55 protein-coding genes, 6 pseudogenes and 1 riboswitch (1 of these 62 running past the window's edge) are annotated in these 57671 nt (G+C 46.0%); of the genes and pseudogenes, 30 read left to right on the top strand and 31 right to left on the bottom strand.

Annotation, left to right across the window (positions count from 1 at the left end; all coding sequences use genetic code 11):
• From HH682_RS08860 to HH682_RS08850, 3 genes are all read right to left on the bottom strand, one after another.
• Positions 1 to 175, bottom strand: partial view of an FAD-dependent oxidoreductase gene (locus tag HH682_RS08860; protein WP_214237211.1) — the 5' end (the start) only. It extends 770 nt beyond the left edge of the window; 175 of the gene's 945 nt are visible here — the first part of the coding sequence; its start codon is at positions 173 to 175; its stop codon lies beyond the left edge, outside the window.
• 110 nt (positions 176 to 285) lie between these two features.
• A riboswitch (TPP riboswitch) is annotated at positions 286 to 405 on the bottom strand.
• Between the two features lie 73 nt (positions 406 to 478).
• On the bottom strand, positions 479 to 1348 hold the full coding sequence (gene rluF / locus HH682_RS08855; protein WP_214237210.1) for a 23S rRNA pseudouridine(2604) synthase RluF: 870 nt from the start codon (positions 1346 to 1348) through the stop codon (positions 479 to 481).
• 97 nt (positions 1349 to 1445) lie between these two features.
• Positions 1446 to 2633, bottom strand: a complete 1188-nt coding sequence (locus tag HH682_RS08850) for an aminotransferase-like domain-containing protein (RefSeq protein ID WP_214237209.1) — start codon at positions 2631 to 2633, stop codon at positions 1446 to 1448.
• A gap of 364 nt (positions 2634 to 2997) precedes the next feature.
• Between HH682_RS08850 and HH682_RS08845 the strand changes: the two genes are divergently transcribed.
• The 6 genes from HH682_RS08845 to HH682_RS08820 all read left to right on the top strand — a co-directional run bounded on the left by HH682_RS08845 (position 2998) and on the right by HH682_RS08820 (position 10727).
• Positions 2998 to 3717 carry a FadR/GntR family transcriptional regulator gene (locus tag HH682_RS08845; protein ID WP_214237208.1) on the top strand — a complete coding sequence of 240 codons (720 nt, stop codon included), beginning with the start codon at positions 2998 to 3000 and terminating at the stop codon, positions 3715 to 3717.
• A gap of 35 nt (positions 3718 to 3752) precedes the next feature.
• Entirely contained in the window at positions 3753 to 4259 is a 507-nt protein-coding gene (locus HH682_RS08840; RefSeq protein ID WP_214237207.1) for a PDC sensor domain-containing protein, read from the top strand.
• Positions 4260 to 4593: 334 nt separating this feature from the next.
• Positions 4594 to 5898 carry a cation:dicarboxylate symporter family transporter gene (locus HH682_RS08835; protein ID WP_214237206.1) on the top strand — a complete coding sequence of 435 codons (1305 nt, stop codon included), beginning with the start codon at positions 4594 to 4596 and terminating at the stop codon, positions 5896 to 5898.
• A gap of 122 nt (positions 5899 to 6020) precedes the next feature.
• Positions 6021 to 7055 carry an L-dopachrome tautomerase-related protein gene (locus HH682_RS08830; RefSeq protein WP_214237205.1) on the top strand — a complete coding sequence of 345 codons (1035 nt, stop codon included), beginning with the start codon at positions 6021 to 6023 and terminating at the stop codon, positions 7053 to 7055.
• A 59-nt stretch (positions 7056 to 7114) separates the two neighbouring features.
• Positions 7115 to 8458, top strand: coding sequence for a GntP family permease (locus HH682_RS08825; protein WP_214237204.1), 1344 nt, complete (start codon positions 7115 to 7117; stop codon positions 8456 to 8458).
• Between the two features lie 160 nt (positions 8459 to 8618).
• Positions 8619 to 10727 (top strand): TonB-dependent siderophore receptor, encoded by a 2109-nt coding sequence (locus HH682_RS08820; protein ID WP_214237203.1) that lies wholly within the window; start codon positions 8619 to 8621, stop codon positions 10725 to 10727.
• A gap of 34 nt (positions 10728 to 10761) precedes the next feature.
• Here HH682_RS08820 and HH682_RS08815 read toward each other — a convergent pair whose 3' ends face one another.
• The 4 genes from HH682_RS08815 to HH682_RS08800 form a co-directional block, all read right to left on the bottom strand.
• Positions 10762 to 11997, bottom strand: a complete 1236-nt coding sequence (locus HH682_RS08815) for an MFS transporter (RefSeq protein ID WP_214237202.1) — start codon at positions 11995 to 11997, stop codon at positions 10762 to 10764.
• Between the two features lie 69 nt (positions 11998 to 12066).
• Entirely contained in the window at positions 12067 to 14409 is a 2343-nt protein-coding gene (locus HH682_RS08810; RefSeq protein ID WP_214237201.1) for a GNAT family N-acetyltransferase, read from the bottom strand.
• Positions 14402 to 15703 carry a lysine N(6)-hydroxylase/L-ornithine N(5)-oxygenase family protein gene (locus tag HH682_RS08805; protein ID WP_214237200.1) on the bottom strand — a complete coding sequence of 434 codons (1302 nt, stop codon included), beginning with the start codon at positions 15701 to 15703 and terminating at the stop codon, positions 14402 to 14404. Before HH682_RS08805 ends, HH682_RS08810 begins: the two co-directional genes overlap by 8 nt.
• Complete coding sequence (locus HH682_RS08800; protein ID WP_420826197.1) at positions 15703 to 17232, bottom strand: pyridoxal phosphate-dependent decarboxylase family protein; 1530 nt, start codon at positions 17230 to 17232, stop codon at positions 15703 to 15705. The genes HH682_RS08805 and HH682_RS08800 overlap by 1 nt, the downstream gene beginning before the upstream one ends.
• A 243-nt stretch (positions 17233 to 17475) precedes the next feature.
• On the opposite strand from HH682_RS08800, the gene HH682_RS08795 reads away from it, so the two are divergent.
• Complete coding sequence (locus tag HH682_RS08795) at positions 17476 to 18360, top strand: siderophore-interacting protein (protein WP_214237199.1); 885 nt, start codon at positions 17476 to 17478, stop codon at positions 18358 to 18360.
• 105 nt (positions 18361 to 18465) lie between these two features.
• A complete protein-coding gene (locus tag HH682_RS08790; protein WP_048913441.1) occupies positions 18466 to 18651 on the top strand; it encodes a YqaE/Pmp3 family membrane protein in 186 nt (61 codons plus the stop codon).
• Positions 18652 to 18686: 35 nt separating this feature from the next.
• Here the strand turns inward: HH682_RS08790 and HH682_RS08785 are convergent, their stop codons facing one another.
• Genes HH682_RS08785 through HH682_RS08770 form a run of 4 tightly spaced genes read right to left on the bottom strand, consistent with a single transcriptional unit; the run spans position 18687 to position 21588 of the window.
• Positions 18687 to 19313 (bottom strand): NrsF family protein, encoded by a 627-nt coding sequence (locus HH682_RS08785; protein WP_214237198.1) that lies wholly within the window; start codon positions 19311 to 19313, stop codon positions 18687 to 18689.
• Entirely contained in the window at positions 19306 to 19854 is a 549-nt protein-coding gene (locus tag HH682_RS08780; RefSeq protein WP_214237197.1) for a sigma-70 family RNA polymerase sigma factor, read from the bottom strand. Before HH682_RS08780 ends, HH682_RS08785 begins: the two co-directional genes overlap by 8 nt.
• A complete protein-coding gene (locus HH682_RS08775; RefSeq protein WP_214237274.1) occupies positions 19844 to 21064 on the bottom strand; it encodes a protein-disulfide reductase DsbD family protein in 1221 nt (406 codons plus the stop codon). The genes HH682_RS08780 and HH682_RS08775 overlap by 11 nt, the downstream gene beginning before the upstream one ends.
• 11 nt (positions 21065 to 21075) lie before the next feature.
• Positions 21076 to 21588: a peroxiredoxin gene (locus HH682_RS08770; protein WP_250318637.1), complete on the bottom strand. Its 513-nt coding sequence runs from the start codon at positions 21586 to 21588 to the stop codon at positions 21076 to 21078.
• A 498-nt stretch (positions 21589 to 22086) separates the two neighbouring features.
• Between HH682_RS08770 and HH682_RS08765 the strand changes: the two genes are divergently transcribed.
• On the top strand, positions 22087 to 22401 hold the full coding sequence (locus HH682_RS08765; protein ID WP_214237195.1) for a hypothetical protein: 315 nt from the start codon (positions 22087 to 22089) through the stop codon (positions 22399 to 22401).
• Here HH682_RS08765 and HH682_RS08760 read toward each other — a convergent pair.
• Both HH682_RS08760 and HH682_RS15970 read right to left on the bottom strand, forming a co-directional pair.
• The gene (locus HH682_RS08760; RefSeq protein WP_214237194.1) at positions 22398 to 23216 is read right to left on the bottom strand and encodes a DUF4225 domain-containing protein; all 819 of its coding nucleotides are present in this window, start codon (positions 23214 to 23216) and stop codon (positions 22398 to 22400) included. The genes HH682_RS08765 and HH682_RS08760 overlap by 4 nt on opposite strands.
• A 426-nt stretch (positions 23217 to 23642) precedes the next feature.
• Positions 23643 to 23771 carry a hypothetical protein gene (locus tag HH682_RS15970; protein ID WP_275957709.1) on the bottom strand — a complete coding sequence of 43 codons (129 nt, stop codon included), beginning with the start codon at positions 23769 to 23771 and terminating at the stop codon, positions 23643 to 23645.
• Positions 23772 to 23898: 127 nt separating this feature from the next.
• On the opposite strand from HH682_RS15970, the gene HH682_RS16115 reads away from it, so the two are divergent.
• Together HH682_RS16115 and HH682_RS08755 are read left to right on the top strand one after the other, a co-directional pair.
• Positions 23899 to 24015, top strand: coding sequence for a hypothetical protein (locus tag HH682_RS16115; RefSeq protein ID WP_420826196.1), 117 nt, complete (start codon positions 23899 to 23901; stop codon positions 24013 to 24015).
• A complete protein-coding gene (locus tag HH682_RS08755) occupies positions 23999 to 24313 on the top strand; it encodes a type II toxin-antitoxin system RelE family toxin (protein WP_250318634.1) in 315 nt (104 codons plus the stop codon). Before HH682_RS16115 ends, HH682_RS08755 begins: the two co-directional genes overlap by 17 nt.
• A gap of 537 nt (positions 24314 to 24850) precedes the next feature.
• Here the strand turns inward: HH682_RS08755 and HH682_RS08745 are convergent.
• From HH682_RS08745 to HH682_RS08735, 3 genes and pseudogenes are all read right to left on the bottom strand, one after another.
• A pseudogene (locus HH682_RS08745) lies at positions 24851 to 25021 on the bottom strand (transposase); the annotation flags it as partial.
• A gap of 41 nt (positions 25022 to 25062) precedes the next feature.
• Positions 25063 to 25686: a glutathione S-transferase family protein gene (locus HH682_RS08740; RefSeq protein WP_214237192.1), complete on the bottom strand. Its 624-nt coding sequence runs from the start codon at positions 25684 to 25686 to the stop codon at positions 25063 to 25065.
• Positions 25687 to 26046: 360 nt separating this feature from the next.
• Positions 26047 to 26586: a serine acetyltransferase gene (locus tag HH682_RS08735; protein ID WP_214237191.1), complete on the bottom strand. Its 540-nt coding sequence runs from the start codon at positions 26584 to 26586 to the stop codon at positions 26047 to 26049.
• Between the two features lie 267 nt (positions 26587 to 26853).
• On the opposite strand from HH682_RS08735, the gene HH682_RS08730 reads away from it, so the two are divergent.
• Positions 26854 to 27551 (top strand): IS1 family transposase gene (locus HH682_RS08730; protein WP_338049325.1). Its coding sequence is split into 2 segments (ribosomal slippage): positions 26854 to 27106 and positions 27106 to 27551, totalling 699 coding nucleotides; the frame shifts between segments, so codons are not numbered across the junction.
• A 132-nt stretch (positions 27552 to 27683) separates the two neighbouring features.
• Here the strand turns inward: HH682_RS08730 and HH682_RS08725 are convergent.
• On the bottom strand, positions 27684 to 29294 hold the full coding sequence (locus HH682_RS08725) for a DNA cytosine methyltransferase (protein ID WP_214237190.1): 1611 nt from the start codon (positions 29292 to 29294) through the stop codon (positions 27684 to 27686).
• A 274-nt stretch (positions 29295 to 29568) separates the two neighbouring features.
• On the opposite strand from HH682_RS08725, the gene HH682_RS08720 reads away from it, so the two are divergent.
• Positions 29569 to 31041: an MvaI/BcnI family restriction endonuclease gene (locus HH682_RS08720; protein WP_214237189.1), complete on the top strand. Its 1473-nt coding sequence runs from the start codon at positions 29569 to 29571 to the stop codon at positions 31039 to 31041.
• Between the two features lie 306 nt (positions 31042 to 31347).
• Here HH682_RS08720 and HH682_RS08715 read toward each other — a convergent pair.
• A pseudogene (locus tag HH682_RS08715) lies at positions 31348 to 31685 on the bottom strand (transposase); the annotation flags it as partial.
• A 303-nt stretch (positions 31686 to 31988) separates the two neighbouring features.
• Here HH682_RS08715 and HH682_RS08710 point away from each other — a divergent pair.
• From HH682_RS08710 to HH682_RS08700, 3 genes are all read left to right on the top strand, one after another.
• Positions 31989 to 33362 carry an aminotransferase-like domain-containing protein gene (locus HH682_RS08710; RefSeq protein WP_214237188.1) on the top strand — a complete coding sequence of 458 codons (1374 nt, stop codon included), beginning with the start codon at positions 31989 to 31991 and terminating at the stop codon, positions 33360 to 33362.
• A gap of 9 nt (positions 33363 to 33371) precedes the next feature.
• Positions 33372 to 33827: a YlaC family protein gene (locus HH682_RS08705; RefSeq protein ID WP_214237187.1), complete on the top strand. Its 456-nt coding sequence runs from the start codon at positions 33372 to 33374 to the stop codon at positions 33825 to 33827.
• A 149-nt stretch (positions 33828 to 33976) separates the two neighbouring features.
• The gene (locus HH682_RS08700; protein WP_214237186.1) at positions 33977 to 34153 is read left to right on the top strand and encodes a hypothetical protein; all 177 of its coding nucleotides are present in this window, start codon (positions 33977 to 33979) and stop codon (positions 34151 to 34153) included.
• Positions 34154 to 34359: 206 nt separating this feature from the next.
• Here the strand turns inward: HH682_RS08700 and HH682_RS08695 are convergent, their stop codons facing one another.
• Entirely contained in the window at positions 34360 to 34716 is a 357-nt protein-coding gene (locus tag HH682_RS08695; RefSeq protein WP_214237185.1) for a nuclear transport factor 2 family protein, read from the bottom strand.
• A gap of 279 nt (positions 34717 to 34995) precedes the next feature.
• Between HH682_RS08695 and HH682_RS08690 the strand changes: the two are divergent.
• Positions 34996 to 35579 (top strand): annotated as a pseudogene (locus HH682_RS08690) (recombinase family protein).
• A gap of 18 nt (positions 35580 to 35597) precedes the next feature.
• Positions 35598 to 36339 (top strand): annotated as a pseudogene (locus HH682_RS15820) (DUF4225 domain-containing protein).
• On the opposite strand, the gene HH682_RS08675 reads toward HH682_RS15820, so the two are convergent.
• Positions 36317 to 36646, bottom strand: coding sequence for a hypothetical protein (locus HH682_RS08675; RefSeq protein ID WP_214237183.1), 330 nt, complete (start codon positions 36644 to 36646; stop codon positions 36317 to 36319). The pseudogene HH682_RS15820 and the gene HH682_RS08675 overlap by 23 nt on opposite strands.
• Before the next feature lie 310 nt (positions 36647 to 36956).
• On the opposite strand from HH682_RS08675, the gene HH682_RS08670 reads away from it, so the two are divergent.
• Entirely contained in the window at positions 36957 to 37439 is a 483-nt protein-coding gene (locus tag HH682_RS08670) for a transposase (protein WP_214237182.1), read from the top strand.
• A 312-nt stretch (positions 37440 to 37751) separates the two neighbouring features.
• Positions 37752 to 38981, top strand: a complete 1230-nt coding sequence (locus HH682_RS08665) for an MFS transporter (RefSeq protein ID WP_214237181.1) — start codon at positions 37752 to 37754, stop codon at positions 38979 to 38981.
• Positions 38982 to 39022: 41 nt separating this feature from the next.
• Here the strand turns inward: HH682_RS08665 and HH682_RS08660 are convergent, their stop codons facing one another.
• Positions 39023 to 39838, bottom strand: a complete 816-nt coding sequence (locus tag HH682_RS08660; protein ID WP_214237180.1) for an SDR family oxidoreductase — start codon at positions 39836 to 39838, stop codon at positions 39023 to 39025.
• Positions 39839 to 40135: 297 nt separating this feature from the next.
• Here HH682_RS08660 and HH682_RS08655 point away from each other — a divergent pair, with 297 nt between their 5' ends.
• The 6 genes and pseudogenes from HH682_RS08655 (at position 40136) to HH682_RS08630 (ending at position 46764) form a co-directional block, all read left to right on the top strand.
• Positions 40136 to 41704, top strand: a complete 1569-nt coding sequence (locus HH682_RS08655; RefSeq protein WP_214237179.1) for an ABC transporter substrate-binding protein — start codon at positions 40136 to 40138, stop codon at positions 41702 to 41704.
• Positions 41704 to 42756 carry an ABC transporter permease gene (locus tag HH682_RS08650; RefSeq protein ID WP_214237178.1) on the top strand — a complete coding sequence of 351 codons (1053 nt, stop codon included), beginning with the start codon at positions 41704 to 41706 and terminating at the stop codon, positions 42754 to 42756. The genes HH682_RS08655 and HH682_RS08650 overlap by 1 nt, the downstream gene beginning before the upstream one ends.
• The gene (locus tag HH682_RS08645) at positions 42753 to 43601 is read left to right on the top strand and encodes an ABC transporter permease (RefSeq protein WP_214237177.1); all 849 of its coding nucleotides are present in this window, start codon (positions 42753 to 42755) and stop codon (positions 43599 to 43601) included. The genes HH682_RS08650 and HH682_RS08645 overlap by 4 nt, the downstream gene beginning before the upstream one ends.
• Positions 43591 to 44430, top strand: coding sequence for an ABC transporter ATP-binding protein (locus HH682_RS08640; protein ID WP_214237176.1), 840 nt, complete (start codon positions 43591 to 43593; stop codon positions 44428 to 44430). The genes HH682_RS08645 and HH682_RS08640 overlap by 11 nt, the downstream gene beginning before the upstream one ends.
• Entirely contained in the window at positions 44427 to 45104 is a 678-nt protein-coding gene (locus tag HH682_RS08635) for an ABC transporter ATP-binding protein (protein WP_250318633.1), read from the top strand. The genes HH682_RS08640 and HH682_RS08635 overlap by 4 nt, the downstream gene beginning before the upstream one ends.
• 127 nt (positions 45105 to 45231) lie before the next feature.
• Positions 45232 to 46764, top strand: a pseudogene (locus tag HH682_RS08630) (ABC transporter substrate-binding protein).
• Positions 46765 to 46826: 62 nt separating this feature from the next.
• On the opposite strand, the gene HH682_RS08625 reads toward HH682_RS08630, so the two are convergent.
• The 3 genes from HH682_RS08625 to HH682_RS08615 form a co-directional block, all read right to left on the bottom strand.
• Positions 46827 to 47627 (bottom strand): SDR family oxidoreductase, encoded by an 801-nt coding sequence (locus tag HH682_RS08625; protein WP_214237175.1) that lies wholly within the window; start codon positions 47625 to 47627, stop codon positions 46827 to 46829.
• 141 nt (positions 47628 to 47768) lie between these two features.
• Positions 47769 to 48557, bottom strand: coding sequence for an alpha/beta hydrolase (locus tag HH682_RS08620; protein ID WP_214237174.1), 789 nt, complete (start codon positions 48555 to 48557; stop codon positions 47769 to 47771).
• A gap of 211 nt (positions 48558 to 48768) precedes the next feature.
• On the bottom strand, positions 48769 to 49218 hold the full coding sequence (locus HH682_RS08615; protein ID WP_214237173.1) for a DUF4385 domain-containing protein: 450 nt from the start codon (positions 49216 to 49218) through the stop codon (positions 48769 to 48771).
• Positions 49219 to 49370: 152 nt separating this feature from the next.
• Here HH682_RS08615 and HH682_RS08610 point away from each other — a divergent pair, with 152 nt between their 5' ends.
• Positions 49371 to 50087: an aspartate/glutamate racemase family protein gene (locus tag HH682_RS08610; protein WP_214237172.1), complete on the top strand. Its 717-nt coding sequence runs from the start codon at positions 49371 to 49373 to the stop codon at positions 50085 to 50087.
• Positions 50084 to 50494, top strand: coding sequence for an ASCH domain-containing protein (locus HH682_RS08605; RefSeq protein ID WP_214237171.1), 411 nt, complete (start codon positions 50084 to 50086; stop codon positions 50492 to 50494). The genes HH682_RS08610 and HH682_RS08605 overlap by 4 nt, the downstream gene beginning before the upstream one ends.
• Positions 50495 to 50530: 36 nt before the next feature.
• On the opposite strand, the gene HH682_RS08600 is transcribed toward HH682_RS08605, so the two are convergent.
• The gene (locus HH682_RS08600; protein ID WP_338049324.1) at positions 50531 to 51148 is read right to left on the bottom strand and encodes a LysE family translocator; all 618 of its coding nucleotides are present in this window, start codon (positions 51146 to 51148) and stop codon (positions 50531 to 50533) included.
• Positions 51149 to 51196: 48 nt separating this feature from the next.
• Positions 51197 to 51694, bottom strand: coding sequence for a DUF1543 domain-containing protein (locus tag HH682_RS08595; protein ID WP_214237170.1), 498 nt, complete (start codon positions 51692 to 51694; stop codon positions 51197 to 51199).
• Positions 51695 to 51796: 102 nt separating this feature from the next.
• On the opposite strand from HH682_RS08595, the gene HH682_RS08590 reads away from it, so the two are divergent.
• Together HH682_RS08590 and HH682_RS08585 are read left to right on the top strand one after the other, a co-directional pair.
• Complete coding sequence (locus HH682_RS08590; RefSeq protein ID WP_214237169.1) at positions 51797 to 52531, top strand: AzlC family ABC transporter permease; 735 nt, start codon at positions 51797 to 51799, stop codon at positions 52529 to 52531.
• A complete protein-coding gene (locus HH682_RS08585) occupies positions 52528 to 52821 on the top strand; it encodes an AzlD family protein (protein WP_338049323.1) in 294 nt (97 codons plus the stop codon). Before HH682_RS08590 ends, HH682_RS08585 begins: the two co-directional genes overlap by 4 nt.
• A gap of 117 nt (positions 52822 to 52938) precedes the next feature.
• Here HH682_RS08585 and HH682_RS08580 read toward each other — a convergent pair whose 3' ends face one another.
• The 5 genes and pseudogenes from HH682_RS08580 to HH682_RS08560 all read right to left on the bottom strand — a co-directional run bounded on the left by HH682_RS08580 (position 52939) and on the right by HH682_RS08560 (position 57310).
• The gene (locus HH682_RS08580; protein ID WP_214237168.1) at positions 52939 to 53913 is read right to left on the bottom strand and encodes an NAD(P)H-quinone oxidoreductase; all 975 of its coding nucleotides are present in this window, start codon (positions 53911 to 53913) and stop codon (positions 52939 to 52941) included.
• Entirely contained in the window at positions 53910 to 54767 is an 858-nt protein-coding gene (hchA, locus tag HH682_RS08575) for a glyoxalase III HchA (RefSeq protein WP_214237167.1), read from the bottom strand. The genes HH682_RS08580 and hchA overlap by 4 nt, the downstream gene beginning before the upstream one ends.
• 12 nt (positions 54768 to 54779) lie before the next feature.
• Positions 54780 to 55451, bottom strand: coding sequence for a LuxR C-terminal-related transcriptional regulator (locus HH682_RS08570; RefSeq protein ID WP_214237166.1), 672 nt, complete (start codon positions 55449 to 55451; stop codon positions 54780 to 54782).
• Between the two features lie 109 nt (positions 55452 to 55560).
• Positions 55561 to 55800, bottom strand: a pseudogene (locus tag HH682_RS08565) (IS3 family transposase); the annotation flags it as partial.
• Between the two features lie 802 nt (positions 55801 to 56602).
• Positions 56603 to 57310, bottom strand: coding sequence for a hypothetical protein (locus HH682_RS08560; RefSeq protein ID WP_214237165.1), 708 nt, complete (start codon positions 57308 to 57310; stop codon positions 56603 to 56605).
• Positions 57311 to 57671 lie beyond the last annotated feature (361 nt).

Here is a 57671-nt window from a genome sequence, read left to right as displayed (position 1 = left end):
CTTCGCTGGCCGCACTCTCTGCTTCACAATAGGGTGCCAACATACCGCCTGCGTACCATGAAGCGCTGGTATAGCCTGGCTGCTCGATCACTTCGACCTGCTCACCCTGTTCAACCAGCAGTTTTGCCACACAAAGCCCACTTACGCCGCGGCCAATAACGCTCCAGCGACTCATGATCTGACCTGAGTTAAGGATAGGATAAACAACATGGATGGCCTCTTAATTAGAGACCCAGATAAGGCAGAGGGAATGGGGCAATCCCCCAAAAGGGATATACCCAGTCGCTCACAGGCGGCCCGTCTTCCTACGCCAGTGTTAACTGGGTCAGGTTCAAAGGGTCGCTGCACGGCGTAATACGCTCACAGCCTCTCAGTCTCTTGCGCGAGACTCCCCCGACATCATTTAGTTGTAACCGCACAAAGCGTCCGCGTCAAGTGCCGACCTGCGTCGACATGAACACACGACTCGGCGCGTCGTCTAACGCCCTTTCTTTTGACGGCCTGGTTTTGTGAATTTCTGGCGAACAGCCGGTTTCTTGGTCGCTTGAGCTGGCATTACCGGTGGCGCAATATCGGGTCTTTTCAGCGCCTTTTTCACAGGTTTCTTCTCGACTGGCTTATCTTCTGATGAAGAGTCCTCAATCAATTTAAAGAGTTCAATCAGTTCATCGTCGGTCAGATCGCGCCACTCGCCTAAAGGAATACCGGTTAACTTCACATTCATAATGCGAGTACGTTCGAGTTTAGTCACCTCGAAACCGAAGTGAGTACACATCCGACGGATCTGTCGATTTAACCCTTGAACAAGAATGATACGAAAGACGTGAGTATCCAGTTTTTTAACTTTACACTTCTTCGTCATCGTCCCCAGCATTGGGACACCCGCGCCCATACCACGGATAAAATCGTCGGTAATCGGTTTATCCACCGTCACGATATACTCTTTTTCGTGATTATTACCGGCTCGCAAGATTTTATTCACCAAGTCGCCATGGTTGGTTAAAAAGATCAAGCCTTGTGAATCTTTATCAAGTCGACCAATAGGAAAGACACGCTTGCTGTGATTGACGAAATCACCAATATTATCGCGTTCAGTCTCTTCCATCGTGGTAACAATTCCCACAGGCTTATTCAACGCAATAAGAATCAAATCATCTTCATTACGCGGTTCAATTAACTGACCATTCACCATCACTTCATCACCAGGGTAGACCTGGGCCCCAACAGCGGCGCGTCGTCCATTAATTAAGACGTTACCCTGTTCAATGTAGCGATCGGCATCGCGACGAGAGCAGATACCACTCTCACTGATATATTTGTTGAGACGTACAGATGTGTTGGTCAGCATGGTTCCTCCGAAAAAACGGACTATACCTGATTTTTTCGATGGTTTCGAAAGAAGATAGTGAATGTCAGGGGAAGATAATTCCTTCCCCTGTGAATGATTAGGAAGAAAGGCTCTGTAGTGCGCGCGCAATACGCACACCAGCTTCTTCGGCAGTGTGTTGCGTTAGCATGGAGTAAGAAAGACGTAAGGCATTGGTTTGCGGATTTTCCGCGAAAAAGACCTCGCCAGGTACAAACACCACTTTCTCAGCAATACAGGCGTTAAGTAAACGACTCGCATCGACACCCTCTTTCAGATGGCACCATAAAAACATACCGCCTTCTGGACGGTTGAAGGTAATCGCCTCCCCTAGGTGGCGCTGTAAAGACTCAATGAGCCAATCACGTCGTTGCTGGTAAGTCTCTTTTAACAAGGCTATACGCTGATCAATTCGCCCAGAAGAGATATAGCGGGCAGCGATATGCTGATTCAGGGTTGAGGTATGTAAGTCTAAGGCCTGTTTCGCCACGGTGATCGCCATAAGGAATTTTTCAGGGAGAGCCAGCCATCCCAAGCGTAAACCAGGGGAGAAGATTTTCGAGAAGCTCGACATATAACAGACGTTATGATCCGCACCATATAACTGTTGAGCCAGCGAGAAGAATGTCTCACGACGTTGCTCAGTAAACGCTAAATGCCCATAGGGGTCATCTTCGACAATGACGACCTGATAACGATGTGCCAGTTTCACGATTTCAATGCGCTGTTCATCCTCGATAATTCGCCCCGTTGGGTTGGCGAAGGTCGGAATAAGGTAGAGCATCTTCACACCACCTGCCGCCAAGCGTGTTTCCAATGCGGCGAGATCGATCTTTTCACCTTGGTAAGCCAGTTCTTCAACGACCGCTTCGGTATAATCGAGTAACTGTAATGCCGCGAGATAGGTTGGACGCTCCACTAAGACAACATCATCTTTTTCTAAAAACACGCGGTTAAGCAGATCAATCCCCTGCTGAGAACCATTGGTAATCAGTATTTGCTGAGGATCAAGCGTGAGACTGAACTGTTTACTCCAAGCAGCAATACTTTGACGTAATGGCCATTCACCTTCTGTCACCGAATACTGAAAGACATCGCGATGGTCCTCGGCAAGCAGCTGCTGAATCACACTATCAATGCCCTCAACGTCAATCATATCCGTGGCAGGAATTCCGCCCGCTAAGGAAATAAATCCAGGTTCTTTACTAAATTTAAGCAATTCTCTAACCGGTGAAGAATGTATCGCTGCGGATTTCTTGGAAAGCATGCGTTAACCTGTCGCCCTTTACGTGATAAACGTTGATAAGATTTTCTCAACCTTAGCAAAATAACGGCGTGGAGTCATGAACAACTCGTGGCACGATGAGACGGAAAAAATAAAGTTTTTAAACGTGAGGATCTGCCACTCTTTTTGCTCAGAACCCTCCAAATAGGAGGCTATTAAATTATATTTTAAAACAGAGATCACAATAACTAATTATATATTTATTATTCGAAAGTAAATTATTAATTATAAAAGATAAAATTTAATTATTTAAAAAATACCCTTTACTAGACATTAGTTTCTTTAAATATTTTCGGATTTATGTTATAAATAAAATTCGTAATGGATTATTTACATAGAGATTTCCATGATTACCCACACTGTTATTTTTGCTCCAATTGGAGAAGCGAGTAGAACAGAACAAATCACCCAAAGACTTTCTAACGCTATTGTTTCTGGTTTATTAGAAAAAGGTGAACAACTGCCTAATGAATTAGAATTAGCACGAATGATGGGTGTTTCACATATTACTATCAGGGATGCATTGAATACTCTGCGAAGTAAATCACTAATATATACTATCCGTGGTCGTAACGGCGGGAGTTTCATTAGTGATGATGTCGATAGTTACGTAAAAGATTTCCATCCCTTTAAGAATATTAGCTCCGATTATTTAGCCGATCTCGGTGAAATGCAAAGTGCGCTAATTATTCACAGTGCTCGCCTTTCGGTACGGCGAATGACTGATGATGATTTATCGACATTAAACGATCTTATCCTAGCACTAGAAAAATCTGACTCCCCACAATTTAAAACCCAATCAGATATACGTTGCCTACTAACACTCGCCGCCAACTCACAATCGGCGAGGCTAGCAGCCCAAGAGTTGATTATCATCAATGAATGGGCACCTCTTATTTCTATTCTCTATCGAGATGAGAAGTTTCATACCGACAGTACAGTTCATTACCATCAACTTATGAATGCATTAAAGAATAGAGATGAATCTCTCGCCGCAACTCAAGCCCATGCTTTAGTTGAATTTTTCATCTCATCGTTAATAGATTATAAAATGAGTCTTATCTAAAACCTAACTCAATTTCAGGATGAAGTGAGAATAAGATGCTATTAGGGAAAATAAAATATAAATCTGAAGAATCATTTTTATTAATTGAAAAAACTACTAAAAACCTTGCAATAGCTATTAGTAAAATTATTTTTGAATCAAATAAAATAGTTGATGTTAATTCAAAAATAGATATGAAAACAAGAGGGAATATATTATCCCTTGTAGATAAAATATTAAACAAACACCAGCTAATCTCTGGTGCAGGTTTTGCCATTTATAACGAATCTAGTTTTGAATCATGGCAACTAACTTGGCTTTATCGACCTCAACATCATCGTATAGTAAACAGGCTTTTGCTAAATAAAGCCTCAACAACCTCACTAAATTATCAAACATTTTCATGGTTTGCTAAAGTAAAGGAAGCAGAAGAGGGATATTTACATGGACCCCATGTCGACTATATCTGTAATTATACCTATACACTAACCTATCTCTATCCGGTCTATTTAAGTAAGCAATTATTCAGTATTGCGGCAACCGATATTATAGTTGGTCAATGAGAAAAAACGATACGTGGAATACTGGCTAGTGAACGACTTCCTATCGTGATGACGACACCTACTGGACGTATTCTTTTTTCCAACCATTCACGCCATCGGGTGGGGGACCTGAAAACAAACAGTCCCTCAACCACTCATCTTCAGAGCCAATTCTTTACCCTGTGGGTCGAAGAAGATGAGTGAGGTGCAATACCGCCCTAAATCAGGTCATTAAATGGCGACTAAACGGTAGCGACAGCTACGGTAACACCGTTGCTACCGAGAGGTAACTTTTGGCCCAATAATTGCTTAACTGAAACATAAGTTTTCAGTTACATTAAAAAGGGCTGCAGCTATGACACACACTATCTCTAAGATACGTCACTCTATCTTTATCCAAGTACTTATCGCGTTAGTCATTGGTACCGCATTGGGATGCCTTTATCCCGCTCTTGCCGATTCTCTAAAGCCCTTGGGCGATAGCTTTATCAAATTGATTAAAATGGTCACCGCCCCCTTAGTGTTTGTAATCATCGTTCAAGGTATTTCCTCACACAGTGAATTAAAACAGGTCGGCCGCATCGTCGGTAAAACGCTACTCTATTTTGAAATCATTACTTTACTGGCTTTAGTGTTAGGCTTGGTCGGCGCACAGGTCTCCCATATCGGACAAGGTCTTCACTTGTCGACCACGGAGATGACAGCGCCGGATAAACTTAATCACCTCTCTTCACTACAGAGTTTTGGCGATTTTTTCCTAAATCTTATCCCTGATACTTTTATCGGTGCTTTTGCGCGCGGGGATACGTTACAAGTCCTTATGATCTCCATTTTGTTTGGGGTATCGCTGAATATTAGCGGCGAGGCCGGTAAACCGGTGATCACGGTAATCAACAGTCTCAGCCATATTCTTTTCCGTTTAATGGCTATGCTGGTGAAAGTCGCCCCACTCGGCGTCCTCGGGGCAATCGCTTATATGGTCGGACATTATGGCGTGCATTCATTAACCAGCCTACTTGGCTTTCTCTTCCTCTATACCGCCCTCTGCGCACTCTTTGTGGTCGTGGTGTTAGGCGGTATTACACGACTCACTGGCATTAGCTTTGTGTCACTGCTGCTCTATTTACGCGAGGAACTGACTATCGTCTTGGGCACTACCGCCTCAGATGTTGTGTTACCACAATTGATGAAGAAATTAGAGTGGCTAGGGATCAGCAAATCAACGGTTGGGTTAGTCATTCCAACTGGCTACTCCTTTAATCTTGATGGGTTTTCAATTTATTTAACGCTCGCCGTGGTCTTTATCGCGAATGCCACCGGTATTAGCCTGGGTTGGAGCGAAATCGCCTTAATTCTGGGCGTGGCCGTCTTTACCTCAAAAGGGGCGCATGGAGTACCCGGCGCAGCGATTGTTATCCTTGCGGCAACACTCTCTGCAATCCCCTCTCTGCCCCTGGCAGCCTTAGCCTTCTTACTGCCTATCGATTGGTTGATGGGTATTCCACGCGCCTTAACCAATGTTTTAGGCAACTTTGTCGCGACATTAGTCATTGCCAAGTGGGAAAATGATCTGGATCTGACTCGTGCTCGTCAGGTGCTTAATCAAGATATTCCCTATAAAAATGTTGCGAAAGAGACCTCTTTAGCCGCTGAACAGTAAAAGTTAACTACACTTTTTGGACAATTACCTTGTTTAAGGAGTACCAGTGAAACCTTTCAGCCTGCTTGCCGCTGTATTGATGACAGCGGTTTTTTTCATCCCAGAGCCATGCTGCCTCAGAAGTGGTAGCAAAAATTTGTGCTCCTTATCCTGACCTCTCTGGTATCGCGGTCAATCAGGAAAACCGAGTGTTCTTAGGCTTTCCTCGCCATTCCGGCGATCATCACTGGCCAGCATTGATGGAACTCAAGCAAGGAAAATTAACGCCATATCCCAATGAAACCTTTGGGCTTCCTCAGCAACACAATATCGCCGATTGGCTAGTATCCCCTCATGGCCTATTCGTTGATAAAAACGATACGCTGTGGGTATTGGACGATGGAAAAATTCAAGGACACTCGACCATTGCTGTGGGTGCAGCAAAAGTGGTCGCGATTGATTCGCATAGCAATAAAATCGTGAAAACGATTGTAATTACTCCGCCAGTACTTAACTCAACATCGCATTATAACGATCTACGTGTTGATCTCTCTCACGGCCAAGCAGGTACTATCTATATTGCGAATTCTGGTTTTGCACAGCGTTATTCGCTAATCGTTATCGATGTAGCCAGCGGCAAACAGCGCGAAGTGTTGGTCAATCACTCTTCGACCTCTCCTGATCCCGGCTTTATGGCATTTATCGAAAATAACCCCGTGGTCTTCAATGCCGACAACCCAAAATTACCACAGGGGGGAATTGATGGTGTCGCCTTATCTCCTGACCAGAGCAAGCTCTATTGGACCGCGCTAAGCGGACGCAAACTGTTTAGCCTCTCCACGACTCAACTGAGTGATTTTTCTGTCTCTGAAGCGACCCTCGAAAAAGCAGTACATTTCGAAGGAGAGCATCCCGCCAATGACGGCATGGCGGAAGATGAAAAGGGAAATCTCTATTTCGGCGCCTATGAACAACAATCATTAGTTAGACGTGATATTAAAGGTCAATTTTACTTACTCGATCACAATGTTCACGATTTTGGCTGGCCAGATGGTTTGGCTTACCGTAATGGTTATCTCTACACCACATTAGGCCAATGGAATCGTACTCCTGACTTAAACGGCAACCACGATCTCCGCCAACGGCCCTTCTTCGTTATCCGCACGGCGACGGAGTAAAATAACGCAGTACGTCGCTCACGACTCTTGCGTTTTTCTTAATTATTTTGGAGAGATTAATGAGTAGTGATGGCGAAATTTTACTCGCATGTATCGCCGCCCTTGCGGCAATTATTTTTTTCGTGGCCTATGCCAAACTTCCTCCCTTCTTAGCCATTTTTATTGGTGCGGTGATCGCAGGACTGGTTGCCCAAGTCCCGGTCGAGATGATTGCTAAAAGCTTCTCTAAAAGTGCCGGAGGGGTGTTAGGAGAAAGTGGATATGTTATTGCCATGGGTGCAATGCTGGGCAGTGTCATGACCAAGACCGGAGCGGCTGATCGACTCGCAGAGTTTATTATTACCCGCACCTCGACACGTTATTTACCTTGGGTGATGGCACTCACGGCCATGGTGATCGGCCTACCGCTCTTTTTTGAAGTAGGATTGGTATTAATGTTGCCGCTTATTGCTACCGTTAGCGCGCGTTCGGGGCAACCGTTATTGCGTATTGCCGTGCCGGTATTAGCAGGATTAACCGCATTACATGCACTGGTCCCACCCCATCCAGGGCCGATTATCGCTATTACAACTCTGCATGCAGATATGGGGCTTACTTTACTCTTAGGTAGTGTCATCGCTCTACCCGCGGTCGTTCTTGCGGGGCCGCTTTATGGAAAATGGTTGAGTAAAAAAGCCAGTTTAGCCACGGTAACCCAGCTTGCGACACTTCCGGAACCCGTATCAGTCATACGTCGTCCATCGCTACTACTGACCATTAGTATTATCTTGCTACCAGCGTTACTGATGCTTGTACGCAGCATTTCACTGTATGTCCTGCAAAGCGACAGTTCGTTGGCTCATCTCTTTGATTTTATCGGTGAACCCTTGGTCGCGCTGACCCTTACCGTATTGCTGGCAATTATCACACTCAGTTGGCGAAGTGGTTTGGAGAAAAAACAGGTGGGAGAGACGTTAACAGCAAGTATCGCCCCCGTCGCGGTTTTACTGTTAACGATCGGCGCAGGAGGGGGGCTAAAAGGCGTATTAGTCGAGGCCGGTATAAGCCAAAGTATTAGCCATTTCGCCTCACAGACCCATGCTCCGCTGCTACTCCTCGCTTGGGGCGTCGCGGTAATGATTCGTCAAGCAACCGGCTCTGCAACGGTTGCTACCACCACCACTGCTGGCATTATGGCTGCAAGTTTCCATATGTTGCCTCCATTAGAAAGCAGCCTAATTGCCTTGGCTATTGGTGCCGGGTCGGTTTTTTTCTGCCACATCAATGATGCCGCCTACTGGATGATTAAATCCTTCTTTGGCTTGACCCTACGACAAACGCTTTGGATCTGGTCGGTACTACAGACGATAGTATCGTTAGTCGGTCTACTGATTGCGAGTTTATTATGGCAATACCTCGTCTGACAGAAAACACTTACACCAGCCACTGATTAAACAGCAAGCTAGGAGTATTGCAAGTTAACTCATAAAAGATAATAATTCTCGTTCTTATTATCACTTGAGGGAGTCTTACACAGGATTCCCTGAGTCACTTGCGCCCTGACTGTTAAGGTAAATAAAAATAATGAAGACGTCATTCCCGCTTAAGCGTCATGCTTTTCTGGTTTCATTGGCACTCTCTGCTCCCCATTTTAGTCATGCCGCAGACAATAGTATTGTTGTCACGGCAGCACCCGAGGATACTGCGGGTTCAGAAACCCATGGTTATACGGCCAAAACCAGTAGCGGTGCGAGTAAAACTGACCAGCCGTTGATCACCACCCCACAATCTGTTTCGGTCATCACCCGTCAACAAATGATCGATCAAGGGGCGCTGACCGTTAATGATGCCTTAAATTATACCGCGGGGGCGTTTTCTAATTTTGCCGGTGGCGCAACACGTTATGATACGGTTTCATTACGTGGCTTTCATGGTGGGGATGTCGATAATATCTTTATTGATGGGCTAAGGATGATGAGCGATGGGAGTACTTTTAACGTACTTCAGGTCGACCCTTGGTTCTTAGAGCGTATTGATGTGATTAAAGGCCCCTCCTCAGCATTATACGGCCAAACCGTACCGGGTGGCTTAGTGATGGAGACATCCAAACGCCCGCAATTTGCCGAGGAAGGACACTTCAAAACCTATTACGGCAACCACAATACCAGTGGCGTCGCGATGGACTATACCAATGCGATCAATGACCAGTGGGCATTCCGGTTAACCGGTATTGGGCATCAAAGTCATACTCAATATGACAATACCCGTGAAGAACATTACGCCATCTCCCCTTCATTACTGTGGCAACCGGATAGTGATACCTCACTGCTACTGAAAGCTTATTTACAAAAAGATCCCTCAGCAGGCTTTCACGGTTCCGTCCCAGCAGAAGGGAGTTTAACCACCCATAATGGGCGTAAACTCAGTACTGGATTTAGTGATGTCGACCCGAACTTTGATCAATTCAAGCGCCATGAGCAAATTTATAGTTATGATTTCAGCCATACCTTTAATGACACTTGGTCGGTTCACTCTACAGGAAGCTACAGCCACTCCAATGTGGATGTTGACCAAGTCTATCAAACTGGTTGGGTGGCGGGTAATGATACGCTAAACCGAGGATACTCTAGTGAACGCTCATCACTTTCTGCTGCGGCAACCGATAATCAGTTAATCGCAAATTTCAATACAGGGTCTTTAAAGCATCAAGTCGTCATCGGTGCTGAATACCATCAATTCAAAAATAACCACGATGATGCCTATGGCACCGCGAGAAATTACGATCCCTTCACCGGTGATATGACGGGAACGATGACAGACCTGAGCTACACCCATACCAGAAACCGCTATTACCAAACCGGCGGTTACCTTCAAGACAGCATGCAGTTGGATCGTTGGCATATGGATCTCTCTGCACGTTATGACCGTATTGTGTCAAAAAGCGAAAGCTTAGGGAGCGAGCGACGTCGCCAAGACGACCATATGAGTGGCCGAGCGGGATTACTTTACGCGTTCGACAACGGTGTCTCCCCTTATATTAGCTATAGCCAAGCCATTAGCCCGCAATCACTGACCGACGAAACGGGTAACTTACTGGAACCCGCGACAGCCAAGCAATATGAAGCCGGGGTGAAATACCAACCTCAAGGCAGCGCGGATCTCTATTCAGCGGCAGTCTACGATTTAACACAGAAAAACGTCGCAAATCGTGTCCCCTTAGAGAACTACTATCAACCCGTTGGGAAAATGCACTCTCGTGGGGTCGAACTGGAAGCTCATAATCAGCTGACTTCTCGTTTAAGCTCGATTGTCACTTATACCATCAACCACGTTCGCATCGAGTCTAAAGATAAGACTAACGGTAACACGCCTTATATCACACCAAGCTCAATGGCCTCTGCTTGGCTAAATTATAAATTCGATTATGGCATCACAACGGGTGTGGGTGTCCGTTATCTTGGTAGACAGTGGGCAGATAACGAAAATACGTTGCGAGTCCCTTCTGCAATCTTAGTTGATGCCTCGGTGCGAATGGATCTCGGGGCGTGGCGTTCACAGTGGAAAGGCGCTTATGTACAGCTGAATGCGAAAAACTTAGGCGGACGCGATTATGTTGCTGCCTGTTATAGCAAAGCGTCATGCTATTGGGGCGCGGAGCGTTCGGTAATCGCCACCGTCGGTTACGACTTCTAAAATTAGGCGCGGCCGCCAGGCCGCGCACTCTTTTTTACTCAATAATCAGCGCTTGACGATGTTGCGTCACCCAGCGAATAAACAACACGATGAGCAGTAACCAAACGCCACCACTCACTAGATTTACCCCTGAAAAACCGATCAAGCCAAACTGGAAGTACCCTTCACGTGCTAATTCTAAACCGATGGAATACATTAGAATACTCAACATCCCCATCATAGCGGCCACCTGCCCCTTAGACTCGGTGACAGAAAATAGCGTAAGACGGTAGAGCACCGCCGTACTTAATCCGGCACCAAAGGCATAGATACTCAGACCGGTTACCAGTATCGCAACCTGGTAGGTATCGCTAAGTGTGGCACAAAGCGCGATAAGCAAGCCGCTGACCAATGGCCAAGCACCGATAACCAATGGGCGGGTGATCACGGCACTGTGGGTTAATTTGCTCAATACCACATTGCCCAAGATCATGGCGACAAACACAGGAACTTGGAGCAGCGCATAATCGACCTCACTCATCTGGTGGTCATGGATTAAATAGACCGGTGACAGGGCCACCCAACTGAGGATCGGTACGGCAGATAAGCCTAATGCCAAACAGCCGGCGATCAGCGCGGGTCGTTTGAGTAATTTCCAGTAACCGCCCAATAACCGTTTAGGCGTTAAGCTAAGTTGTCGGTTTCCGGACGTCTCAGGCATGCTCAGGTATAACCCCACCAAAGCGATAAGCGACAATAAAGCAAACACAATAAATAACATGCGCCATGTGGTAAAGAGCAGTAACGCGCTCCCGGCAAGCGGGCCAATTAACGGTGCCAACAACGCGACATTCGCCATCCAGGCCATTAATCGAATACTCTTTCGTTCTTCAAAAGCCTCCTGTACCGCGGTATAGCCCACGGCACCTATAAAACAGAGACTTATTCCCTGGAAAAAACGCAGCAACATAAACTGCTCGATTGACGTGACCCAAAAGGTCAGGCCACTGGCCACGGCGAATAGCAGTGCGCCAGACATGAGCACGGGGCGTCGCCCCCACTTATCGGATAGCGGCCCCAGTAACCACTGTAAAACAAGACCACCAATTAAATAAGCAGTGAGCGAAAACGGTACCCACTCTGGTCCAACCTGTAAGTCCTGGGTCACTTGTAACATGCCTGGTTGCACCATATCGTGGGCAATATAGGTCGTGAACTCAAACAGCACTAAAGAGAATGGAAACAGCCATGACGTCGCGGGAGCGTCATGACGTGGGAGTTTCGATGTCATAAATAAACCCAAAATAGGAAAAAAGATCAGTATAACCGGTCATTGTAGTGACTTTATTGACTATCGATATCAATTTTTAAACTGAGCTATCGGGTTAATCAGTTCTCCGGCGAGTTTCAAGGCGCTCGCTGGATCATCCAAATTCACCATCTGCTGATTATTCGCCAGTTGTAGCCGATTTAAACAGGAATGTGCGTAAGTCGGGCTAAAGAGATCGAAACGTGCAAACTTCTCAGCCAAGTGTGGATGGTGTTGTTGATAATGGTGAACGCAGGTAGCAACTCGTTGCCAGAAAGCGTTTTCTTCCATTACCCCATCTTCATCAAGAATCGCGCTGACAAAGCGGAAGAAGCAGCTGAACACATCAACAAAGATCGATAATAACTTAAGCTCATCTGGGACTTCTGCCTTAATGCGTTGTACCTTTTCCGGTAACTGACGCGAGGGTTCTAAGACCGCAATCTCTTCGCCAATATCTTTCATAAAACAGCCCACTGGTGCATCATCTTCTAAAATAAGGATCAGGTTTTCGCCGTGGGGCATAAAAACCAAATCGTACTGATAGAAGCAGTGGAGAATAGGACTTAAATAAGCCTGAAGGTAGTGATCTATCCACTCGACTGGCGCTAAACCAGAACGCTGTATCAGCGCGGTCAGTAAAGCTTTCCCGTCATCATCACGATGAAGTAATCCCGCCATGGTCATCAAACGTTGCTGGTCAGTTAACCCGACTAATGGGTTTTCACGCCATAAGGCGGCAAACATCTTTTTATAGGCAGAATCTTTTTTAATTGCTTGCTCATAGAGACGATGATGATAGCCAATGGTGGCAACCTCTTGCAGGATCGTAAAACGGCAGTGGTTAAGCCAGTTATCCTCTGCCACGATTTTTGCTAACCATTGGTTGACCGCAGGCGTAGTGGCCATATAGTAAGGCGATAGCCCTCGCATAAAGCCCATATTGAGGATCGATAAAGCGGTTTTGACATAACGCTTGGTCGGCTGGCTACGGTTAAAGAAAGTACGAATCGACTGCTGAGCTTGATAGGCGTCAGTCGCTACCCCTAAATAAATAATCTTCTGCCGGGCGATATCAGCAGCAAATACCGTGATTAATTTATTCTGCCACTGCCAAGGATGTACGGGTGTAAAGAGATAGTCTTCCGCTAATAAACCCAGCGATCGCAGTGTCGCCTCCCACTCGTTGACTTGCGCAGTGCCTAACTCCTCATTGATAAGCGTGGCGTAATCCAGCCCATCAATCGCGGCAAAATGCCCATTACTGCGATGTACCGCGACCCATGGCATATAAATGGATGCACCGACTTCTGGCGCATAGGCAAAGTAATCTGCAGCATCAAAACCAATGCGTCCATTATTGGCAATAAAACAAGGATGCCCTTCGGTCATCGATGACTCGATGGTTTGAAAGTCTGCCGCCGCCAGCTGCTCGCTACTCGGATTGCCTTTCTGTAACTTATACAGACTGCTGCATAGCGTACTGGATACCTCCTCTAAATAGGTCGCAAGCATCGACTCAGGAATGGCCAGTTGTTCGGAGAATTCGACGATAAAGGCTAATGCATCGAGCGGTTTATCTTGTCCCTTATGGGTTTTCGTTATTGTCCGCCAGTCAATTGAAAGATGGTTTAGCGCACGCCACCGTCCTGCAAACTGATAGACATTCTCGCCAGAGGTATCCGTTAAACGCCACCCCCCTTCAGCGATCGCTTCTGGCACTAACAGGCGTTCATGGCTAAATTCAGTAATCGCTTTTTGGATTAATTGTCGATTGGCCTGTTGCCAGTGTTCGGCGTTAGGCTGGGAAGAAAATGAAACTGTCGATGTTGTTAACATAAGGGCTTTCTCTCGATAAAAATCTGTTGCCGTACAAAACGCCAACCATGCACGTTTGTGGCCTAAGTCGATTTGCTGGTGATAGCGGAAACCCGCTTGCTTATTGAGGCGATGAATTTTTTGGTTATTCACATCGGGTTCGACTACCACTCGTTCCACTTCTGGGCGGCTAAACATGTATTCCATTACCGTGGCAAAAATCTGCCGACTTAACCCGCTAATCGGCGTGCTGACGGGTGCCACTAAGAGGTGCATACCGTAATCACCGGATTGAGCGGGATAATGGTCACCGACCTCCTCCTGTAAAGCTTGATAACACTCAATCAAGAAGTAAGGCTGTCCGTTTAGGCTACCAATCAGCACACTGTTGACGTCTTGGGCGACCATTTTTAAATAGAAATCGTTCACCTGTTCTACGCTCTGCTCCTGCATCCCCCAAAATTGCGCACGAGGCTGAGTGACCCAATAGTGAAGCATCTTCTCATCCCCCGCTTGCCAACGGCGTAAGGTGAAATAGCCTAGGGGTTGTTGCAGGCTAAAAATACGTTCACCCATGAACGGCCCCCTTCGGTAGACCAAAGGTTTGGAAAGCAATCTTTTTCTCGACCGGGTACACCTCTCGACCGAGAATACTGCGCAGGATCACCGAATTGCGGTAACACGCCATGCCTAAATCCGGCGAGACAAAACCATGAGTATGCAGTTCGGCATTCTGCACAAAGAGACTATGTTGACGGTCAATACTGTAGTCTCGCCCCACCGCATAGCGTTGCTGACTATCGAACGCGATCAGGGGAATAAGCGGGGTTAAAAAGTCAGGCGGACGATAGGTGTAGCCCGTCGACATAATGACGCCCTCGGTCGGTAGGCTAAATTCTTCGTTCAAAACGTGGTGCTTTAAGATGAGGGTAAGTTCCTGAGAGGAGCTAACATCCATGGCAACAAGGCCTGAGTCTGTGCACAAGGTTACCGCCAAGGGGCCATCGAGATCCTTACGATAAAGCAGTTCGTAGATATCGTTGATCAGGGTCTCATTAATACCTTTATAGAGATTTTTCTGGCTGGCATTCAGTCGATCACGCTGCGCCTCCGGCAAGGCATGGAAATAGTCGACCCATTCTGGAGACGTCATCTCCAAGGTTAAACGGGTATATTCCAACGGGAAAAAACGCGGGGCGCGTGTCACCCAATTTAATTGATAGGCGTGTTGGTCGATATCTTGCAATAAGTCGTAGAAAATTTCTGCCGCACTTTGGCCACTACCCACGACGGTAATCGCCGACAACTGCTGCAGCGCCTCTTTTTTCGCTAGGTAGTGACCGGAATGCACCACCTGTTCTAATGAGGGGTCAATCCATTCTGGCATCCACGGCGTTGGACCCGTCCCCAACACCAGATGCCGAGCGAGCCAATGTTGACCCTCACCGGTCACCGTATCTACCGCTTCGACGTAGTAACAGTCTCGTTGTTCATCACGAGTGACCCGCTCAACGCGCGTGTTCCACTGCAACGACGAGAGTTGTTCACAGGCCCACTGACAGTATTGATTGTACTCTTTACGCAGTAAGAAAAAGTCTTCTCGAATATAGAAAGAGTAGAGTTTTCCCTTTTTCTTCAAGTAGTTTAATACGCTGAATCGGCTGGTAGGATCAGCCAAGGTTACCAGATCCGCCATAAACGGGGTCTGTAAATGCGCGGACTCCAGCATCATTCCAGGGTGCCAATTAAACGTTGGTTTTTGATCGAGATAAATCGCATCCATATCGGTAATCGCATCGGTTAAACAAGCAAGACTTAGGTTAAAAGGCCCGATCCCGACACCCAATAAGTCATAAATTTTTTCAGACATTAGTGGGCTCCCGCATGCTGTTTACTCTGAAGACGATGGCTGGCCAGTGCTTCACCACGATAAATTAAGGCATCAATCACCTGTTGAATATCGTCTATCGACGTCGTTGGATTCAGCAGCGTGAATTTCAAGTACTGCTTACCCTTCACTCTCGTGGCGGCAATCATCGCTTCACCGCTACGGTTGAGTCCTTTGCGAATATGCTGGTTAATATCGTCTACCTCAGTAGCGCTCAGTTCCGTTGTAGGATGGAAGCGAAACACTTGAGTGGTTAACTCTGGCGCGTGTAGCACCTCCAATTGGGGGTAAGCGACTAAGCGATGGTGAGTCTCTACCGTCAGCGCCATTACTTGATCAAAGGCCTCTCCCAACGATTCCCGACCAATGATGCGTAAACTTAACCACATCTTTAAGGCGTCGAAACGGCGGGTAGTTTGTAGGCTTTTATCCACTAAATTCGGCGTACCTTCCTGTTTAGCGCTTAAGGGATTGAGGTAGTCGGCATGCACCGTGACATGGCGAAGATGAGTTGCGTCGCGAACGAAGAAAGCCCCACAACTGACACTCTGGAAAAAGGATTTATGGTAGTCAACGGTGACCGAGTCGGCTAACTCGATACCCGCTAAACGGTGGCGGTGCTGCGTTGAGGTTAACAATCCGCAGCCATAGGCCGCGTCGACATGGAACCAAACTTGATGGAGATGGCATAGCTCGGCAATGTCCGTTAAGGAGTCAATACTGCCAAAATCGGTCGTCCCAGCTGTTGCGACGACGGCGAGAGGGATCAAACCTTCATCTCGCACCTTAGCCATCGCTTGCGCTAATTTGGCGCTATCCATCTTGTAGTCGTCGTCATAATCGACGGGAATCACCGCCTCATAACCTAGCCCCAGCAAAGCGCAGGATTTCTGAATACTAAAGTGGCTTAACGCAGAGGTGAAGATACGCCAACGAGAAGCCTCCGCTGGCAAACCATGGTGTTTAACCAGTCGTTCGGGGGTTTGCTTAGCGACCCGACTGTCTCTGGCTAATAACATCGCCATCAGGTTTGACTGAGTGCCACCACTGGTAAAAATGCCCTCACTCCCCTGGGGTAAGCCAATTTGATTTAACGTCCAATCAACCACCTTCTGTTCTATCAAGGTGGCTCCGGCGCTCTGATCCCAGGTGTCCACCGATGTATTGACCGCACTCAGTAACTGCTCCGCCAACAAGGTCGGTAAGGTTATCGGACAGTTTAGATGGGCGATATAACGGGGATGATGGAACCATACTGCATCCCGTAACCAGAGTTGCGACAGTTCGTGTAGCGCGGCTTCTGTCGTGGCAAGCGGGCGCGTTAAATCGATAGCAGCAAACTCAGCGGCCAGTTCTTGGGGGGAGATTCCGCTAAAGGGTTGAGAGACCGTAGCCATCTGTTGACTGATCAGATCTGTCGCTAAAACGATATGACGTTGATAGTCTGCGAGATTTTTGTCGTTAAACAACCACTCCTGGAAGGATTTTTTTTCTCTATTACTTTTAGACACTTACACCACCCTTTCCCTTTCAATCGTAAAAAAAAGAAGCACTCCAGTAGAAAACGCCTTACTACAGAGCTGTTATAATTTATGAGAATCTAAATGATAATGATTAGTATTAACAATAAGGATTATTCCTAAAGACTCTTTTCCTCATGAAAAGACAAGGTCGTGATCGGCTACCCGCTAGCCGGATACTTATTGAATGTGTATGATAATTATTATCATTATTTTTATAGGCGAGTGGTCGGTATGGCGTCAGGTTATAGAGTGGTCGATCTTCAGTTAAAACGTCGAGAAAGGTTAAGTCCATCGCTGCTGCGCTGCGTCTTTACCGGCGAGGATATCGATAAAATTAAACAGGAAGCGCCGGACCAACGTATTAAAATTCTGTTGTCTGAACACCCAACCTGCCAAAAACTCCCCGTGACGGAAGATTGGTATGGGACCTTTTTGGCCATCCCCAAAGCACAGCGTCCAACAATGCGGACTTATACCCTACGTCACCTTGATGTTTCGCAACAAGAGATGTGGGTCGATTTTGTGCTGCACGGAGATACCGGACCGGCCTCACGTTGGGCGCAACGCGCACAAGTCGATAGCCGGTTACAGATAGTGGTCCCCAATGCTGCTGCCTCCACCACCAGTGGTGGATTTGAATGGTTTGAAAATCCCTCTCTGCAAGAGGTATTACTGGTTGCCGACGAAACAGCCTTACCGGCCGCAATGGGGATTTTAGAAAACCTTGCGCGTCGACCCAACCCTCCGCAGGTTCAAGCTTTTTTACATGTGCCGTTAACGGCGGACATTCAACCGATTCATTACGATTTTGCTAAAATATATTGGAGTAGTACTGAGCGTGATGGCAATACGAAAGAAGCCTTATTACACGCGGTACAATCACGGTTAACGCTCCCTGACTATGCTTGCAGCGCTGACCAATCGTTAGAGGAAAAAAGCCTTAGCGAAGATATTTTATGGGAGCGAGCAGAGCCTTGCGAACGCTTTCGTACTTGGGTCGCCGCCGAGTCGAGTGTGGTAAGAACCTTGCGCCGCTATCTGATACAGGAACGGATGCTCACCCGTGAAACCGCGACCTTTATGGCCTATTGGTCTCAGGGGAAAGTGACAGGTTAAACGCGAGGTTAAGATATCCTCGTTGAGAAAATTAGGATAATGACACTTAGAGCTTGGTCTTTTTCTCGTCTACACTGAAGTGAAGGAATGATAACAGGAGAGATCATGAGACTACTTATTGCGCTACTTTTACCTTGGCTGACTTTCTTCACCATTGGTCGGCCAATTGCCGGAATTATTTGCTTAATTTTACAACTGACACTAATTGGTTGGCTACCCGCCACCATCTGGGCAGTCTATGCCTTAAGCCAATACAATACCGATAAAAAAATTCAACGCTCAATGCGTTAACCCTAATAGGGGCAAGCACTCGGCCTGCCCCGCTTCTATTTTAATCGCGCAAGACGTCCAATAATCATTGTCACGCCAATAATTGTCGTCACTGCGGCACAATGCATGGCGAAATCCATCCGGTCTTGTTGCACGGGATGACAGAGTGACAACAGGCAGACTGACCAAGCCGCAACGCTGATCCCTGCCATCAGTAGACTCTTCTGGCTGTGCAACCCACCGCTCTGTCGTAACATCCATAATAATGTGATGACCATCGGCATACTCACCACCATCAAAAAGAGATAGCAAAAGGTGCCGTGGTCATGAGCAGCTGCGCTTGGGTGAGCAGGAATACTCATAATATTGAGCAGTAGCCATAACCCGCCGCCTAAAATAAACCGAACGACGGGAATAGTGTGCCGTCCGGGAATCAGTAACGTTAGCGCATTCCATGCTGCCGCAATCCCTAGCGTTAATGCTAGGGCTAATTGTAACAAGGCCATCCCCGCACCGGGTTGATTCCAGTCGGTTAGCCCGCGATGAACAAAAACGCTGCACACAATCGCCAAGGGCAGAGCCACCGCAATCCATTTTAGAATACGGATCCCAGTCGGTGCTAAAGCTTTTACTGGCCGAATATCGCTAGCAAGTTGCTTAATTAATTGCTGATGATCACTCATGTTTCGCTCCGATACGTCGTAAATTGATCAACGCTCGATGTAATAGAGACTTCACGGCTGAGAGGGATAATTGATGGTGCGAAGCCGCTTCTGCTAAACTTTTTTCGTTAAGATGGACGAATTCAACCATCTCTCTTTGGCGCGCCGGCAACTGTTGCAAGTAATGTCCTAACAGTTGCTGGTCAGGGAGAGCATTACCCTCGACCGCACTTAATTCGTCACCATATTCATCTTCCATTACCTCATAGCGACGATAGCCCTGACGTCGCAGCGCATCAATACACCGCGCACGGATGATGGCCTGCAACCAAGGCATAAAGGGATAATGACTATCATAGGTATGGCGGACGCGATGCAGCGTCAGTAAGACGTCTTGGATCACATCATCGACGCCGCCGCGATCATAAATCTGCTTACAGACTTGCGAGCGGATCACTGGCAGCAAGGCCCCCAACAACCGTTCATAAGCCTGTTGGGAGCCACGTTGAGCCTGTACCATCAGTGACGGCCACTGCTGCTTATCGCTGTCGTTAAGCGCCATTAGCCGCTTTCTGTAAGGCTTGTGTCACAATTGTCGGGGTCAACACTTGCGGGAGTACCACTGGCTTACCGCCATCCGCTGGATAAACTAAATACATCGGCAATCCTCCTTGCCCAAACTCGGCTAACGCATCCTCGACATCGGGGTTAAATTTGGTCGAATCCGCCACCATATAGTGAGTGCCGGTCGCGATAATCGCTTGTTTTACCGCCGTGGTCGATAACGTTGTGCGCTGATTGACCTGACAGGTGATACACCAAGATGCCGTAAAATCGACAAAAATCGGTTTTCCCTTGCCACGTAACTGCGCCACGGTATGCGCAGACCACGTTTCTTCACTTACCGATGCCGCGGCTGATACTTGGCTCTGCTTAGGCGTTATCCCCACAACCGGCGCAATCACCGCCACCAACAGCAGCAGGGTGATCACCGCTAAGCCACGGTAAGAACGTGACATCATGCGCCGACGTTGGACAATACCATACAGCCAAGCGGTAAAACCAAACAGTACGGAAACCGCCAATAACATTCCAAGAGATTGGCTATCTGTCTGTTGGGAGAAAACCCATATCAGCCACGCATAAGCCCCCAGCATCGGGAAAGCCAGACCATGCTTTAAGGTCTGCATCCAGGCACCTGGTTTTGGCAACCACCGAGAAAGTGTGGGAAAGAAACAGATCAATGAAAAAGGCGCAGCAAACCCTAAGGCTAAGGAGAAAAAGACCCACAGCGCAACAAAAGGCGGTTGAACCAACGCATAACCTATCGCACTGGCCATAAAGGGTGCAGCGCAGGGTGTTGCTACAATAATGGCTAATGCGCCAGTAAGCGCCGAGCGCGCGAAAATTCCTCGAGACGTTTGTACCGCGCCAACATTTTGGACAGCAAGACCCACTTCAAACAGACCCAGTAAATTGAGTGCTGCCGCCAGCATGACCAAGGCTAACAGGGCAATCACTAACGGAGACTGAAGTTGAAACCCCCACCCCACCGCCGCGCCACCGGCGCGAGCCGCCAACAAGATGCCCGCCAGTAACAACATGGTCACCACAACACCGACCAAAAAACCCATACCTTCACGTCTGGCGTGGCCAGAATCGGCTTGATGGTTGATAAGGCCAAGCGCTTTTAATGAGATCACCGGAAAAACGCAGGGCATTAGATTAAGGATAATGCCGCCTAAAAAGGCGGCGAATAGCGCAGTTAGCATCATGTCACCACTTAGTGTGCTGCACGATAGTGTTTAACCGCATCAAGCGCTTTTTGAATATGCTGATCAGGGTTTCTATCCGTGTAACTCATTAAAATTTTACCTTCAGGCGAGATAACATAAGAGGTTCGCTCCGACATCGCCTTCCCTTTCACTTGTACAGCGGTTTGATATTGCGCGGCGACTTTTGCGCCTGGATCCGCAGCCACTGCAAATTTATCGCGACACTCTAGTTTGGAGAACTGACTAATTTGGTCGGTATTACCTGCCGTCACGCCGATAACCGTCGCACCCAATTGGGTAAAGTTATCGGTGGCTTCCGCAAACTCATGAGCCTCTAACGTACAGCCCGCAGTGAAGGCCGCAGGGAAGAAATAGAGCACTACAGGGCCTTTTTTAAGCGCCTGTTGAAGAGAGAAATCGAGAGGTTTACCACCCAGTGCTGCATGCAGTTGGAACTGTGGAGCCGTAGCACCAACCGGTAAAGCCGCTTGTGCCGTAAAGCTCGAGGCCGCGAAAGCCATCCCCACGCCAGCGATAATCTGGGTAATACGACGTTTGATCATAGTCATCTCCATACTCCTGTATAATTAGTGTAATAAGTTTAGTTAAACTTACTTAGCAATTCGCTCTAAAGAGTAAAAAGTTGCGCGGGCGGTAAAAAATTTTTGATTATTTTCCCCACAGGCGCATGGCCGGTAGTCTTTTGTCGGCTTCACTATCAAATCACGTTTAGATCAGCCCCTACTCAGTTGGATGCATAACGATTCATCGGCTCAGAATTCATCTACGCCATTATGAGCGGTTTTCTGGGGGCAAGACGTATGATTGCTCTGAGGGCGTTTGAGCGGTGTGCGTAATGATACATTATGGTAAATAATGGAGTTTCTTTGTAGATCTTTAATGGGGGTGAAGGTCAAGTATGCAAAGGACCATGTTGTGATGCTTCTGCTTTTCCATGGGTTTTTGTGTATTCTTGCTGATGAAAGGTATCTATATTTAAGGATGGAAGGAGGGTTGCTATGAAAGTAAGTGAAACAGCATTGCTGGAGTCGGGATTTAGTCATGATGAACTTCAAAAAATCAAAAATAACGTGGAAAATTATGGCGGAACTCTTGAGGAAGCTATAAATGATCTCGCCCGCCGATTCAGGTCATGGCTCTGGGTCACTGGTGTATGTATTGTTTTTTTTCTATTACTGGTTGCTTTTAGTTCCCCAATCAAAGTAATAGCAGGCGGGCTGGCCATTGTCTTCGCTATTACTATTATTTCGTTTATGCAGCCCCTATTGATTTCATACAAATCATGGCGTTACATAAAATTGACTAGGTGTTAATTATTACCATTATCTGTCGTCAGAAGGTCGAAAATCACTTTTGCTTTCACACCGTAACCAACAATCTTAATTGTTAATTTGGGGCGGCTCATCGTCTCGACTTTGCGATAATAGTCACTCGGCATCCATCTGAATAATCTCCATGCTCCCGGTTTTCGTACAAGACCGAAAATACTGTAAACACTGGCACCAAGAGTGACCCCGTTATAAAGAGCCTGGCCTGTTTTCGGACTGAACCCCATAAACTGGGCTGTCTGCATCACTGAATCAGCAATAATCCCTTTTGAAGAACCATGACCAGTTGGTTTTGATAAATTGATTACTTCTTTAGATACACCGTTAATTCCGTCAACCACTAAGGTCGCGCCGGCTAATACTCCTATAGGTCCCATTGTGGATATCATCATAAACCCCCCAACGATCGTCACGCCTGACAACACTATGTTCACAGCAGAAATTACATACCCCACAATTTTGTTATTTTCCCGAACGAACTCCACTTTTGCGTAAATTTTCGCCGCTTTAGTACGGAGCATACGCCCCTGTTCTTCAAGACTTTCGGTCTCTGCCCTGAGATTTTTTACGCAGGCCATGCACTCTTCATCAGACTTTGCGCGTCTGGAGGCTGCAAACTGCTGATCAATAACATCTTTTATTTCCTGAACAAATTTCATTCTGGTGAAACTGTCTCTGAGATGGGAAGCTGACAGCATATTAGCTGTATTGATAAGCTTTCTGGCCTCAAGGTTTATCATTGTTTCTGCCCAGTTCTTATTCCTGCCTGAGCTCATTATATCAAGTAATGCAGTATCCATTTCTTTCCCTGTATGTTATATCGCCGATAATACTCATCAAGTTAAAACTTACATCGATAAAAAGGCTAAATACAGTATTAGTTATTTTTTTAGCACTGTTCCTCGCTTGATCAACCCTAAAACCCACGCTTGGTTTGTTAAATTTTAGCGTTTACTCGTAAGTGGTGTTTAGATGAATGATTCACACGACAACAAATTGGCGATTTACTGAAAGGTAAATCTATTGAAGCTAACAAGCGTAGTTAGGATGCGTATAAAGTCCGCCCCCGTTACGCCCCAGAATCGTTCCTAGAGCGTTTGGCGGTGCGCGTAAAGCTTCTTTAACGTAACGATGTTATAGCGCCAAGGAAGGGCGCAACAGAACTTTTATGGTAAATCTGACCGAGCTGCAGACATAAAAAAGCCCCGAAGGGCTTTACTGATAACTTACTTTTCTGAAGATTTACTGGGTTTCAACTTGTCAGTGTTTCCAGGCGTTTTCTTATTATCGCGTTGGCGTTGATCAGGTTGTCCCGTCGATTCGGCAATTCGTTTTGGTCCAGGTTTAAGAGCCATGATAGATATCCTTCAACATGTTAAGAAGAAAACTCTATAACTGTATATATCGGCAGTTATAGGTAATCAAGAGGGATAGACAGGGAGGACTAAGACGTTCTATGCGCGCGAAGCGATACTGGCGCATTTGGATGATCTTGAAGACTATTATCTTTCGGCAGAAACTGCTGCACGTATTCGCAGTGGTGATGAGGTTGTACATTCGTCTGAAGACGTGAGGAAATCACTTGGTTTGGACGATTAACTATTCCGACCGGGCGCTCAAATCGTTACGTAAAATGGACAAGCAAACAGCACGCCGGATTTTAGATTTTATGGATTTACGCATCGCTGTCGCAGAAGATCCTCGCCAGTCACGGAAACCGCTAAAAGGTGAGCTGGGTGAATTCTGGCGTTATCGGGTGGGTGACTATCGAATTTTGTGTGAGATCCGGGATAACCAGCTGGTCATTCTTGCTGACGATTGGTCATCGACGCGAAGTTTACGATTAAAGCCCGCTGCGCGAGCTTTTTTATTAAGAGGAGTTTTATGGAATGGTTAATTGGTGGGTTTTTTGTGCTTGTTATTCTCAGTGCGATTTTTAAACCAAGTCGCTGTGATGTTTGTGGTACAAGCTTTAAGAAGAAATATTACACCTGGACTATCGAAGGCCAAAAGCAGCACTTGTGCCCTAATTGCAACAGCAAAATGAGCAGAAGGGTCAGCAACCAACGATTCGATGAAAGGTTTGGGCGGTAGCCGATTCTGATGCGAGAAAGATGGGTTTATATTTAATTTTATTAAAACCTACCCCATTTAACATAATGGTCAATTTTGCGATGTTGGTGACTTTGTCAGGAAAAGAACTTTATAGACTTCCGGTTATCCAGGCTGTTGTCGAGAAACGCTCACGCGGCAGTAATACAGCCTCTCAGCTTCAACTGACTGAATGTCAGGTGCAGCCACTGATGAACCGCTTTCGTGTTTCAGGTGACGATGGTTTGTCTCACGCCATACGAGCAAAATCAGGCACTACTTGGAGTTTCCCCTGCTAAAACGGCTTCACGATACTCGCGGGAGGATTTCATGTTCAGCCCCTTACTCGATGCGCTATTTCACCCCAGGTTAGCGTTTTGAAACTAACATTGACCGACTTTGCCCGCTTGCCGACACTGGTGTAATCCGGACTGCGCAATGGAACTCCCAGCAGGGTAAAAATAGGATCAATAAAGCCCTGCGCGGCCCGCAGGGTCAGCCGGAATACGCGTTTAGGCTAAGGTCAAGTCATCCTGATCCATAGAGATAAAACCCCTAGGCCAGAGTATGTCCGTGTGGGCAGGCCGCTGCCAAGGTCAGTTGTGCGAGTGCTTCATGCAGGAATTCCCAGCCCAGTAACTGCTGTTGGTACTCCCCTGCTTTGCCCTGCAACCTGACACCGTAATGGTTTAAGCGGCAGGCCAATACCGCATAGAAGGCATCGACGGCAGTGGGTTTATCGCCCAGATAAAAAGGGCCTTCAGCGCAGCAGAAAAGGGTCTTTACTCGCCCTATTTCAGCGGCTTGTGCCGGAGAAAACGTGGATTGTTGGCTGACTGCCGCCGTTGTAAAGGGCATTGCTTGACGTAGTGCGGTAAAACCCGAGTGCATTTCGGCGCACAGGCTTCGGCATAATGCCCGTTTTCCACGTTCGGTCGGATAAAGTCCACCTGCGCTAAGCTCATTAAGGTACTCAGTTATCGCCAAAGAGTCATGGATACGTAATTCGCCATCATCTAAGAAAGGGACCAAACCTGTCGCGCAAAGAGACTGCAGTTCGCTTTTACAGGTAGGGCAAGATAAATTAAACACACGAAGATCGGCTTGGATAGCAGTTATTTTCAATCCGATCATGGCCCGTAAAGACCATGTTGAGTCTATACCTACTGACAACTGCATAGCGTGCGTCCCTTTAATTCAATAATAGTTAAGCTACTCTACACATTATCCAGTTTTTAAACACTCGCGCAGCGAATCAGATCCAAATAGAGCTTAGGGCTTACGTACCTCAAACAGGCGTTGATGAGGGGCGTAAAACGAATGCGGGGATAATCGGCATACAAGTCACGCAGCGGCTCTACTCCCAGTAGTATTTGCTGAGAACGCCTAACCCGCTGATGGCTTATCATGATTAAGAGCATGCTGTGGTGAGGACATGAGTAAGTTTTGCCCAAACATGCCCGATTCGCGGGGGCTGTATAGGATCGGCATTTGATACCAAACGCTGGTATCGACCGTTTATCCGCTAGCCTTTATTTTTTAAATCTTAGGTCGAATACTGTAGTGGTTAATGCTGTAATAGGTGCTGTTAGCGGGAATATCGTGATTAACGAAAGCACCCGCGCCGATGGTCACATTATCACCGATCACAATATGTTCTGAAATAATGCAGCTGTTCGCACCGATATTCACATTATTACCAATAGTGATTGTATTGCTGTTGTCTGATTTTAAGCCAATCGTTGTATTTTGCCGTAGGGTGAAATTTTCGCCTATTTTGCAACGTCGAGAAATCACAATCCCAGCATGATGTCCAATGGTCAGGCCGGCTCCTATCATCGCACCGAGCTCAATCTCCGTATTATATTTAAAAAATAAATTACGGTTAATCCGCTTAGCCAGTTTCTGCCCATAACGGCCCTTGCTTAAATAAAGAAAATTCGCCAATCGCCACCAGAAGACAAACCGCTTCTTCGGTTTTTTATAAGCAGAATGGACAGCCTTTACCCAAGAAAATGGTTTCTTATTATGGCCTATCACCTCTATGTGTAAGCAATTTTTCAGCTCTTCCATAGTCATATTGAGTTACATCCATTAGGCCAAGGTTAACGAATTCATTACTATATAGCGATTATATTATTAGTTACAGTTTTGGATTTTTTTTTATGCAACAGGCGGTATTTCATGATGAAGTAAGCGGCTTAAGGGCAAAAACGATCACGCTTATCGTGGATAATGACATTATCTATATACTCAGCGCTGGCTAAATAAGATCCAAAGTTCGGGTAATGATGCCAATTTCTTGATTTAGTGTATAGTGTATAATGGTGTTTTTGAGGTGCGTCTGTGGCTTCCATCACCGTGCGCTGTCCCTCCTGCTCCGTGACTGAAGGTATTGTCTGTAACGGCAAAAGTACTGCTGACCATCAGCGTTATCTCTGCAAACAGTGTCGTAAGACATGGCAACTCACTTTCACCTACACCGCATCCAAGCCCGGTACATACCAGAAAATCATCGATATGGCGATGAATGGTGTGGGATGTCGTGCCAGCGCTCGCATTATCGGCATTGGTTTGAACACCATTTTACGGCATTTTAAAAACTCAGGCCCCGTTCAGTTACGTCTAGGATACATCCAGATATCGATGTGATTGTCTGCGCAGAAATGGATGAACAGTGGGGATACGTTGGGTCTAAGTCGCGTCAGCGCTGGTTGTTCTATGCCTATGACAAGATACGCAGGTGTGTTGTGGCTCATGTCTTTGGTGAACGGACGATAACAACCTTGGAGCGTCTTCTGAATCTGCTGTCGTCCTCTGAGGTAGTTGTATGGATGACGGATGGATGCCCGCTGTATGAATCACGGTTGAAGGGTAAGTTTCACGTTATCAATAAGCGCTATACACAAAGAATCGAACGACATAATCTGAATCTCAGGCAACATCTGGCAAGGCTGGGACGGAAATCACTGTCATTCTCAAAGTCGGTGGAGTTGCATGATAAGGTCATCGGGTACTACCTCATGATAAAACACTATCAATAAATTAGAGTCATTACCCAGTTAACAGTGTTTACACGCATACTCAGGTCCAATTATGTGCCATAAAATTGTGCATAACGGCTTAAGAACTCTAATCTGCTATGCCTCAATTAATGGGGAGTGGGCAGTAACACCCTAAGCGGTCACATTTAATCTCATAAGTAATCCAGTAATTACCTTTCCTATTGCTAAGCCTAGCAACGGTGGCACAGCATTTCCCACCTGAGTATATTGAGGAACTTCAAATTTACGCATCTGCCCACCAGTAGTCACTTTTGAGCGAAACACGAAATTATCAGGAAATGACTGAATTCTTGCCATTTCTCTAACCGTAAGAACCCTCAATTCATTTTTATCATAATGACATGCATCATCAGGTATCGATAAAGCAGCCGGAGCAGGCTGATTAGGATCTAACGCTTTTTGTGAATGCTTCTTAGTTGGGTGATGTCGTAAATATTCAATAAAACTGTCTTTGGTTTCAAAACATTCAATCTTGTTGTTATCTTTTAAAAATTCATAGCCCTTTATTTGTTTCCAGACAGTATCTGATAGTGAGTAAGAATCACCTTTTAAGATATCGAATATTTCTTTCCTTACCCTTGTACTTTGGCTTTGTTGTACAACTTGGTATAAACGGAATCTACGCTGAACATGATAACCATTACTCCTAAGATCGTGGTTACTTAGCTTGTCATGCTCTAACAATACGGTTGAGAATGTTTTATTCAAGCTTTCAACAAATTTCGATGATTTTGTCGGATATGTTTGTTTTAAATCATCTAAAGCTTCTTTGACTGATACAAGGTCATGACCAACAAAATGGTGAAGAAATGAGCCTTCAAATAACGAAATATTCTTCACTGGGTCATAACATTCAAGTGTTCCCATCACTACTTTATCTGGGTTATTTTGAACAATTTTATAGAATTCCTCTGATGAAGAAAGTAATTGATAATCAAAACTCTCACTGTTAAACGAGCTTTTGATATCTTCAAATATATCAGAGCGTATTGCTATCATTATAAAACGAGGTCTGTTCTGTGGGACGCCTGTAAACCTAGCATTAACATGTAAGCATAATGGAATATATTTTTTTTCAGCAAAAGCTTTTGCGACCTCAAACCAAGCATAAAATGGTTTTCCCTCACCGTCTTTGAAGGCTCTTAAGATCCCAGTTACATTTTCTAAAACAGCAATTTTAGGTTGCACATACTCAACAAAATTAGCAAACTCCCAAGGAAGCATATTTTTATCACTATCTTTTTCCCGTAATCCGGCCATACTAAAACCTTGGCACGGAGGGCCTCCAGAAACAAGATCAACACCACCACCTGAAAATCCTGATACTAACGCTTGGCGCAGTTCTTCCTTTCTTTCTATAAGTTTGTTCAACTCAATAATATTTCCTATTAATAAATTACCTTTCAGTTTTTTAATATTTTTAGGAATATCAGTAATACTGTTTTTATCTGCATATTCAGGGTATTCAAAAGGATTTTCTCTTAGTCGAGGTAATAACTTCTCATGCTTGCTACTAATCCAAAATGAATGTTTAGTATTTTTATCTTTTTTAGCAAGATCTTGGTAATCTTCATTAAAAAAGTTATATGAAAATGTTTCTGCCGCCATAGGCGATAACTCATTAGCCAATAATAATTCAAACCCTGCTTTTTCAAGACCTAGAGAAAGCCCACCACACCCAGAGAATAGCTCTATGTGATTGAATTTATTTTCTTTTTTCATGGCTATATAAATATACAGTATTGTTGATGATTGACAGATTCTAAAGGAATTATTTAGAAATGTCCAGGCCTAAATTTCAATTTCATTGACATAGTTTCTATTAAATTATAGAGTCCATTTACGGCTTAGAGAGAAGCCTTCAGCCCAAGCAAGCAAAGACTTTCGAGTCCTCTCTGTAATTTTTAAGTTTCAATATCTATGCATCACTTATTCATGGGCAGTAAGAAATGGTGCATGTATTTGTTTATGAAACTAAATTACAGAGAGGCTATACATGTCACAACACCCACGTATTACTACTTCACAGTTCGAAAAGCTTAAAAAACAAGCAAAAGAAATCAAGAAAGAAAAAAATATATCCCATACTGAAGCACTTGAGACTGTTGCTAGGCTTAATTGTTTTGGTAATTGGAAAGCTGTAGTTAAAGCCCGTGATAATGATGCTAGCATCAAAACACCTATACCTAATGTATCCCAGAATTTTATTGATGACTCCGATGTTGTTTTAGATGATAGTGACCAAAAATTACTTCAGCAGGAGCGGACTGAGGATATTGACGAAGCAATAAAATTACGAGTCAACAATAATAGAAAAGCCCTTACACAATTAGCTATCGAATTCTCTATTTTTGAACCAACTAAAACAGGATTAAAGAAAAGTATATTAGATGCAACTCAAGTTGTAAGGACTCACTTTGAAATAACAAACTTTCATCACTATGAATTGCAAGGTCAAGGAGCGAATGAATATGGTATAAAGAAAGCAGCCTTTTTTCTCACATCTGAAAAGCAGATACCAACCACTATTAGTTTATATCGCCCTACAACTAAAAGAGGTGATCCCAGAATGTGGTTCTCCGGCCTCGCAAATTTCACTTTCGCTGGAGCACAAATCGCAATCGTTATTCATAATGACTGCGCCTATCTAATAGACTTGAGTTCAATAAATCTGACCTTAGAACTAGAATCTGAAACAAGTCAGCTAAGGAAATTCGTTGATAGCTACTTAAGCGAAAATAATTCTATTGCTAATGAATTACTCAACAAGCTAAAAGAATTAGCAAAAACACCAATAAAAGCGACGCATGTTGGTGATACCGCAGTAGGTATGTCTATTGAAGATGCATTAGGTATTCAAGCAAACTCAAGTAAGTTACCAGACTATAAAGGTATTGAAATAAAGTCTGGGCGTAATGCAGAAAAAAATAGAACAACAATTTTCGCTCAAGTTGCTGAATGGGAAATAAGCCCTTATAAGAAAAGTGCTGAGATTTTGGATAAATTTGGCTACTTCAGAAACGATGATTTTAAGCTCTATTGTACCATTGGCACACGAAAACCTAACAGCCAAGGATTAGTATTCAAGGTTGAAGAGGATGTTTTACAGGAGTGGTATGCTGAGTGTAAGGATGAAAAAAATATATTTAAAGAGCACGTAGCAAGTTGGAGTGGTAAACTACTTCGCAAGCGATTGAAAGAAAAGCATTCTGAAACATTTTGGATTGAAGCTAAAAGTCAATTTATTGATGGCATTGAATATTTTCAGCTCATTTCTGTTACTCATACAAAAGCCCCCCTCTTGAACCAATTAATGCCTTTGCTTGAAAACGGCAGTATTACGATGGACCATTTAATTAAGCGCTCAGCAAAAAATGGTAGAGTCTCGGAAAAAGGACCATTGTTTAAAATAAACTCAAGAGATCTGATGTTAATATTCCCTGAGCCTATTAAACACAATCTAGTATAAATATCTTTATATGAATATTATTTAATTTAAATAATAAGAAAAAATAGCTTAAATGATGGATTAAAAGAACAAATTTAGTCCATCATTGTCATGAAAAATAATTGTAATGCTCTAATAAAGGCTTAGAGGTTTATATCGGCTTTGTTGAATAAATCATTTTCGGACGAGCACCTCTGTAGCGGGGCGGATTTTCAGGCAATACGCACGCTTTCTGGCATACCCGCCTTCGTCATTTTATTCAGCGCTCGCACCATCGCCATAGCCTCCGCAACCTGACCAGCGTAGTCACGTAGGGTCAGTGAACCCCCGAACAACTGCTTTATAATCTGGACAACGCAACGGAACGTTCATTAGGGCAAAAATGGAATCAATGAAACCATGTGTGGCTCTCAGGGTAAGCCGGAATACGCGTTTAATCACCAGAACGGTAGTGATGGCAAGGTCAGAATAGCGCTGGGGTCTGCCGCGTGCTGAAGGTGTGGATGTGTCATACCACGACTTAATCGCCTCGTCATCGAGCCAGAAAGTGAGGGAGCCACGGTTGATTAGGGCTTTATTATAGGTGTGCCAGTTGGTGATTTTGAATTTCTGCTTTGCCACGAGACCGTCTGCGTTGTCAGGGAGTGTGTGATCTGATCCTTCAACTCAGCAAAAGTTCGATTTATTCAACAAAGCCACTATGTATTGTAATGTCATTCACCATATTGAACACACGACCCAATTTTCTATATCAATAACTGTAGATCAAGCAATTCAATTACTCTAATCAGAGTAAAAAATATTGGTTAAAAAGTATTTCAATATTAATGTGATATCAAAATTAGAATTATAATAAAATTCATAAAAATCAGTAAATAATGGTTTTTATATTGTTATTAAATTTTAACGTTTGCGAAAAAAAAGAGATAAAATTAAAATTTACTTCACTAGTTGATGAGGTCGTTGGTATGTTCACTCAATTAAAATCCCAATTAACGCTTCTTCGCCCAAGTGAGCAACCTGATTATATTTTACGCTTTATAATTTCACAGGTTGAACAAGGGCAGCTCTCCGCTGGGGATAAGCTTCCCTCTGTACGTGAATTATCTTCTCAGCTAAACATAAACTATGCCACAGTCCAAAAAGCCTATCATCAATGTAAATTAGCAGGCGTTATCTCTTCGCGACCAGGAAAAGGCAGTCATATTTGCCAACGCGGAATCGTCGAAGCACTACAGAGTCGCCACGACTTAACCACCATGAACTCTCCATTGAGCGAGCACTCTAAAGAATTATCGCTGCAATTAAAGCAGCAAGCCATTTCTTCGATCTATGACTATGATTTTCGAACTATTTTTCGCTACCAGTCGACGCTCGATAATAGTGATATTCGCCAAACCGGCCTTGATTGGTTAGGAAAAAAGATCCTACAACCGACAGTGAATCGTATTCTTCCTTGTGCCGGAATTCATGAAGGATTGTTAGCGCTGTTTATTTTGTACCAGAAAAAAGGGGCTATCGCGCTGCCCCACTATTTCTATTCAGGTTTGAAGTCGATCATACAGCTGATGGCCACCCCCTATGTCACCATTCCTTGTGATGAAGAGGGCCCGTTACCCGATGCATTGGCGAGGTTGTGTGAGCAGAATAAGGTCAGCGCCCTATATATCAATCCCAATATTAATAACCCGACCACCGTCACGCTTTCCATCAATCGTCGTCTTGCTTTAGCCGAGGTCGTTAAACGTTATGGCCTGCATATCATCGAAGACGATGCTTATGGTGACCTCGCCAGTCAGGGGATAGCGACCTTTAGCCAGATCCTGCCAACCCATACGTGGTATTTAAATGGACTATCGAAAAGCTTTGCCCCCGGAATGAGAATGGCTTGGATCTATGGCCCCTCAGAAGTCGATACTCATCAACTGTGTCAGGTAATGAGTGCGTTAAAAGTGAGTGATAACCCTCTGACTCACCAGATCGTGAATAAGTGGGTTAAGTCTGGCGTTGCCCAGCGCACGGCAGAAGAAACCCTCAAAACGATACGTGTGCGAGTGAAATTATTTCGCCGACTATTCCCCGAAGATCGCTACCAAATTTCTGACGATGGCTTTCACGTCTGGTTTAGTTTGGGTAAGAAAAATGCTTATGAAATTGCTTTCCTACTGCAACAAGCGGGTATTTCGGCAACCCCTTCAGATGAATTTAGTTTTGAAAAAACAGCCGAGAGCTTTTTACGTATCAGCTTAAGCGGCTACGACTCTCTCGCCTCGTTAGAGTTAGCACTTAAAAAATTTAGCGATGTGTTGAACACCCTCTATTTAAAGCAGACCCAAGTATAAGGTGACGATATGAGCACAGTACAAGAGATCCTACAACGCGAACTCACACGCATTAATCTCGAAGAAAAACGCGACGATAAGCTCATTTTCGACCCGCGATTTGTTTTCGAGAAAAAAGGGCTTTACGCCATTATGCTCGGGATGTTTATCCTGACTTTAGGCCTGCTGATCTATTCGGATATTTTTAGTCGTCTTGATGTGTGGATATGTGTCGCTATTTTTATCTTGTTAAATGGATTTTTCTTTTTTCATATCACACCCTCCTATCATCTCGATGATATTGACAAAATTGCGTGGAAAAATTGCTATACCGGTGAATGGTATCGAGAGGTACCGGTGAGATCCGCCGTTATCGATCAGATCCTTAATTCAGATCGGGTTTCTGATCAAAGCAAGAATGAGATCCATCGTTTACAAGCGCTGGGAGCGGAAATATTCTTCCGTGACTTGGCGAAAATGCACTAAGTCTTACTATTCAGCCTTGGGCTGATAACCTGTCTTGTCACACTTCTTGTATTTGGTTACGTCGACAGTGATTACTTTTAAATCGCTAATCACTGTTTGACAATCCGCTCGCTTAAGCTTAGTGCCTTAACTCTCTTGGAGACCACACCATGAAAATCTCTTACTCTGCACTACTGCTTATGCTGCTCTCATTGGCTTCTGCCGCTCACCCTGCACCCCCACGCCTTGAACCCTCTCCTCCACACCAATATCAACCCCAGGGTGCGGATACGGCTGAATCACCTGATGAATTTATGCGACCGCCGCTTCGCGAGTTACGGCGGTAAGATCTTTTAATACCGGGGCTGATATAAGTCCCCGGTATTAATTCTGTTGCCGGTGATATTGCAGATTCTATTCGAAGTGATTACTGATTCTATCCTGTAGTGGTACCGTTAATTGCTGATCAGCGAAGCCAGTATACAAGCATGAAATATCAACAACGTCTCTGGCGTTACAGCTCTTATTTAACATAAGCCCATCGATAACGAAACTAGGCACCACATCCTGCTGGCGTTCCTTGGTGAAAAACCAAAGTCCACAGTCCCTCCTCCGAACACAGCCAGCATGAGGAACGTAACGCAGGACGGCTGCCGTCAGCATAAGAAGTCCTGTAGTGAAGCATGATACAACCTCGCGCCATTTCAGTGAGCCGGAAATCGCTGCTGATAATAGGTGATGCTGTTTTCTCGCTTAACAGCGACGTGATCGTCTCTGAACGTTCAACCATTACGCCTGACCGGGTGATTTCGCGGAATTCAGGGTGGAGAAGCCGCTCCAGCCACTCCCGATCGTTGCGCTTTTCGCCGTGAAGGCTGCACTCAAGTAACCTGAGATTTTCCAGAAGCATTCTGCTTATCCTCATGTGATCCTACCGGACACTCTCTTTCTTTTAACATAAGAGTGCTTACGCGCAACGCTCTTGTTAAAGCAAGATTAAAATGTCACCCATTCCTCCAAAGTTGAAATGTCACTTCCAGGCCAATCTATTCATCTCCGAACAGCACATTCAGTATCAAATATTATGATATTTGATACCCGTCAAAACCGGAGCGGAAACAGGTATCAGAAATCGCAATTTATACATGATGATACCATCACGTATCAAAAACGATTTGTGAGACTTAAAGTGGCGTTACTGGGCTATGCCAGGGTATCAACCAGTCATCAGAAACTGACGATCCAGGTGGCTGAACTTAAAAATGCCGGTGTGCGTGAGGACCGGATATTCACCGACATGATTAGCGGGGCAACCGATGAACGTGAAGGACTGCAGCGGCTGTTCGGGCGGGCAGAGAAAGATGACATCATCATCTGCACAAAAATGGACCGGCTCAGCCGCAACACCGCCGACATGATCCATATCGTGGATGCCTGCTATAAAAAGGGGATTGCCATTCGCTTCCTGGAAAATGGTCTCAGCACGGAAGGCACGATGGGGAAAATGGTTATCCAGATACTGGCCGCCGTGGCGGAGGCTGAGCGGGAACGCATCCTTGAACGGACCAATGACGGGCGGACAGCTGCGATGGCTTCCGGAGTTAGGTTCGGCAGAAACCTCATCCGGCTACAGCTTCGGCTCTTGCGCTGATTAGGCAGGGAGTTTCATTTAAGGCCATATCGGAGAAAACAGGCATATCGAGACCGACATATTTCCGGCTGAAACGACGGTTGTTTACAGCTGATAATAAAGGGGTATTATCGGCGATGTAATATACAGGGAGAACAAAAATGGATGCTGCATTACTTGATATGATGCGCTCAGGCAGGAATAAAAACTGGGCAGAAACAATGGTTAATCTTGGGGCCAGAAAGCTGATCAACACAGCGAATACGCTGTCTGCTTTCCATCTCAGAGACGGTCTAACCCGGATGAATTTTGTCCAGGAAATAAAAGATGTTGTTGAGCAGCAGTTTGCAGCAGCATGACGCGCAAAGTCTGATGAAGAATGCATGGCCTGTGTAAAAAACCTCAGGGCAGAGACCGAAAATCTTGAAGAGCAGGGGCGAATGCTGCACACAAAAGCGGCGAAAATTTACGCTAAAGTGGAGTTTATCCGGGAAAATAACAAAATTGTGGGGTATGTGATTTCTGCTGTAAATGTGGTTTTGTCCGGCGTTGAAATAGCTGTTGGCCTAACCCTAATAGGTTCTATGACGCCTTTGGGGGTTCTGGCTGGTGCAGTTCTGGTTACTGATGGTGCGAACGGCATAAGCAAAATTTATGGGGTTCAGCCGTAATAGCGGGATGGGGATCTATAAATCAGTCTCGCTTGTTGCTAATGCATATAGCATATTCGGTCTGTTCAGGCGCCCTGGAACATGGCGTTTATTTCGATATTTGCCCACTGATTATTACCGGAAAGTCAGCACCATGAGCCGTCCAAAGCTCACAATGAAAATTGTCGGTTATGGTGTTAAAGCTAAGGTCATATTTGACCTTATGTCTGTTACTGACGCGGTTCAGAATTAGTCGTTAATCTGCGATAGCGCCATGACTTGTATGCCAGCTTCGCTGGCGTTAAATACCATATAAAAGGTAATACAATCGTAAGCGTTGCCGCGAGCGTGATGCTGGTATCTATAGATGCCAGCATCAGCGTGAGAGTAAGTATGGTAAAAGCAGCGATAGTAATCCACTTTGAAGCGTTAAAGCGGTTAGCAAGATCATGAGTTACGGAATCCAGCGATCCGCCATAATTAGCAATATTGTTTTTCAGTTTTTGTATATCTGCATGACTAAACCCTGACTTAAGTAGCGCAACATCACTCACTTTCATAGCGTTCCACCTTCCATCCTTAAAATGTAGATACCTCTCAGCAGCAAGTGTACACAAAAATCCTGGACAAAGCTGGATCATCACAACCATTAGGCGGTTAATTTTTTTATAACTAAAACAGAAAGTTATCTCCTTATCGTGGTTTTTTACACGATTGGACCTCAAACCCCTGAAATAGTTACAGATGGACAGTCCGCGCTCAATGGCGAAAGTGTCGATAGAGCTACGTGCTCGTGATGCATCCTGCCCTCAGTGTCAGGATAGTTGTCACCCTTTCTGAAAAATCAATCTTAGGGTGATGGCGTGATAAATGAAACGAATTTCCCCTGAACGTAAAGAGAATGTGCTGGCAAAGCTGCTACCGCCTTACAATATGACCGTGGCGGACGTTGCACAGAGGGAAGGAATTTCCGAAGCGACTCTGTATAACTGGCGTAATCAGGCTAAATTAGAGGGAAAACCCGTGCCCGGAGCAGACAAAAACAGTGAACAATGGCCCGTAGAGGCGCGCTTTGCTGCAATAGTTGAAACGGCTACGCTCAGCGAAGCGGACATCGCAGAATACTGCCGTAAAAAAGGACTTTATCCAGCGCAACTCTCTCAATGGAAACAGGTATTTTTACAGACCTCTGCCTCGGGTGATAAAGCCGCCCTAAAGCAGAGTCAGAAGCGGATCAAACAGCTGGTAAAGGAGCTGATACGTAAGGAAAAAGCCCTTGCGGAGGCAGCTGCGATACGGGTGTTGCGAAAAAAGCTCAGGGATTATTACGGGGAAACGCACGGGGACGACTGACTTCATTCATATATGCGGTGACATTTAAGTTTGATAGAAAACGAAGGATTCTGACAATTGGAAGATAGCCAATACTTGATAATTTTCAACGTATCCTACCTCTTACTCGGTCAGCTATAGGGACGTTCATCTTGAGTCGATTATTCAACACAGCCATGCTGCCTTGTAAAAAACATCAAACGATAATGTCACTACACAGTAGAATAGGTGCCTGATTCGTTGTTCATTATGCAGAAATATCCTATTAAATTTGGTTTTTCGGCTGAATTAATAACAAAATAGCCATATCACTCATCCAATAGCTATTCACTTATGCCAAATAAAAAACAGATTACCCCTCTAAAAGCGATGATCGCCGCTATTAGCGGTTATGCGATGGATGGTTTTGATTTACTGATATTGGGCTTTATGCTGCCCGTGATCAGTCAACACCTCGCCCTCAGTCCCGAGCAAGGGGGAGCCTTAGTGACTTGGACCTTAATGGGTGCGGTGATAGGCGGGATAGTGTTCGGATTTCTCAGTGACCGTTATGGCCGTGTCAAAATGTTGACGATGACCATCTTAATGTTTGCCGTCTTCACAGGTCTCTGTGCAGTGGCACAAGGCTATTGGGATTTACTGACGTATCGTACTCTAGCAGGCGTCGGGCTTGGCGGAGAATTCGGTATTGGTATGGCTCTTATCGCCGAGACTTGGCCAGCGCACCAACGTAACCGTGCCTCAGCCTGGGTCGCTATTGGCTGGCAACTGGGCGTGCTATTAGCCGCGATCATCACTCCTTTTTTACTCCCCATGGTTGGCTGGCGAGGGATTTTTTTAATCGGCTTATTACCGGCATTATTCTCGTTTTTCCTACGCCATGGCTTGGATGAACCGACGGCTTATCGTCAGGTTCAACAGCAGAAACGCCTACTTGGACTGGGGAAAAGCCTCGCCATGTTGTGTCGCGATCGTGCAACAACGAAAGCCAGCCTCGGTATTTTTATCCTCTGCTCAGTACAAAATTTTGGCTATTACGGACTGATGATCTGGATGCCGACTTATCTTTCTCAACAGTTCGGTTTTTCGTTAACCAAATCAGGACTCTGGACTGCCGTGACGGTTCTCGGCATGATGTTGGGTATTGGCCTGTTTGGCTTTTTGGCCGATCGTTTCGCCCGTTGGAAAATCTTTATCCTTTATCAACTGGGCGCGCTGGCAATGGTAATCCTCTATGCGCAGCTACAAGACCCGATGGGCATGCTAATTGCAGGCGCGGTGATGGGGATGTTTGTGAATGGAATGGTCGGCGGCTATGGAGCATTAATCTCTGATACCTATCCAACCGAGATCCGCGCGGTCGCACAAAATGTCCTGTTTAACCTTGGCCGTGGCGTTGGTGGCTTTGGCCCTCTGGTCATGGGATTGATCGCCAGCCATGGCTCATTTATCCTTGCGATTAGTTTACTGGCGATACTCTACTTGCTGGATGTGATGGCGACGCTATTCCTCCTGCCTAAGCAACACCCCGCTACCGAAGATCGGTTAGGGGCTATCGGTTAGTCAATTCCTCGCCTAACCCCAGTCGGCTAGGCGAGTGACGATTAAGGATATTTAATCGAGGCGGTGACACCGCCATCAATCAAGATATCGCTACCGCTGATATAGGTCCCTTTCGGTCTAAAGAGAAATTCCGCGAGATCGCCAATTTCATCGGGTGTACCACCACGGCCTGCCGGTGAATTGGCTAACATATTACGGTAGTATTCCCCTCGCTCGGCACTGGTTAATTCATCGTAGGCTAAAGGGGTATAGATGATACCGGCGCTAATACAGTTAATCCGCGCACCGCGTTTTCCCCATTTTACGGCTTCAGCAATCACGCGCTGTGCATTACCGCGTTTCGCTATCTGGTAAGCGTAGAGACTATCATCAATCGCTTTTATCCACGGCAGTTCGAGCAGCGCTTCCGGTGATAATAAGGCCAACTCATCCATCGCTTTTTGTGAGAGGGCATCCACGGCTAATCGATGGCTGGATTGCGAACCAATCACTACCCCTGAGCCACCGGCGGTAATCACCTTACCGAAAGCTTCAAAGACCACTGCCGTGCCATACAGATCAACGCGCAGTAAAGGTTGGCCGGCGGACTGAGAGGGGGATAATCCTGCCGTATGAATGACCCCTTTTACCTCACCCAGTGCTGTCGCCGTCGCCACTAACGCGTCAATGGAAGCACGGCAAGCCACATCGACATGAGTGGTACTCACATCAAACCCCGATTTCTTCAGTGTCTCTTCGACAGCCTGAGCCGTTTCCAGTTTGATATCGGCTAAAAGAATTTTTTTCGCCACACTGACTCGACGCGCAATGGCTTGGGCAATAGCGCCACTGCCAATAACAACGATAACGTCTGACATAGATTTACCTCGCTAATCGCCTATCGTGAGTCAATGATGACAACAATAGGCAAAACAGACTGGAAGTCGACTAACGAATGACGTTATCAATGCAATTCATTAATCAGCGGTAAGTTCATCGTGATCAGTCACCAATAATTTATCGCGCCACTGGCTAGCAGAACGTAAAAAAATCTTATAAATTACTTAAGTGATAAAGAACCGAGTAGATATAACAATAAAGAATAATAAGACGCACCACTGAGAAAGTAAGCACTTCCTCAGTCCGGTAAACGCCCTGTTTAGCAAGGAATAAAAATGAAAAAAACGTTGATAAGTCTCTTATTCACCGCATCGCTCACGGCTCTCTCCGCACAGGGTGCCACACCGCCGAACACCTTAGTTGTCGCGCAATCGCTGGATGATGCCATCAGTTTTGACCCCGCACAGGGCTTTGAAACCACAACAGTCCAAGCCTTTACTAGCTTGTATCAGCGCTTACTGCAGTCAGACCCTGCTCACCCTGTCGATCTCCGTCCAACGCTTGCCAGTAGTTGGAAAGCGGGTAGCGACAATCGAAGCTTGACCTTTACCTTACGTGAAGGAACCACCTTTGCCAGTGGTAATCCAATCCGACCTGAAGATGTTATTTTTTCATTGTCGCGTGTGATTAAGCTGAATTTGGAACCTTCATTCGTTCTGACACAACTCGGCTGGAACGCAAAAAATATCGATAGCCAACTATCGAAAACCAGTGCTAATCAGGTCACGCTGCATTGGGATGCGGCGGTCAGTCCGGCGTTTGTCCTTAGCCTGCTCTCAGCACCCGTTGCGTCAATCGTCGATGAAAAAGAAGCCTTGAGCCACCAAGTGAACAATGACTTGGGGCATCAATGGTTATCCAGCCATTCCGCCGGCAGTGGGCCTTATCAAATTCGCCGCTACGTTCCGCATGAAGTGCTACTCATGACCGCTAACCCCCGTTCGCCAGCCGGTGCGCCAAAACTCAGCACACTACTGATTAAAAACGTTCCCGAAGCGGCAACACGACGTTTATTAGTAGAACAAGGGGATGCGGATATTGCGCGTAATCTGGGTAGTGATCAGTTCAGTGCGCTACAACATAAGCCGGGCGTTACCCCTGTTTCAGTACCTATCGCCTCGCTTTACTATCTACTATTCAATACTCAATCCTCTGCAACACTGAAAAATCCAGCGTTTTGGGAAGCTTCGCGTTATTTGTTCGATTACGATGGAATTGCCAATGGATTGTTAAAAGGACAATTCTCTATCCACCAATCGTTCCTGCCGAGTGGATATTTAGGGGCGCTCAATGATACGCCTTATACCTATAACCCTGAGAAAGCGAAAGCGATCTTAGCCAAAGCGGGCCTCTCCAATATCTCATTTAAAGTGGTGGTAAATAATCAACCACCTTATCTTGATATTGCCCAAGCGCTGCAAGCCAGCTTTGCAAAAGGCGGCGTGAAAATCGAGTTAATCCCAAGCCTGAGTAGTGAAGTGACCGCTAAAATGGCCAGTCATCAGTTCGACGCCACCGTCACCTCTTGGGGGCCAGACTATTTCGACCCCAATACCAATGCCGCTGCCTTTGCCACTAACCCAGAGGATGGTAGCAGTACGCTTGCTTACCGTGCTGGCTGGCATATCCCTGAGTTAACCGCCGAAACGCATAAAGCAGTGGCCTTAACGGATAACGCCCAACGCGCGGCACTGTATGAGAAATTACAGCGTCAGGTACAGAAAAGCTCGCCTTATGTCATTGGCCTTCAAGCCCACCAGCTAATCGCCCTGCGCAGTAATATCAAAGGTTATCAACAAGGGATGAACCCTGATATGGTCTATTACAGCCAGGTAACGAAATAATGACAGTGTCTGCGTCCGCATCGGGTCGCAGCATGCCGGTCAGGCGGCTTGTTCAGCGCCTGGCAGGTAATCTCTTTTCACTGATGATTACCCTACTCGGTTTGTTAGCGTTTACCTTTACCTTGTCCCACCTTTCACCTGTGGATCCGGTTTTACAACTGGTAGGGGATCATGCCAGTGCGTCGACCTATGCTCAGGTTCGCCATCAGCTAGGGTTAGATCACCCTCTCCCGGTGCAGTTTTGGCATTACCTACAGCAGCTGGCCCATGGTCATCTTGGTATTTCGCAAAGTACAGGCCAACCGGTGGTCGACGATCTGTTACGCACCTTCCCGGCGACGTTCGAGCTTGCGACCTGCGCCTTGATATTAGGCGCAACCTGCGGAATCAGTCTGGCGCTGGTTTCGGTGTGGCACCCTAAAAGTTGGATTGACCATATTGCGCGGGTGATTTCATTATTAGGCTATTCTGTTCCCGTATTTTGGATCGGTTTACTCGGATTATTACTGTTCTATGCCGTGCTACATTGGTCGGCAGGACCGGGACAACTCGACGATCTCTACGTTTATACTTTGGAACCGAAAACCGGTATTGTCGTCATAGACAGTTGGTTATCAGGTGATCGCGAGATGTTGATCAATGCCTTGATGCATCTTTGGTTACCCGTGGTAATTCTTGGGTTACTGTCGATGGCCTCAATCACTCGGCTGCTTCGTGCTGCGTTACTGGAAGAGAACAGTAAAGAGTATGTCACCCTCGCGCGGGCCAAAGGTGCCAGCCGCTGGAGAATTGTCTGGCATCATTTACTGCCCAATACCCGCGGCACCCTTATTACGGTCGTGATGCTCTCCTATGTTTCATTACTGGAAGGCGCAGTATTAACCGAGAGCGTGTTCGCTTGGCCCGGTTTGGGCCGTTATCTGACCAATGCGTTATTTGCCTCCGATATTCCCGCCATCTTGGGCGCAACGTTAGTCATAGGGAGTTGCTTTATTATCATTAATGCCCTGACCGATGCGTTAGTTTGGCTTACCGATCCGAGAACACGATGACTGAAACTTCCTTACCGCTCCGCGCGAAACGACGTGATAAGCGCCGATGGTTACTGATCATCGGCTATAGCCTGTTAGGGCTGCTCATCGCAATGGCATTGTTTGCACCTTGGGTGTCCCCTTATGATCCTAATGCACAGGTGATGGCCGATCGATTACTGCCGCCAGATAGCCACCACTGGTTAGGGACTGACGGTTTTGGTCGCGATTTACTGTCACGGGTTATTTATGGCACACGACCGACACTCCTGTTAGTGGTATTTATTCTGATCCTTACCGTGCCCGTCGGGATGACGGTGGGGATTGCTGCCGGATATTTAGGCGGTTGGGTCGAACGCATATTGATGCGTATTACCGATATCTTTTTAGCCTTACCGAGCTTAGTGATCGCGCTGGCAATGGTCGCTGTACTCGGGCCCAGTATTTTAAACGGCGCGCTGGCTTTGGCGCTAACCAGCTGGCCCCCCTTTGCTCGGCAAGCCCGTGCGGAGACGCAGCAATTAAGGCGTAGCGATTACCTCGCCGCCGCCAAAATGCAGGGGATTCAGGGGTTACCCTTGATGTTCGGCCATCTGTTACCACTTTGCTTACCCAGTGCGGTGGTGCGTGCAGCCTTGAGTCTTGGGGGAATTATTTTATCCGCCGCGGGCTTAGGGTTCCTCGGTATGGGGGTCCAACCGCCTACCGCTGAGTGGGGGTCGATGGTAGCAGAAGGCGGGAAAGTGATTTTTGACCAGTGGTGGGTCGCCGCCGCACCAGGGGGAGCGATTCTTCTGGCGAGCTTAACCTTTAATTTCATCGGTGACGGTCTGCGAGACCGCTTGGACAGTCGCAATGACAGCTAATGCATCCCCTTTTATTATTGCTGATAGGCTCACCATCGGCCTTCCTGAAGGCCGTCCATTAGTGAACGGGATCTCTTTCGAAATCGGAAAAGAGCGGGTAGCGTTGGTGGGAGAGTCCGGCTCAGGAAAATCCCTGACTGCCCGCAGTTTGATGGGGTTACTTGCCCCATCACTGAGCCTTAATGCTGCGCAGTTATCCTTAGCGGGTCACGATCTGCTCCATTTGAAACCGTCACAATGGCAGTCGCTGCGGGGCGGAAAAGTGGCGATGGTGATGCAAGACCCGAAATACGCCCTGAATCCTTCTAAAACTATCGGTTGGCAGGTTGAAGAACCCTTAATTTTGCATCGCACAATGTCGCGCCGTCAGCGCCGAGAGAAAGTGTTAGCGATGCTCGATGCCGTCGGCTTACCGAATCCCCAACAGCTTATTAAGCGTTACCCCAATCAACTCTCTGGTGGGATGGGACAACGTATTATGCTCGCCATCGCGTTGATTACTGATCCTGAGTTTTTAATTGCCGATGAGCCAACCTCTGCGTTAGACCATGCAATGCGCGATCAAGTGCTGTCTCTGATACAGGAGCTGGTTGCACAGCGAGATATGGGACTGCTACTGATTAGCCATGACTTACAGCAAGTCGCGGATCACTGCCAACGGGTAATGGTGATGTACCAAGGACAAATCCTTGACCGCTTAGCAGCAAAGGATCTTGCGCAAGCGACCCATCCCTATACGCAAACGCTCTGGGCCTGTCGTCCAAGCCTAGCGACTAAAGGTAAGCGCTTACCCACACTCGACCGTGCAGCATTGGAGGGGTATTCTTGAGTACCATCAGGTTAGATCAGCTCAATGTTTTCCATCCTCAAGGCTATCACTTGCGGCAAGTGGTCGAAGAGGTCAGTTTAACGGTTAAGCAGGGCGAATGTTTCGGACTGGTTGGCCCCTCGGGCTGTGGAAAGTCGTCGCTACTTTGGGTGATGGCAGGACTTAATCCCCACTGGAGTGGTGATATGGTGTTAGCGGGTACTCACGTACAACCCGGCTCACCTTTTACTGGGCAGCTACGCCGCGATGTACAAATGGTGTTCCAAGATCCTTATGCCTCCTTACATCCTCGTCATCGGTTGCGCCGCACCCTTGCAGAACCTTTAAAACGGCTAGGTATCGATAATATTGATGACCGGATAAACCAAGGCTTTCAGCAAGTGGGCTTAGACAGTGCCTTAATCGATCGCTATCCCCATCAGCTTTCAGGAGGACAACGGCAACGGGTCGCCATTGTACGTGCGCTCCTTCTTGAGCCTAAAATAGTGCTGCTTGACGAACCGACTTCCGCGTTGGATATGTCTGTACAGGCCGAAATATTGAACCTGCTTAACCAATTGAAAATGCAGCAACAGTTGACGATGGTACTGGTTAGCCATGACCCAGATGTGATCGACCATATGTGCGATAGGTCAGTCACTATGCAGGCAGGCCGTATTACTCACCTTAGTTAAAAACTAGCTTTAGATATCACTTAAAACGAATGTTCACCACGATAGTTCGTCCCTATACTCCTAATAACGCAGTGTTATTAGGAGCTTTACGAGTGAAACCCTATCTTACGTTGTTTATTGCCAGCCTATTCATCTCCATCAGCCTGCCGCAACGCCACCGAATAGCTTAGTGGTCGCCATCCCTCTTGATGGGATCATCAGTTTTGACCCGGCGGAGAGTTTTGAGACGGTTAGCACCAGCAGTTTAGTCAATATTTATCAGGGCTTAGTCAGGGCTGATCGTAATCATCCTCAGGATCTCGTTCCTGCCGCTGCGGCAAGTTGGACATCCGGCAGCCAGCCCCATAGTTTACGATTTACCCTTAAGCCTTCTCTCGCCTTTGCCAGTGGAAACCCACTCACTGCCGATGATGTGATTTACTCGTTAAGCCGTGCTGTAAAACTGAATAAAGCGCCAGTGTTTATTTTGGGAGAATTCGGTTGGACTGCTGAGAATATCGATGCCTCGCTACATAATATCAGCGACACCGAGGTCGAGATGAGTTGGCAGAGTGATATTGGCCAAGATCTAGCCTTATGTTTACTGTCCGCTCCCGTCGCCTCTATCGTTGATCGAAAGTTAGTCAATGCGCATCAACAAGCTGGCGATTACGGTAATAACTGGCTTAAAAATCATTCAGCCGGTAGTGCTGCCTACAGCATCCAACAATATATTCCGCAACAAGCCTTGCTGTTGCAAAAAAATCCGCACAGCGAGATTCAACCCAAATTAGCGCATATCTAGTTAAAAGGCGTGCCTGACGCTAGCGCTCGCCGTTTATTACTGACTCAGGGTGATGCAGATGTCGCCTACGGGTTAGGGGCCGATCAGTTTGCGGCACTACGCCATACCTCAGACGTGAAGGTAGCGAGCTTCCCCTCTAGCCTTGTTTATTATCTTGCCTTCAATACCCAAGATAGTCAGCAACCTGCCTTGGCCAACCCAGCCTTATGGCAAGCGTCGCGCTGGTTGGTGGATTACGCCTCACTGTCACAACAATTGCTGAAAGGACAGTATCAAGTTCATCAGTCGTTTTTACCCATAGGCTTCGACGGCGCGCTAAAGACAACACCTTTCACCTTGGATGTACCGAAAGCTAAGCAGATCCTGACCAATGCGGGGATAAAACCAGGCACCGCTTTCACCCTAACCTTTACCAATCAACCGCCTTATAGCGATATAGCTCAAGCACTGCAGGCCAGCTTTGCCAAAGCCGATATCCAGATTAAGCTGCAACCGGTACCCGAAGCGGAGCTTTGGGGGAAGATGCGCAGTCGTCAATTCCAATCTATCTTCACTTACTGGGGCGCTGATTATATTGATCCCAACACCAATGCGAGTACCTTTGCCTACAATGTGGCAAATGGACCGAAGACCTTGGCTTGGCGAGTCGGCTGGTCGATTACGCAGCTCAGTCAACTGACGCAACAGGCAGCGGCTACCAGCGATGCGGCAAAACGCCGAGAGCTTTATCAGCAGATTCAGACCAGCGTTATGCAAGACTCCCCCTTTGTGGTCGCGTTACAGGGCGCCCAACAAGTCGGATTGCGCTGTAATATTGAGGGAGCACAGCAGAGCTTAGGAGTCAGCATGCTCTATTTTGATCAGATTACGAAATAACGAGGCGAGCGGTATGGGATGAGCATAATGAATGCCCATCCCCTCACTAGAAGGTATCGGCGTTAGCCGTTACCTCTAAATTCAGGATATAGGCTCATGCCGCCATCGATAAATAGCGTCGACCCGTGGACGTAGTCCGACAAATCACTAGCCAACCATACCACCGCATTCGCGACATCTTCTGCCGCACCAATACGTCCGTAAGGGATTAACTCAAGCAGCTTCTTCGCAGCATCCCCTTCCGTATTCTCCGCATTAATTGCGGTGGCAATCGCTCCGGGTGCAATAGAGTTGACCCGAATCTGCTCTTCACCCACTTCTTGCGCGATACTGCGCATCAACAGATCCACCCCACCTTTTGATGCAGCATAGTTGACATGACCCGCCCACGGGATTAGCTGGTGGACAGAACTGACATGAATAATTTTGCCATTGGCGCGACTCACCTGACGCTGTCCCTTCTGTTTACGAAACTGCAGCAGTGCAGCTTGTGCCGTCAGAAATTGTCCAGTTAAGTTCACATCAATCACTTTTTGCCAATCTTGCAGTGTCATGTCGCCAATCGGAGCGTCTTTTTGCAGCCCTGAATTCGCCACCAGAATATCCAGCCCTCCAAAGTGTTCAACGGCTTGAGCAATCAAATTATTCACATCATCTTGCGAGGAGACATCACCTTGCACCGCAATTGCTTGACCACCCTGTTGACGAATCTGCTCAGCCAGTTTCTCTGCCGGTTCGGCTTGGCTGTTATAGTTGATCACGACGCTGGCACCTGCCGCGGCAAGGCCTTCAGCACACGCGTAACCCAAGCCTGAACTTGCACCAGTAATTAAAGCGACCTGTTTATCTAACGATATTTGCATTGTTACTCCTGAGCTAATCTCAATGAATGGGAAGCGTGCTATTGAGTATAGGACAGGACTCGAAATTTGATTAGATTCACAAAAAAGCGCGGGTTGGCGACTTATCCGCTCAATGAAGAGCGGAAAGTCAATAAGCAGGAACTACTGGCTAACCGCGTTGAGCGTGTCCTGCAGCGAAGCACCGAACATCGCCCCATGGCTGAGCCCAGGGTAATGGACGATTGAGACCGAAAGTCCCTGTTTTACCCACTGCTCGACCTGCGGTGAAAAATCGATGGCGGGAGGTGCGCCAGCTCTCGCGGGCTGCGAAGATCCGACCATCAATGTTAAGGTGGCCGGATTCGCCGTTTGAGCATGGATATCATCGACTAACGATTGATAACCTTGGCCTAACGACGGGCTGGCAGAAAAATAGTGGCTAAATTGGGTAGAATGCAGATAAGTCTCCAACACAAACAATCCACCAAAAGAGTGCCCCCACAATGAACGTTGCGCCTGGTCTATCGGTAAAGAAGCTTCACTCTGCGGAATAATTTTTTGTTCGAGTAAGGAGCGGAAGACGGTACTGCCGCCGCCAACACGTCCACGCCCTAGCATCGAGTTGCCCTCCGCAGCGTCTCGCGCGACAGGAGTGTAGTCGAATGACCGTGCTTTCAGATCAAAAGGCAGCGGCGTATCGTAGCCGACAAAGACCAGCACAGCCGGGTTTTTCTCATTAAGAGAGCGCAATTGGGCATCAGAAACACGGCTAAGGCTTGAGTTGCCGTCCAACATATACAGAATAGGATACCCTTGCGCGGGGGCCGGTTTTTTCGGTACCGCCACCCAAACTTTATAGTGACGCTGTGTATCAACCGATGCCAGCTTAAACACCCTAAAGGTGTAATACTGCGATCCCGTATCGGCAATTGATGGACCAAGAGGAGCCATATTCGGCCTTGCGAAGACACTCGGTAAAGGTACCAACAGCAAAAAGACTACGATGATCGATTTCTTAAAAAAGCCCACTATGACGTCCTCGGTTATCTGTAATAATTAGGTTTTTAGCATTTTCATTTTCTTATTACTCTCTTTTTTACGGATATTATTCTTTATCGGCGTGTAACGTCAGACCTAGATGGCGCGGGCTCGCGAAGTCGATTCAACCAAATTGCTGTTGATGCTGCTTTTTCCGCTGCAGGTAGTCACCATCTGCTCTGAGTTTATCCCACGATTGTTTGAAAATTTTCGCCGCTGCCGCTTTCTCTTCGTCAAGTTGATACGGCAAAACCTCTCGGTTCTTATCGTATTTTTTCCCCCCTGGATGATTGGCATAGCGCCTCGCACGCGTGTAGCCCATCTGAATAAATTTACGCGCCATATCCATCCCCACAAAATCGTCTTGTTGACGATAGTCTTCGAAGAGTTGCATGATTTTCTTGGCGGAGGCGGTTGCACTTTCCACATCTTTAAACCGCCAATAGGGGAGAATTTCGCTTTTATAAGGTTCAACCATTAAGACGCCTTGCTCTCCACGCCCGACTTGATAACGTTCGGGCTCTTTTCGGAAATCAATGGTTGAAAAATCTTGTTGGTAGTCGAATGCTTTCATACTTTACCCACCGATGACTCTGCCAGAGTTAAGTATAGGTGAGGTGGGATGCGAAAGCGGTGAAGATCAGCGGTTGAGAAAAAATATAAATCGGGGATATTATTCATCAATAAATCGCGATAATGACCTAATCTTTTTTAAGAACTCAATAAATGAAAAAAAGTAAAATAGGTATCTTAGCGGGTATGGGCCCACGTTCTACCGCACCTTTTCTTGAAAAAATTATCGATGAATGCCAACGGCAATATGGTGCAACCAACGATATAGATTTCCCTGAAATACATATTATCTCTTTGCCTACGCCCTTTTATCCAGGCAGAGATATTGATTCAGATGAGATGATAAAAGCATTACAGAAAGGTATTACAGATTTAGCTAATGTGGGGGTGAGCATAATCTCGATCCCTTGTAATCTCGCTCATTGCTATTTTGACGAGATGACCGATGTTTCACGGAACATTCCTCTACTACATATTGCAGACTCCCTGTTACCTTTGCTGCCACAACAGCCGTCACAAGTCTGTTTACTGGCAACAACACCGACAATCGAATCGGGTTTTTATCAACAAAGGCTCAGTACCAAGGGCATCACCGTTATCGATGCCGATGTATTAAGAGAAAAAACAACCGCTCTACTCCCCATCATTAAATCAGAGGGTTACCAGAGTCTAAACGCCCAAGGTTTGTGGCAAGAAATCTTATTCGAGATCAGTCAGTTGGGAATTCAAGACGTGATCATCGCCTGTACTGATTTAAGCCCATTGCTTAAGATATGTGATCCACACACTATAATCTTTATTGATTCCATGGCAGCTTTAGCTGCTGAAACAGTACGTGAGTATTTACATCAAGTTGAGGATCGACCATGACATTACTGAATAAGCTGCAGACCAAATACCCAGGAGCGCTTGCATGGGGGTTTGGGGACAGCGCCGAAATGGCCGATGAGCTTGCCAACCATGTTGTCGAAGGGCGTAAAACGGCTTCCTGCGGTTCGCTTGCCTCCTACCTAAGTGAGGCATCGCCCCCAACTGTTGGTAGCTACCATATCATTCTCAATGGTCGTGAAGAGCCCGTCTGTATCATTAGAATTATTGCTATGCGGATTGTTCTTTTCCGTGAGGTGGAAGCTGAATTTGCCTATAAAGAGGGTGAGGGCGATCGCAGTCTTAACTATTGGCAACAAGAGCATAAAGCATTTTTTACCCGCGAAGGGAGCTACAGCGAGGCAATGGAACTTGTCGCAGAAGAGTTTGAGCTGATTGAAGTGCTCTGAGCGGTTACCCCACCACTGAGAATAAGCGGCTATTACTCATTTTAGAAGGAGTTTTAGCCCGAGTAAGCCCAATATCCCAGCAGTGATACGATCTATCGTCACTTTACCACGAAGATAGAAACATCGGGGCAGAGAGTGGCTTAATATTAGCGCAACAAGCGTAAACCATACAAAGTCGATAAAAAATGTCATCACCGGAACCGTGATATAAACCGTAATGGATAAATGGTGATCGAGTAACGTGGTGAACAGACTCGCAAAAACGATGGCAGTATTAGGGTTACTGAGTTGAGTAAATAGTCCGCTGAATAAAGCTTGGGTGAAGGTTAGCGTTGGGATGGCTGAATCATTTGCCCGTGCCCGAGGTTTTTGTAATAAAATTTTCGCCGCACTCCAGAGTAAGTAACCGCCACCCAGCACTTTCAAAACAGTATGCAGCGCAGGGATAACGCTGAGTAACGCGTGTAGCCCTGACAGGGCGATAAGCGCAAAGATCATCGCCCCGCCACCTAAGCCAATCGCGACCCCGAGCGAAGTGGAAAACGATGAGGAGAGCGCTACGCGTGTTGCGAGCAAAAAGCTTGCGCCAGGGCTCATTGCCCCGACCAATATTGCCAGACCGATAGCACATAGCTTAAAAAATTCGCTTTCCACTTCCCCTCCTGATCACATCAACGAGAATAATAGGCTGAACAGACAGAATTATATCGGTTGATACCCCTGCCAGGCTGGACAATCAAGCTGACCTTCTGCCATCGGGGTTAAATGAAGATAGCAGTCCCCGACTTTATCGAGCAGTAAGCAGTTATCCACGTCTTTAAGATTATCTTTATGCTGCTGCGCTGCGCCGGATAATAAACGGCTCAAGGCCTGTTTTTTTGCCTGCTTCGCGTCTTCAGCAACAAAGAGCCCAAACTCATGGAGTTCAGCCAGAGTATCAGGCCGATAAGCCCCGACGTTGACAAAAAAGAGCCTCTGCGGGTTGCTAGAAGGGGTATGTTCTAGACGGACACTATAGCCATCGACCCAAGTTATATGAGTATAGCCATCGAGATGAACTTTATTTTTATCCCCAAACCACGCTTTTTTTAAGGTCGGCCACGCCTCTTCCGGCGTATTTGCTGCCACAAATTGAATATCATGGACCTCAATATTCGACTTTCCGGCATTTCCCCCAAGATAAAACATATATAAATTCACTCATTTCTCCCGTTGTAGACGCTATAGCGTCTCGTATTTATTCGATTACCCGTTATAGTGGCTATAAGACTTTCCTATCACTGCAGTTTAAAAGAGGATCCCATGGCACAGTCTTCGTACCAGTCTCCCTCCCGATCTCAGTATTACCATGAATTTTTGCGCGGTGCGACGACGGTCATTCCAGTGATGATAGGTGTGATCCCCTTTGGTTTATTATTAGGCGCCCAAGCTGCCCAGAAAGGATTATCTGTCGGCTTATTGAGTATGATGACCGGCTTAAATTTTGCGGGAGGGTCGGAATTTGCCGCTGTTGCGCTATGGAGTTCCCCCCCTGATCTCATCACTATTGTTTTAGTCAGCATGCTGGTTAACAGCCGCCACTTAGTAATGGGAGCCTCGCTTGCCCCCTACCTTAATCACCTGCCTCGCCGTAAAGCGCTACCTGCCCTGTTTTTTATGTGTGACGAAAATTGGGCACTGACTATGGCGGATGCTACCCGCCGCCGTGCCGCAGGACAAGATCCTGCCTTTAGTCTGAGCTTTTATTTCGGTTTAGCGGTAACACTCTGGGCAGTATGGTTAGCCTCTACCACCGTAGGTGCCTTAATCGGGCCGACGTTAGGCGACATTAGTCGGTGGGGCTTCGATATGGCGTTTCCTGCGGTATTCTTTGTCTTACTGAAGGGGATGTGGAAAGGAATACGTTGTGCAATCCCTTGGCTGGTCAGTTTACTCAGTGCAAGCTTGGCTTATCACTCTTTACCGGGAGCGGCCTATGTACCGATTGGCGCAATCACCGGTTTGATTGCCATCGTGTTGATGGGAGCCAAAGCGTGAATCTTTTACCTATCGCAACCATTTTACTGATGGCACTCAGCACCTATTTCACTCGTATTCTCGGCTATTTATTATTACGAAATCGTCAACTTAGCCCTCGCATGCAAGCCATAATGGATGCAGCCCCCGGATGTGTATTAATCACCATTATTTCGCCTTATTTTGTCACCGATAAACCAGCAGATTTGTTAGCGCTGGCCATCTCATTATTTGCAGCATCACGATGGGGCCTATTGCCGGTTGTGATAATCAGCGTAGTGACTACAGCTTTGTTGCGGTTTATGTTGTAGTGATAACAGTTTCCCCCAGTACCATAAGAAAATATTGCATCGCTTTTAGGATGTTGGAGGATAAGGACAAAAACCCGCTTGCGGCGGGTTTAGGGACTAAGGTGGAATAGGTCCACCTTATAAGGTAACAACAACTTTTCCAATATGTGACCCTGAATCTAAGCACTCATGGGCTTTAGCGATATCGGCTAATGGATAGCTTGCATAGATTTTAGGCTTACAGCGGCCTTGCGCCAATACAGGCCATACCTTTTCTTTTAATTGTTGAGCGATTGCTTTTTTCTCTTCGAGATTCCGCCCGCGCATCGTCGAGCCGGATATCACTAAACGCTTCACCATCATAGCTGTAATATCGAAGTGATCGACGATACTTCCGCCCATAAAACCAATAATGACTAATCGACCATCTTTTTTAAGAAGATTGATATTTTTAGTAAAATAGGAAGCACCCACAATATCTAGAATGACATCAACACCTTGATCTTGGGTAAGCGCTTTTATTTTCTCTTCGAAATCTTCTTTTCTATAGTTAATAACGGTCGCGGCACTTTTTAATTCATCGACCTTTTTATCATCGCCTACCGTTGCAAAGACATTGATCCCAAATTCATTACATAACGCGATAGCGGTTGTGCCAATACCACTTGCTCCGCCATGTATTAAGACATTTTCGTTCGCCGTTACCTTGCCTATCTGAAAGAGGTTAGCCCATACCGTGAAGAAGGTTTCTGGAATCGCTGCGGCCTCCTCAAAAGTTAGCCCTTCTGGAATAGGCAATGTTTGCGCTTCAGGTACCGAACAGTACTCAGCATATCCCCCGCCATTGGTGAGTGCGCAGACACTGTCCCCCACCTTAAATTCAGTAACCGCAGAACCAACCTCTTCAACAATGCCTGATACCTCCAATCCTGGAATAGGCGTTAACCCTTTTGGCATGGGATACTTACCTTGACGCTGCAATATATCTGGACGATTGATACCCGCCGCCTTCACCTTAATTAACACTTCGTGTTCATTAATCGTCGGGCGGTCTCCGTCAACGATTTTTAATACTTCGGGTCCGCCAGGCTGTGTGATCTCGACGAATTTCATGCTTTGTCCTTATTGAAATAGGCCAATAAGGTTTTTGTAGCGACTTTACCCAATTCGTTAGCGGCAAAAGGACTATCACCGGTTATCACTTTTCTATCACTATGAACTTTGCCTGTGATGTCGTGATTGACCAAGGTCATATCCATCTCTGTCAGTTCTTGCCCAAAGAACCAGGTTAAACCGCCCGGCATATAGCCAATATCCGGAGTTTGCTTATCGGCACTATCGGGAAATGCACAGATTGAATAGCCACTAAGCGGGTTACTACCGTTACGAAGAGAAAGGAAAGCAGCCGGACCATGGCAGATAGAGAGAATAAACTTATCCTTTTCCATCGCCCAACGGAGGGTTTTTGCCACATTTTCATCATTAGGTAATCCAATCAAAGCTCCATGACCGCCCGGTATAAAAATGGCAGCATAATTATGCTCGTCTAAGTTTCCAACGAGATCGGCAAGAGATAATGGGTTAAGGAATTTATCCTGATATTTTTCAAAGAAAGGCATGACCTTCTTATCTTCACTAGGCATTGCCCAATATTCAAATTTGGTCATCCTGCCAGAGAGTGTCGCGATATCGAAATCAAACCCAGCAGAATGCAAATGGTACATAGGTAAAAGTGTTTCAACTGGGTGGTTACCTGTCGAAAATAATTTTCCATTGTCTGTCGTTAAGTATCTTTCATCCGATGCAATAACCAGTATTTTTAAATTCCCTTGGTACTTATCCGTATACACATCGTCACTCAGATCAGTGACCGGTGAGGTGAATTGGGAAAGAGAGAACTGTGAAGGAAAAAATGCATTTCGTTCAGCCAGATCAACTTGTGGAGCCTTACTTGTATTGTCTTTCATATTTTTTCCTTCTTAAAAACCTAGAATTATTTTTATCGCTTCAGCCGTGGTGGTGGTTCCCAGCTTTTGGCGGACTTTTCTGACATGATTTTCGATCGTTCTTTCGGAGATACCGAGTATTTCCGAGACTTGTCGCTGTTTTAAGCCGTTGGAGAGGAGATTAATAATCTCTTTTTCCCGACGGGTTAATCCTTGAATATTATTTTCAGTCGATAGCGCGAGTAGCTTTCGAGAATAAAGGGAGATTTGGTTAGCTAAAATGCCCAGTATATATTCCACTTCTATTGATGAATCGATTTGAGTTCCCCCCAACGAGAGGGAGGAGACTAAACCACTTCTCCCAAAGACAGGGAGTTGTATTCCACTCAATACCCCTTTCATCGGTTTATCGACGAGTTGGTAGTCTCCTTCGGCGCTATGAGCACCCAATTTCATCCAGTAAAAGGGAGTGTCGACATGGGAAATCTGATTAATTATTGGACATTTTTGAATGAACTGGTTTTCATCTATCTCTTCAGTAAACCAATATCCATGTGCCCACAAAATCTTAAAGGGGGACACAGAAAAAAAGAGGATTCTGTCGTATCCAAAAGGGCGGATAACCTCTAGAGTGATTTCTTTGATTTCACTGAGCTGCGCAGCATCACGAATTTTTTTTATTTGAAGTACTGCTTCATCTAGCATAGCTTCCACCGCATCCAGCCGAAATTAGTATTTATTCTAGTCAAAATCCTTTGCGGAGGTATGAGGGTTTTCCCCTATATGAACCTTCCCACGTAATGTGGACATAGCCCTAAGCGAGGTTCTGGTTTTCAAACTGTGCCGGGCTCAGACCGCCACAGGCACTGTGATGACGCCACCGATTGTCATCTCACTCGATATCATTAACTATCGTTTCCCTCATGGTTTCCCGACTGATAAAGCGTTCACCGTGGATACATTCGACTTTCAGCGTGTGGAAGAAGCTTTACGCGCAGGCATTATCGTCGCAGCAGCCTTTTGCACTCATGCTACCGCGCAGGCTATGCCGTTTAGTGGCTTAATTGATAGGGTATTCATCAATCGAATATACCAGGGTTAGTCCACGCTGAAGGGTACAAACCTGCTCGCTGTTATCTGATTAATGAAACAGTCATGCAGCAAGAACTTCTAACATTACGACCTACATGCTGAACAACGCCTACTCCAAGAAAAGATGATAAACACGACCAGCTTTGTGAGAATAAACCCAGTACGAACGACCTTCTGAAGGGATATCTTGGACGTAAAACCAAGGTGTCTACTGTTTACCTTGACCGCACCCCTCTTTAATTCGACGTGCAATTTAATACTTGGATAGAGACGGCTGAGATCTGCCCATAAAAAAACCCAGCATACTTTGCTGGGTTTTTCTGTTAAGAATGTGGGATGACAAAAAAGATCTAAAATGAATCACTCTCTAAAGCTTGTTCTGTGGCATCAATCTTTCATAAAGTGACAAAATAGATATAAAGTGAGTTACTCATCTTTAGAAGTTACTTTCTGAAAAATGACAAATTAGATCTAAAATGGATTCAATAATTTTATGTACAGTGACTTTATTTTCAAATATTCAAAGGCTTATTTGTAGCGGCTCGCAATTGAAATCCGTCCGACTCGCAATCAGCGCAGATTTCGGCCCACATTAACTGCAAATGAAAAACACGACCGGCTCACATTAAGTGACAATGGGCTCGCATTTATTCAGCCCGGCTCGCAATCCATTTCACCGGGCTCACATTAACTGCAAATGAATTTTATGTTGGTAAAAAACGGTAACACGTTGGTTACCGTAAGTGACGATGCATTTAAAGGGGTTATTTTGCGAGGCTTTCAGCGATCATTCCCGGATCTGCCACCTCTGATACAATGATCAGCGCATCAATACCCCAACTTTCTGCATACTCTTTTCCGGGGAATTCTTGTTCGTAGATCAGTTTGTCAGATGTGCTGTATTTCCAGACATTACCCGCAAACCATGAACAGTTATTTAGTGCGCTGTATACCCCATGTCGGCCTTCTGCAGGTTTATTACCCATCGCGGCCCCAATAAGATCACTGACGGCGTTCAGACCTGGAATGATTAACTTTTCCAGTCTTTCAATACCTCCTGCATCGATTGGAACAATACGCTGGTAAGCAAACCCCCTTTGCGGAGTATCATTGGTTTTGCCATTGGTATCACCATTATGTACATAGCCGTACTCATCATGATAAGCATAAGTATCGCAATCACCCTCAGTTTCACTATGAAAAATGATAATCCAGGCGTGTCCGAAACCACCGCCGCCAAACATACTGCTCAGGGCTGCCATTACTTGTTTTGCTCTTTCTTCCTTATCATCAGGATACTTTGCAGCCACTTCATTTGCAGTTTTGATTACTGCATCCAAATCAGTTCGTTCCGCTGTTCGGTTAGTCCGGATACAAATCTGAGGATATCCTACAGAAGGATCGCCTGTTGGATTTGTATGTGAAGGATCAAGGTCACCTAATTTAACTTTAGCAAGATTTTTCTGGTTCATTTTAGTTCCACCCTTAACTATTCGTTAATTAAATTCTTACTTGATTTTTAAAAAAACTAAGTAAATCTCCTTAAGAAAGGAATTTTATTTCAAAGTACATTTTAAATATAGTTCAATTGAAGTGATGTATTTTATGAGTAGACCCACAACAGACAGGGCAATGAGACAATAGCACCGCCTCATAAGGGTTTAAACCAGATTAACGAGACGCCTAACATTCGGCATCTAGATCCAAATGAGACGATTTTTTCATTTGCAGTTAATTTGAGCCCGTAACGATGGAAGGTAATCCCCCCATTTTTAACGGAGGTAATAAGTAGAATCAGTTAACACGTTGAATATGCTGCATCGGTGTAAAACC

Origin of the sequence: Rosenbergiella gaditana (assembly GCF_018494065.1) — a bacterium.
In the GTDB taxonomy this organism is placed as follows: domain Bacteria; phylum Pseudomonadota; class Gammaproteobacteria; order Enterobacterales; family Enterobacteriaceae; genus Rosenbergiella; species Rosenbergiella gaditana.
This window is presented reverse-complemented; position numbering and strand designations above follow the sequence as displayed.

What these genes read in the sequence shown, in the direction of transcription:
- HH682_RS08795 (WP_214237199.1), top strand. Translation starts at nt 17,476, where the DNA reads ATGGCGTCAGGTTATAGAGTGGTCGATCTTCAGTTAAAACGTCGAGAA.
- HH682_RS08705 (WP_214237187.1), top strand. Translation starts at nt 33,372, where the DNA reads ATGAGCACAGTACAAGAGATCCTACAACGCGAACTCACACGCATTAAT.
- HH682_RS08815 (WP_214237202.1), bottom strand. Translation starts at nt 11,997, where the DNA reads ATGACATCGAAACTCCCACGTCATGACGCTCCCGCGACGTCATGGCTG.
- HH682_RS08610 (WP_214237172.1), top strand. Translation starts at nt 49,371, where the DNA reads ATGAAAAAAAGTAAAATAGGTATCTTAGCGGGTATGGGCCCACGTTCT.
- HH682_RS08560 (WP_214237165.1), bottom strand. Translation starts at nt 57,310, where the DNA reads ATGAACCAGAAAAATCTTGCTAAAGTTAAATTAGGTGACCTTGATCCT.
- HH682_RS08625 (WP_214237175.1), bottom strand. Translation starts at nt 47,627, where the DNA reads ATGCAAATATCGTTAGATAAACAGGTCGCTTTAATTACTGGTGCAAGT.
- HH682_RS08675 (WP_214237183.1), bottom strand. Translation starts at nt 36,646, where the DNA reads ATGAAAGTGAGTGATGTTGCGCTACTTAAGTCAGGGTTTAGTCATGCA.
- HH682_RS08615 (WP_214237173.1), bottom strand. Translation starts at nt 49,218, where the DNA reads ATGAAAGCATTCGACTACCAACAAGATTTTTCAACCATTGATTTCCGA.
- HH682_RS08760 (WP_214237194.1), bottom strand. Translation starts at nt 23,216, where the DNA reads ATGGATACTGCATTACTTGATATAATGAGCTCAGGCAGGAATAAGAAC.
- HH682_RS15970 (WP_275957709.1), bottom strand. Translation starts at nt 23,771, where the DNA reads ATGGCTCTTAAACCTGGACCAAAACGAATTGCCGAATCGACGGGACAA.
- HH682_RS08820 (WP_214237203.1), top strand. Translation starts at nt 8,619, where the DNA reads ATGAAGACGTCATTCCCGCTTAAGCGTCATGCTTTTCTGGTTTCATTG.
- HH682_RS08850 (WP_214237209.1), bottom strand. Translation starts at nt 2,633, where the DNA reads ATGCTTTCCAAGAAATCCGCAGCGATACATTCTTCACCGGTTAGAGAA.
- HH682_RS08650 (WP_214237178.1), top strand. Translation starts at nt 41,704, where the DNA reads ATGACAGTGTCTGCGTCCGCATCGGGTCGCAGCATGCCGGTCAGGCGG.
- HH682_RS08840 (WP_214237207.1), top strand. Translation starts at nt 3,753, where the DNA reads ATGCTATTAGGGAAAATAAAATATAAATCTGAAGAATCATTTTTATTA.
- HH682_RS08770 (WP_250318637.1), bottom strand. Translation starts at nt 21,588, where the DNA reads ATGGCTTTCGCGGCCTCGAGCTTTACGGCACAAGCGGCTTTACCGGTT.
- HH682_RS08780 (WP_214237197.1), bottom strand. Translation starts at nt 19,854, where the DNA reads ATGGCGCTTAACGACAGCGATAAGCAGCAGTGGCCGTCACTGATGGTA.
- HH682_RS08660 (WP_214237180.1), bottom strand. Translation starts at nt 39,838, where the DNA reads ATGTCAGACGTTATCGTTGTTATTGGCAGTGGCGCTATTGCCCAAGCC.
- HH682_RS08825 (WP_214237204.1), top strand. Translation starts at nt 7,115, where the DNA reads ATGAGTAGTGATGGCGAAATTTTACTCGCATGTATCGCCGCCCTTGCG.
- HH682_RS08720 (WP_214237189.1), top strand. Translation starts at nt 29,569, where the DNA reads ATGTCACAACACCCACGTATTACTACTTCACAGTTCGAAAAGCTTAAA.
- HH682_RS08655 (WP_214237179.1), top strand. Translation starts at nt 40,136, where the DNA reads ATGAAAAAAACGTTGATAAGTCTCTTATTCACCGCATCGCTCACGGCT.
- HH682_RS08775 (WP_214237274.1), bottom strand. Translation starts at nt 21,064, where the DNA reads ATGCTAACTGCGCTATTCGCCGCCTTTTTAGGCGGCATTATCCTTAAT.
- HH682_RS08700 (WP_214237186.1), top strand. Translation starts at nt 33,977, where the DNA reads ATGAAAATCTCTTACTCTGCACTACTGCTTATGCTGCTCTCATTGGCT.
- hchA (WP_214237167.1), bottom strand. Translation starts at nt 54,767, where the DNA reads ATGAAAGACAATACAAGTAAGGCTCCACAAGTTGATCTGGCTGAACGA.
- HH682_RS08765 (WP_214237195.1), top strand. Translation starts at nt 22,087, where the DNA reads ATGAAAGTAAGTGAAACAGCATTGCTGGAGTCGGGATTTAGTCATGAT.
- HH682_RS08605 (WP_214237171.1), top strand. Translation starts at nt 50,084, where the DNA reads ATGACATTACTGAATAAGCTGCAGACCAAATACCCAGGAGCGCTTGCA.
- HH682_RS08665 (WP_214237181.1), top strand. Translation starts at nt 37,752, where the DNA reads ATGCCAAATAAAAAACAGATTACCCCTCTAAAAGCGATGATCGCCGCT.
- HH682_RS08570 (WP_214237166.1), bottom strand. Translation starts at nt 55,451, where the DNA reads ATGCTAGATGAAGCAGTACTTCAAATAAAAAAAATTCGTGATGCTGCG.
- HH682_RS08835 (WP_214237206.1), top strand. Translation starts at nt 4,594, where the DNA reads ATGACACACACTATCTCTAAGATACGTCACTCTATCTTTATCCAAGTA.
- HH682_RS08790 (WP_048913441.1), top strand. Translation starts at nt 18,466, where the DNA reads ATGAGACTACTTATTGCGCTACTTTTACCTTGGCTGACTTTCTTCACC.
- HH682_RS08735 (WP_214237191.1), bottom strand. Translation starts at nt 26,586, where the DNA reads ATGACTATGGAAGAGCTGAAAAATTGCTTACACATAGAGGTGATAGGC.
- HH682_RS08695 (WP_214237185.1), bottom strand. Translation starts at nt 34,716, where the DNA reads ATGCTTCTGGAAAATCTCAGGTTACTTGAGTGCAGCCTTCACGGCGAA.
- HH682_RS08670 (WP_214237182.1), top strand. Translation starts at nt 36,957, where the DNA reads ATGAAACGAATTTCCCCTGAACGTAAAGAGAATGTGCTGGCAAAGCTG.
- HH682_RS08645 (WP_214237177.1), top strand. Translation starts at nt 42,753, where the DNA reads ATGACTGAAACTTCCTTACCGCTCCGCGCGAAACGACGTGATAAGCGC.
- HH682_RS08785 (WP_214237198.1), bottom strand. Translation starts at nt 19,313, where the DNA reads ATGAGTGATCATCAGCAATTAATTAAGCAACTTGCTAGCGATATTCGG.
- rluF (WP_214237210.1), bottom strand. Translation starts at nt 1,348, where the DNA reads ATGCTGACCAACACATCTGTACGTCTCAACAAATATATCAGTGAGAGT.
- HH682_RS08810 (WP_214237201.1), bottom strand. Translation starts at nt 14,409, where the DNA reads ATGGGTGAACGTATTTTTAGCCTGCAACAACCCCTAGGCTATTTCACC.
- HH682_RS08590 (WP_214237169.1), top strand. Translation starts at nt 51,797, where the DNA reads ATGGCACAGTCTTCGTACCAGTCTCCCTCCCGATCTCAGTATTACCAT.
- HH682_RS08805 (WP_214237200.1), bottom strand. Translation starts at nt 15,703, where the DNA reads ATGTCTGAAAAAATTTATGACTTATTGGGTGTCGGGATCGGGCCTTTT.
- HH682_RS08845 (WP_214237208.1), top strand. Translation starts at nt 2,998, where the DNA reads ATGATTACCCACACTGTTATTTTTGCTCCAATTGGAGAAGCGAGTAGA.
- HH682_RS08740 (WP_214237192.1), bottom strand. Translation starts at nt 25,686, where the DNA reads ATGCAGTTGTCAGTAGGTATAGACTCAACATGGTCTTTACGGGCCATG.
- HH682_RS08640 (WP_214237176.1), top strand. Translation starts at nt 43,591, where the DNA reads ATGACAGCTAATGCATCCCCTTTTATTATTGCTGATAGGCTCACCATC.
- HH682_RS08580 (WP_214237168.1), bottom strand. Translation starts at nt 53,913, where the DNA reads ATGAAATTCGTCGAGATCACACAGCCTGGCGGACCCGAAGTATTAAAA.
- HH682_RS08620 (WP_214237174.1), bottom strand. Translation starts at nt 48,557, where the DNA reads ATGGCTCCTCTTGGTCCATCAATTGCCGATACGGGATCGCAGTATTAC.
- HH682_RS08725 (WP_214237190.1), bottom strand. Translation starts at nt 29,294, where the DNA reads ATGAAAAAAGAAAATAAATTCAATCACATAGAGCTATTCTCTGGGTGT.
- HH682_RS08710 (WP_214237188.1), top strand. Translation starts at nt 31,989, where the DNA reads ATGTTCACTCAATTAAAATCCCAATTAACGCTTCTTCGCCCAAGTGAG.